This window comes from uncultured Rossellomorea sp. (assembly GCF_947488365.1).
Lineage (GTDB): Bacteria > Bacillota > Bacilli > Bacillales > Bacillaceae_B > Rossellomorea.
In genome coordinates this window covers 1,036,906-1,094,576 of sequence record NZ_CANKZT010000001.1, presented here as the reverse complement: position 1 = coordinate 1,094,576, position 57,671 = coordinate 1,036,906, and the positions used below count along the sequence as shown (strand labels likewise).

The 57,671-nt window shown below is 40.1% G+C and carries 63 protein-coding genes and 2 pseudogenes (1 of these 65 running past the window's edge); 52 read left to right on the top strand and 13 right to left on the bottom strand.

The window, feature by feature from the left end; translation table 11 throughout:
• On the bottom strand, positions 1–1,088 hold the 5' portion of the coding sequence (locus tag Q1B03_RS05780; RefSeq protein WP_299739124.1) for a cytosine permease. It extends 241 nt beyond the left edge of the window; 1,088 of the gene's 1,329 nt are visible here — the first part of the coding sequence; it begins with the start codon at positions 1,086–1,088; its stop codon lies off the left edge, out of view.
• 241 nt (positions 1,089–1,329) lie between these two features.
• Between Q1B03_RS05780 and ald the strand changes: the two genes are divergently transcribed.
• Positions 1,330–2,448: an alanine dehydrogenase gene (gene ald, locus Q1B03_RS05775; protein WP_113969681.1), complete on the top strand. Its 1,119-nt coding sequence runs from the start codon at positions 1,330–1,332 to the stop codon at positions 2,446–2,448.
• Between the two features lie 185 nt (positions 2,449–2,633).
• Here ald and hxlB read toward each other — a convergent pair whose 3' ends face one another.
• Together hxlB and hxlA are read right to left on the bottom strand one after the other, a co-directional pair.
• Positions 2,634–3,191 (bottom strand): 6-phospho-3-hexuloisomerase, encoded by a 558-nt coding sequence (gene hxlB / locus Q1B03_RS05770; protein WP_299739121.1) that lies wholly within the window; start codon positions 3,189–3,191, stop codon positions 2,634–2,636.
• A 7-nt stretch (positions 3,192–3,198) separates the two neighbouring features.
• The gene (gene hxlA / locus Q1B03_RS05765; RefSeq protein WP_299739119.1) at positions 3,199–3,831 is read right to left on the bottom strand and encodes a 3-hexulose-6-phosphate synthase; all 633 of its coding nucleotides are present in this window, start codon (positions 3,829–3,831) and stop codon (positions 3,199–3,201) included.
• A 192-nt stretch (positions 3,832–4,023) separates the two neighbouring features.
• On the opposite strand from hxlA, the gene Q1B03_RS05760 reads away from it, so the two are divergent.
• The 4 genes from Q1B03_RS05760 (at position 4,024) to Q1B03_RS05745 (ending at position 7,201) form a co-directional block, all read left to right on the top strand.
• Positions 4,024–4,389, top strand: coding sequence for a helix-turn-helix domain-containing protein (locus Q1B03_RS05760; protein ID WP_159362486.1), 366 nt, complete (start codon positions 4,024–4,026; stop codon positions 4,387–4,389).
• 166 nt (positions 4,390–4,555) lie between these two features.
• On the top strand, positions 4,556–5,236 hold the full coding sequence (locus Q1B03_RS05755) for a metal-dependent hydrolase (protein ID WP_299739112.1): 681 nt from the start codon (positions 4,556–4,558) through the stop codon (positions 5,234–5,236).
• A gap of 105 nt (positions 5,237–5,341) precedes the next feature.
• Entirely contained in the window at positions 5,342–5,584 is a 243-nt protein-coding gene (locus Q1B03_RS05750; protein ID WP_299739110.1) for a hypothetical protein, read from the top strand.
• 297 nt (positions 5,585–5,881) lie between these two features.
• Entirely contained in the window at positions 5,882–7,201 is a 1,320-nt protein-coding gene (locus Q1B03_RS05745; RefSeq protein ID WP_299739107.1) for a DRTGG domain-containing protein, read from the top strand.
• Between the two features lie 72 nt (positions 7,202–7,273).
• Here Q1B03_RS05745 and Q1B03_RS05740 read toward each other — a convergent pair whose 3' ends face one another.
• Entirely contained in the window at positions 7,274–7,579 is a 306-nt protein-coding gene (locus Q1B03_RS05740; protein ID WP_148970857.1) for a YtpI family protein, read from the bottom strand.
• Positions 7,580–7,672: 93 nt separating this feature from the next.
• Here Q1B03_RS05740 and Q1B03_RS05735 point away from each other — a divergent pair, with 93 nt between their 5' ends.
• The 10 genes from Q1B03_RS05735 to Q1B03_RS05690 all read left to right on the top strand — a co-directional run bounded on the left by Q1B03_RS05735 (position 7,673) and on the right by Q1B03_RS05690 (position 17,775).
• A complete protein-coding gene (locus Q1B03_RS05735; protein ID WP_299739096.1) occupies positions 7,673–8,614 on the top strand; it encodes a bifunctional oligoribonuclease/PAP phosphatase NrnA in 942 nt (313 codons plus the stop codon).
• A 187-nt stretch (positions 8,615–8,801) separates the two neighbouring features.
• Positions 8,802–10,370 carry a phosphodiester glycosidase family protein gene (locus Q1B03_RS05730; RefSeq protein WP_299739094.1) on the top strand — a complete coding sequence of 523 codons (1,569 nt, stop codon included), beginning with the start codon at positions 8,802–8,804 and terminating at the stop codon, positions 10,368–10,370.
• A gap of 197 nt (positions 10,371–10,567) precedes the next feature.
• A complete protein-coding gene (locus tag Q1B03_RS05725; protein WP_299739092.1) occupies positions 10,568–11,176 on the top strand; it encodes a class I SAM-dependent methyltransferase in 609 nt (202 codons plus the stop codon).
• A gap of 255 nt (positions 11,177–11,431) precedes the next feature.
• Complete coding sequence (locus Q1B03_RS05720; protein WP_299739090.1) at positions 11,432–11,869, top strand: VOC family protein; 438 nt, start codon at positions 11,432–11,434, stop codon at positions 11,867–11,869.
• 49 nt (positions 11,870–11,918) lie between these two features.
• Positions 11,919–12,341: an NUDIX domain-containing protein gene (locus tag Q1B03_RS05715; protein ID WP_299739088.1), complete on the top strand. Its 423-nt coding sequence runs from the start codon at positions 11,919–11,921 to the stop codon at positions 12,339–12,341.
• Between the two features lie 108 nt (positions 12,342–12,449).
• Entirely contained in the window at positions 12,450–12,737 is a 288-nt protein-coding gene (locus Q1B03_RS05710; RefSeq protein ID WP_299739086.1) for a hypothetical protein, read from the top strand.
• Positions 12,738–13,120: 383 nt separating this feature from the next.
• Positions 13,121–13,684: a GNAT family N-acetyltransferase gene (locus tag Q1B03_RS05705; RefSeq protein ID WP_299739084.1), complete on the top strand. Its 564-nt coding sequence runs from the start codon at positions 13,121–13,123 to the stop codon at positions 13,682–13,684.
• Between the two features lie 689 nt (positions 13,685–14,373).
• Positions 14,374–15,156 carry a 6-carboxyhexanoate--CoA ligase gene (bioW, locus tag Q1B03_RS05700; protein ID WP_299739082.1) on the top strand — a complete coding sequence of 261 codons (783 nt, stop codon included), beginning with the start codon at positions 14,374–14,376 and terminating at the stop codon, positions 15,154–15,156.
• Positions 15,157–15,272: 116 nt separating this feature from the next.
• Complete coding sequence (gene bioF / locus Q1B03_RS05695; protein WP_299739080.1) at positions 15,273–16,442, top strand: 8-amino-7-oxononanoate synthase; 1,170 nt, start codon at positions 15,273–15,275, stop codon at positions 16,440–16,442.
• A 127-nt stretch (positions 16,443–16,569) separates the two neighbouring features.
• Positions 16,570–17,775 (top strand): cytochrome P450, encoded by a 1,206-nt coding sequence (locus Q1B03_RS05690; RefSeq protein WP_299739077.1) that lies wholly within the window; start codon positions 16,570–16,572, stop codon positions 17,773–17,775.
• A gap of 537 nt (positions 17,776–18,312) precedes the next feature.
• On the opposite strand, the gene Q1B03_RS05685 is transcribed toward Q1B03_RS05690, so the two are convergent.
• Entirely contained in the window at positions 18,313–18,675 is a 363-nt protein-coding gene (locus Q1B03_RS05685) for a hypothetical protein (protein WP_299739075.1), read from the bottom strand.
• Positions 18,676–19,030: 355 nt separating this feature from the next.
• Here Q1B03_RS05685 and Q1B03_RS05680 point away from each other — a divergent pair, with 355 nt between their 5' ends.
• From Q1B03_RS05680 to Q1B03_RS05660, 5 genes are all read left to right on the top strand, one after another.
• A complete protein-coding gene (locus tag Q1B03_RS05680) occupies positions 19,031–19,501 on the top strand; it encodes a GNAT family N-acetyltransferase (protein WP_299739073.1) in 471 nt (156 codons plus the stop codon).
• A 253-nt stretch (positions 19,502–19,754) separates the two neighbouring features.
• A complete protein-coding gene (locus tag Q1B03_RS05675) occupies positions 19,755–20,645 on the top strand; it encodes a hypothetical protein (RefSeq protein WP_299739071.1) in 891 nt (296 codons plus the stop codon).
• An 83-nt stretch (positions 20,646–20,728) separates the two neighbouring features.
• Complete coding sequence (locus tag Q1B03_RS05670; RefSeq protein ID WP_299739069.1) at positions 20,729–21,100, top strand: VOC family protein; 372 nt, start codon at positions 20,729–20,731, stop codon at positions 21,098–21,100.
• 183 nt (positions 21,101–21,283) lie between these two features.
• Positions 21,284–21,679 carry a DUF4181 domain-containing protein gene (locus tag Q1B03_RS05665; protein ID WP_299739067.1) on the top strand — a complete coding sequence of 132 codons (396 nt, stop codon included), beginning with the start codon at positions 21,284–21,286 and terminating at the stop codon, positions 21,677–21,679.
• A gap of 431 nt (positions 21,680–22,110) precedes the next feature.
• Positions 22,111–22,836 (top strand): class I SAM-dependent methyltransferase, encoded by a 726-nt coding sequence (locus Q1B03_RS05660; protein WP_299739065.1) that lies wholly within the window; start codon positions 22,111–22,113, stop codon positions 22,834–22,836.
• A gap of 286 nt (positions 22,837–23,122) precedes the next feature.
• On the opposite strand, the gene Q1B03_RS05655 is transcribed toward Q1B03_RS05660, so the two are convergent.
• Positions 23,123–24,379, bottom strand: coding sequence for an FtsW/RodA/SpoVE family cell cycle protein (locus Q1B03_RS05655; protein ID WP_299739062.1), 1,257 nt, complete (start codon positions 24,377–24,379; stop codon positions 23,123–23,125).
• Positions 24,370–24,714, bottom strand: coding sequence for a PadR family transcriptional regulator (locus Q1B03_RS05650; RefSeq protein WP_299739060.1), 345 nt, complete (start codon positions 24,712–24,714; stop codon positions 24,370–24,372). The genes Q1B03_RS05655 and Q1B03_RS05650 overlap by 10 nt, the downstream gene beginning before the upstream one ends.
• A gap of 201 nt (positions 24,715–24,915) precedes the next feature.
• On the opposite strand from Q1B03_RS05650, the gene Q1B03_RS05645 reads away from it, so the two are divergent.
• The 5 genes from Q1B03_RS05645 to Q1B03_RS05625 all read left to right on the top strand — a co-directional run bounded on the left by Q1B03_RS05645 (position 24,916) and on the right by Q1B03_RS05625 (position 28,276).
• Positions 24,916–25,254: a PadR family transcriptional regulator gene (locus Q1B03_RS05645; protein WP_113969650.1), complete on the top strand. Its 339-nt coding sequence runs from the start codon at positions 24,916–24,918 to the stop codon at positions 25,252–25,254.
• Between the two features lies 1 nt (position 25,255).
• On the top strand, positions 25,256–25,600 hold the full coding sequence (locus tag Q1B03_RS05640; RefSeq protein ID WP_299739055.1) for a DUF1048 domain-containing protein: 345 nt from the start codon (positions 25,256–25,258) through the stop codon (positions 25,598–25,600).
• 161 nt (positions 25,601–25,761) lie between these two features.
• A complete protein-coding gene (locus Q1B03_RS05635) occupies positions 25,762–26,535 on the top strand; it encodes an ABC transporter ATP-binding protein (RefSeq protein ID WP_299739053.1) in 774 nt (257 codons plus the stop codon).
• Entirely contained in the window at positions 26,525–27,274 is a 750-nt protein-coding gene (locus Q1B03_RS05630) for an ABC transporter permease (RefSeq protein WP_299739051.1), read from the top strand. Before Q1B03_RS05635 ends, Q1B03_RS05630 begins: the two co-directional genes overlap by 11 nt.
• A 333-nt stretch (positions 27,275–27,607) precedes the next feature.
• Positions 27,608–28,276, top strand: coding sequence for a DNA alkylation repair protein (locus tag Q1B03_RS05625; protein ID WP_299739049.1), 669 nt, complete (start codon positions 27,608–27,610; stop codon positions 28,274–28,276).
• A 95-nt stretch (positions 28,277–28,371) separates the two neighbouring features.
• Here Q1B03_RS05625 and Q1B03_RS05620 read toward each other — a convergent pair whose 3' ends face one another.
• Positions 28,372–28,944, bottom strand: a complete 573-nt coding sequence (locus Q1B03_RS05620) for a dienelactone hydrolase family protein (RefSeq protein WP_299739047.1) — start codon at positions 28,942–28,944, stop codon at positions 28,372–28,374.
• Between the two features lie 558 nt (positions 28,945–29,502).
• On the opposite strand from Q1B03_RS05620, the gene Q1B03_RS05615 reads away from it, so the two are divergent.
• Genes Q1B03_RS05615 through Q1B03_RS05605 form a run of 3 tightly spaced genes read left to right on the top strand, consistent with a single transcriptional unit; the run spans position 29,503 to position 31,502 of the window.
• Entirely contained in the window at positions 29,503–29,985 is a 483-nt protein-coding gene (locus Q1B03_RS05615; protein WP_299739045.1) for a DUF2975 domain-containing protein, read from the top strand.
• Between the two features lie 11 nt (positions 29,986–29,996).
• Positions 29,997–30,212: a helix-turn-helix transcriptional regulator gene (locus tag Q1B03_RS05610; protein WP_299739043.1), complete on the top strand. Its 216-nt coding sequence runs from the start codon at positions 29,997–29,999 to the stop codon at positions 30,210–30,212.
• 42 nt (positions 30,213–30,254) lie between these two features.
• The gene (locus Q1B03_RS05605; protein ID WP_299739041.1) at positions 30,255–31,502 is read left to right on the top strand and encodes a DUF4153 domain-containing protein; all 1,248 of its coding nucleotides are present in this window, start codon (positions 30,255–30,257) and stop codon (positions 31,500–31,502) included.
• 80 nt (positions 31,503–31,582) lie between these two features.
• Here the strand turns inward: Q1B03_RS05605 and Q1B03_RS05600 are convergent, their stop codons facing one another.
• Positions 31,583–32,206, bottom strand: coding sequence for a LysE family translocator (locus tag Q1B03_RS05600; protein WP_299739039.1), 624 nt, complete (start codon positions 32,204–32,206; stop codon positions 31,583–31,585).
• Positions 32,207–32,343: 137 nt separating this feature from the next.
• Here Q1B03_RS05600 and Q1B03_RS05595 point away from each other — a divergent pair, with 137 nt between their 5' ends.
• The 3 genes from Q1B03_RS05595 (at position 32,344) to Q1B03_RS05585 (ending at position 34,064) form a co-directional block, all read left to right on the top strand.
• Positions 32,344–32,889, top strand: coding sequence for a helix-turn-helix domain-containing protein (locus tag Q1B03_RS05595; protein ID WP_299739037.1), 546 nt, complete (start codon positions 32,344–32,346; stop codon positions 32,887–32,889).
• Between the two features lie 304 nt (positions 32,890–33,193).
• Positions 33,194–33,511, top strand: a complete 318-nt coding sequence (locus Q1B03_RS05590) for a PadR family transcriptional regulator (RefSeq protein WP_299739035.1) — start codon at positions 33,194–33,196, stop codon at positions 33,509–33,511.
• A complete protein-coding gene (locus Q1B03_RS05585; RefSeq protein ID WP_299739033.1) occupies positions 33,498–34,064 on the top strand; it encodes a DUF2812 domain-containing protein in 567 nt (188 codons plus the stop codon). The genes Q1B03_RS05590 and Q1B03_RS05585 overlap by 14 nt, the downstream gene beginning before the upstream one ends.
• A 408-nt stretch (positions 34,065–34,472) precedes the next feature.
• Here the strand turns inward: Q1B03_RS05585 and Q1B03_RS05580 are convergent, their stop codons facing one another.
• The 3 genes from Q1B03_RS05580 to Q1B03_RS05570 all read right to left on the bottom strand — a co-directional run bounded on the left by Q1B03_RS05580 (position 34,473) and on the right by Q1B03_RS05570 (position 36,405).
• Positions 34,473–34,895, bottom strand: coding sequence for a VOC family protein (locus Q1B03_RS05580; protein WP_299739031.1), 423 nt, complete (start codon positions 34,893–34,895; stop codon positions 34,473–34,475).
• Positions 34,896–34,983: 88 nt separating this feature from the next.
• A complete protein-coding gene (locus Q1B03_RS05575) occupies positions 34,984–35,790 on the bottom strand; it encodes a helix-turn-helix domain-containing protein (RefSeq protein WP_366141275.1) in 807 nt (268 codons plus the stop codon).
• A gap of 141 nt (positions 35,791–35,931) precedes the next feature.
• The gene (locus Q1B03_RS05570) at positions 35,932–36,405 is read right to left on the bottom strand and encodes a hypothetical protein (RefSeq protein WP_299739029.1); all 474 of its coding nucleotides are present in this window, start codon (positions 36,403–36,405) and stop codon (positions 35,932–35,934) included.
• 120 nt (positions 36,406–36,525) lie between these two features.
• On the opposite strand from Q1B03_RS05570, the gene Q1B03_RS05565 reads away from it, so the two are divergent.
• From Q1B03_RS05565 to Q1B03_RS05505, 13 genes and pseudogenes are all read left to right on the top strand, one after another.
• Positions 36,526–37,137: a CGNR zinc finger domain-containing protein gene (locus Q1B03_RS05565; RefSeq protein ID WP_299739027.1), complete on the top strand. Its 612-nt coding sequence runs from the start codon at positions 36,526–36,528 to the stop codon at positions 37,135–37,137.
• A 410-nt stretch (positions 37,138–37,547) separates the two neighbouring features.
• On the top strand, positions 37,548–38,402 hold the full coding sequence (locus Q1B03_RS05560; RefSeq protein WP_299739025.1) for a DUF2785 domain-containing protein: 855 nt from the start codon (positions 37,548–37,550) through the stop codon (positions 38,400–38,402).
• A gap of 12 nt (positions 38,403–38,414) precedes the next feature.
• The gene (locus Q1B03_RS05555) at positions 38,415–38,702 is read left to right on the top strand and encodes a hypothetical protein (protein WP_299739023.1); all 288 of its coding nucleotides are present in this window, start codon (positions 38,415–38,417) and stop codon (positions 38,700–38,702) included.
• A 35-nt stretch (positions 38,703–38,737) separates the two neighbouring features.
• Positions 38,738–39,649: a GNAT family N-acetyltransferase gene (locus Q1B03_RS05550; protein WP_299739021.1), complete on the top strand. Its 912-nt coding sequence runs from the start codon at positions 38,738–38,740 to the stop codon at positions 39,647–39,649.
• Positions 39,650–39,654: 5 nt separating this feature from the next.
• Complete coding sequence (locus tag Q1B03_RS05545) at positions 39,655–40,179, top strand: DinB family protein (RefSeq protein WP_299739019.1); 525 nt, start codon at positions 39,655–39,657, stop codon at positions 40,177–40,179.
• A gap of 30 nt (positions 40,180–40,209) precedes the next feature.
• Positions 40,210–40,440, top strand: a pseudogene (locus Q1B03_RS05540) (prolyl oligopeptidase family serine peptidase); the annotation flags it as partial.
• A 379-nt stretch (positions 40,441–40,819) separates the two neighbouring features.
• Positions 40,820–41,662 carry an alpha/beta fold hydrolase gene (locus Q1B03_RS05535; RefSeq protein ID WP_299739017.1) on the top strand — a complete coding sequence of 281 codons (843 nt, stop codon included), beginning with the start codon at positions 40,820–40,822 and terminating at the stop codon, positions 41,660–41,662.
• 716 nt (positions 41,663–42,378) lie between these two features.
• Positions 42,379–42,726: a VOC family protein gene (locus Q1B03_RS05530; RefSeq protein ID WP_299739667.1), complete on the top strand. Its 348-nt coding sequence runs from the start codon at positions 42,379–42,381 to the stop codon at positions 42,724–42,726.
• Between the two features lie 134 nt (positions 42,727–42,860).
• Entirely contained in the window at positions 42,861–43,424 is a 564-nt protein-coding gene (locus tag Q1B03_RS05525) for an AraC family transcriptional regulator (RefSeq protein WP_299739015.1), read from the top strand.
• 190 nt (positions 43,425–43,614) lie between these two features.
• Positions 43,615–44,496 (top strand): AraC family transcriptional regulator, encoded by an 882-nt coding sequence (locus tag Q1B03_RS05520; RefSeq protein WP_299739014.1) that lies wholly within the window; start codon positions 43,615–43,617, stop codon positions 44,494–44,496.
• A 332-nt stretch (positions 44,497–44,828) separates the two neighbouring features.
• Positions 44,829–45,251 (top strand): SRPBCC family protein, encoded by a 423-nt coding sequence (locus Q1B03_RS05515; protein WP_299739665.1) that lies wholly within the window; start codon positions 44,829–44,831, stop codon positions 45,249–45,251.
• A gap of 156 nt (positions 45,252–45,407) precedes the next feature.
• Positions 45,408–45,956: a sigma-70 family RNA polymerase sigma factor gene (locus Q1B03_RS05510; protein WP_299739012.1), complete on the top strand. Its 549-nt coding sequence runs from the start codon at positions 45,408–45,410 to the stop codon at positions 45,954–45,956.
• The gene (locus tag Q1B03_RS05505; RefSeq protein WP_299739010.1) at positions 45,943–46,953 is read left to right on the top strand and encodes a hypothetical protein; all 1,011 of its coding nucleotides are present in this window, start codon (positions 45,943–45,945) and stop codon (positions 46,951–46,953) included. Before Q1B03_RS05510 ends, Q1B03_RS05505 begins: the two co-directional genes overlap by 14 nt.
• A gap of 117 nt (positions 46,954–47,070) precedes the next feature.
• On the opposite strand, the gene Q1B03_RS05500 is transcribed toward Q1B03_RS05505, so the two are convergent.
• A complete protein-coding gene (locus Q1B03_RS05500; protein WP_299739009.1) occupies positions 47,071–48,318 on the bottom strand; it encodes a hypothetical protein in 1,248 nt (415 codons plus the stop codon).
• 190 nt (positions 48,319–48,508) lie between these two features.
• Here Q1B03_RS05500 and Q1B03_RS05495 point away from each other — a divergent pair, with 190 nt between their 5' ends.
• The 8 genes and pseudogenes from Q1B03_RS05495 (at position 48,509) to Q1B03_RS05460 (ending at position 57,373) form a co-directional block, all read left to right on the top strand.
• Complete coding sequence (locus tag Q1B03_RS05495; RefSeq protein WP_299739008.1) at positions 48,509–48,979, top strand: DinB family protein; 471 nt, start codon at positions 48,509–48,511, stop codon at positions 48,977–48,979.
• 67 nt (positions 48,980–49,046) lie between these two features.
• Positions 49,047–49,484: a GNAT family N-acetyltransferase gene (locus Q1B03_RS05490; protein ID WP_299739007.1), complete on the top strand. Its 438-nt coding sequence runs from the start codon at positions 49,047–49,049 to the stop codon at positions 49,482–49,484.
• 527 nt (positions 49,485–50,011) lie between these two features.
• The gene (locus tag Q1B03_RS05485; protein ID WP_299739663.1) at positions 50,012–50,482 is read left to right on the top strand and encodes an NUDIX hydrolase; all 471 of its coding nucleotides are present in this window, start codon (positions 50,012–50,014) and stop codon (positions 50,480–50,482) included.
• Positions 50,479–51,240 (top strand): hypothetical protein, encoded by a 762-nt coding sequence (locus Q1B03_RS05480; protein WP_299739006.1) that lies wholly within the window; start codon positions 50,479–50,481, stop codon positions 51,238–51,240. Before Q1B03_RS05485 ends, Q1B03_RS05480 begins: the two co-directional genes overlap by 4 nt.
• Before the next feature lie 14 nt (positions 51,241–51,254).
• Positions 51,255–51,796: pseudogene (locus tag Q1B03_RS05475) on the top strand (GNAT family protein).
• Positions 51,797–51,817: 21 nt separating this feature from the next.
• Entirely contained in the window at positions 51,818–52,318 is a 501-nt protein-coding gene (locus Q1B03_RS05470; RefSeq protein WP_299739005.1) for a phosphoribosylanthranilate isomerase, read from the top strand.
• A 26-nt stretch (positions 52,319–52,344) separates the two neighbouring features.
• Positions 52,345–53,013, top strand: a complete 669-nt coding sequence (locus Q1B03_RS05465) for an HAD family hydrolase (RefSeq protein WP_299739004.1) — start codon at positions 52,345–52,347, stop codon at positions 53,011–53,013.
• Positions 53,014–53,275: 262 nt separating this feature from the next.
• Positions 53,276–57,373 carry a phosphodiester glycosidase family protein gene (locus Q1B03_RS05460; protein WP_299739003.1) on the top strand — a complete coding sequence of 1,366 codons (4,098 nt, stop codon included), beginning with the start codon at positions 53,276–53,278 and terminating at the stop codon, positions 57,371–57,373.
• Positions 57,374–57,671: the final 298 nt, after the last annotated feature.

The following is a 57,671-nucleotide window of genomic DNA, read 5'->3' as shown; positions in this document are numbered from 1 at the left end:
TCAGTCACCACAATAGCCGATATCGGAATGATTAGAATCCCAAGATAAGAAATATACTCCTGCGCATTATAAACCAACTGCGGAAACGAACTTAAAACAATCCCAGCAACACTAAACAACAGTGCACTTTGAATCCGCGATAGAGATGGAAGTGCATTAAGCAAACTGTATCCCCCTGTATACGCATTACTGAGATTAATCGAAATCATCGATACCATCGCACAAGCTGTAATTACCAACAGAAGCAGACTTGAGTCGGTCAGTTGACCCGCTGCTACAAATGGATTCAGATCCTTAAACAAGCTTGCACTCAATCCTCCAAGAAGCGCGGTCATCATGAATCCGACGACGTTTCCACCGTACAGTCCCCAGAATCCGTGGCGGTCGCTTTTGCTGTAGCGAGTGATGTCGGAGGATGCGCTGACGCCTGAGATGTATTGGACGAAGACGAGGCTTGAGTAGAATAGGAACGTTCCGATGGAGAAGGGTTCCTGGCCTTGTGTAAGTGTTGGGAGGGAATCGGCACCTTTTGTTAAAAATAGGTAGAGGATGATCCCCTGGCCGATCACGAGGATCGGGATGAATAGTTTGGTCGCTTTTTTGACAGCTTCGAAGCCGATGAGGGCTAGAAGGGTCATGATGATGGCGAGTCCGATGGCGACCGGGACGAACGGTATGGTATAAGGTGTTACTTTTTCCACCATGGAGATGATGACGAAGGTTCCTCCAATGGTCTGGACGCTGAACCAGTAGAGGGACGTCAGGGACCGGATGGGGGATGCGATGAGCATCGACAGCCGGGTTCCGATGATGGACCGCAGGACGTATTGAGCGGGCAGGCCGTAGCGGGAGCCTGGTAGTGATAGGAATGATACGAATAGGAAGGCGACGCTTGCTCCGAGTACGGTGGCAAGAAATGCTGCCTGGAAGGATAGTCCGCCTTCAAGGACGGCGAGTGCCGGGATGAGGAAGTTTCCTGCGTTCACGGAGAAGGCGAGCTGTATGATGAAGTATTCGATCCATGTGGTTGATTTTAATTCCGGTGGGACCTTTTCGAGTCCGAGCCGTTCGATCATGGGTTGTTTCATAATTTGGTCTCCTTTGGGTATACTAGGATGCATGGTTTCTATTTTAAAGAATTTTTGAAAAAAAGCGAAGAAATAATCATTTATTTTTTTAAAGAAAAGTAGAGATATTTCCTTATTTATTTGTTAGAATGTAAGTGCTTACAGGGTGAGTAATTGCCCTTCGCTATTATATATGAATAGTGTTATATTTAGGAAGTGAATGCTCCAAGGAGCAATAGTGCATTTAGGAGGTTGGCTTAGTATGCGTATTGGTGTACCAACGGAAATTAAAAACAACGAAAATCGTGTGGCCATGACGCCGGCTGGTGTTGTGAACCTTGTTCAATTCGGACATGAGGTTTACATTGAAGCTGGAGCGGGAATGGGTTCAGGATTTACAGATGAAGATTACAAAGCAGCAGGTGGACACATCGTTGATTCTGCAGCGGAAGCATGGTCCATGGATATGGTCATGAAGGTAAAAGAGCCACTTCCAAGTGAGTACTCTTATTTCCGCGAGGGGCTTATCTTATTTACATATTTACATCTTGCTCCAGAGCCGGAATTAACGAAAGCGTTAATTGATAATAAAGTGATCGGAATCGCGTACGAAACGGTTGAACTGAATCGTGCCCTTCCATTACTGACTCCGATGAGTGAAGTGGCAGGACGTATGGCGACTCAAATCGGTGCTCAGTTCTTAGAGAAGATCCACGGTGGAAAAGGTGTATTACTTTCAGGTGTCCCTGGGGTTCGCCGCAGTAAAGTAACGATCATCGGTGGAGGAGTTGCCGGTACGAACGCAGCGAAAATGGCTGTCGGACTTGGTGCCAATGTAACGATCCTTGACCTTAACCCGGATCGCCTTCGTCAGCTGGATGATATCTTCGGTAGTGACGTAACAACGCTTATGTCTAACCCGTTAAATATCGAACAAGCTGTCAAAGAAGCAGACCTAGTGATTGGTGCTGTACTAATTCCAGGAGCGAAAGCACCTAAATTAGTAACAGAAGACATGATCAAAGCGATGACGCCTGGTTCAGTTGTAGTCGATATCGCCATCGATCAAGGTGGAATCTTCGAAACAACAGACCGAATCACAACGCATGACGATCCAACATACGTGAAGCACGGTGTTGTACACTATGCCGTTGCCAACATGCCTGGTGCCGTACCACGTACGTCTACCATCGCATTAACAAACGTAACCGTACCTTACGCGGTTCAAATCGCAAACAAAGGCTACAAAAAAGCGTGCTTAGACAACGAAGCATTATTAAAAGGTATTAACACATTGAATGGATATGTGACGTACCAGGCTGTTGCTGAGGCGCATGATGTAGACTACTCAGATACTAGAACACAATTAGAGCAACAATAACAACAGGAAGCCGACTGCATGAGAATGTTCAGTCGGCTTTTTTATGTAAATATAGGAGAGGTTATGAAGCCCTCGGTGTTATGTTCTTAAGTTGATTGGAGTGCAATTCTTTACATAACCAAATGGGAGTATACAGAAAAGGCCACAAACTGAAATGTGATGTGGCCTTTTCTGTATTTTTTATTCTATTCGAGATTAGCATGTTTCCCATACATTTTAGTAGAATCCAATCCCTTTTTCTCCATGAAGCGCAGAATGATGGCATCATAAAATAACAACATCGTTTGCTCAAATAGAGAGCCCATTGGCTGGATTGTTTTGTAATCACCTTCGGACTGGTCTTTCGTTACTCCTGGTAATGTAACGGTCAAATCAGCTGATTCTCCAATGGTTGATTCAGGAGAAATGGTTATGGCTGCGACGGTACCTCCCAAGCTTTTTGCTTTTTCAGCAATGGCCACTAACGTTTTGGTTTCTCCTGAGCCTGATCCAATGATTAATAGATCACCCTTTTCTAAGTTAGCTGTTACTGTTTCCCCAACTACATAGGCATCAATCCCCATGTGCATCATTCGCATCACAAAAGATTTACCCATCAATCCAGATCTGCCAGCACCAGCCACAAAGATTTTCTTGGACTCTAGAATCAGGTTTACTAATTTCTCTGCCTCTTCATCAGAGATTAAGTGCACTGTTTGTCTTAATTCTTCCACGACTTTGGCTAAATATTGAGTAGACTTCATCGTTTCATTACCCTTGGTGAATTAATTCCTGCATTTCACGTGCAGTCGCTCGTTTATCTTCTTTGCTTGTAATCCCGCCACCTACAATGATGAGGTCAGGCTGTTCTTTAATGACTTCTGGTAGTGTTTCTAATTTGATTCCACCGGCAATGGCCGTTTTGGCATTTTTTACAACGCTTTTGATCGTGTGTAGATCTTCAAAGGAATTTTTTCCTACAGCTTGTAAATCATAACCTGTGTGTACACAAATATAATCGGCACCAAGTTCGTCCAATTCTTTTGCACGGGCGGCAACGTCTTTCACGGCGATCATATCTACAAGGATTTGTTTCCCTTGTTTTCGGGCTTCTTCTACTGCGCCTTTGATTGACTCGTCTTCTGCCGTTCCAAGAATCGTAATGATGTCTGCACCCGCAGCAGAGGCTTGACTGACTTCATATCCAGCTGCATCCATAATCTTTAAGTCCGCTAATACGGTTAAGTCAGGGAACGCTGCTTTTACTTCTTTCACTGCTTTAAGCCCTTCATTGATGACGACAGGTGTACCAATTTCTACAACATCAATATACTCTTCTACCTCTTTTACTAATTCAATGGCTCCTGGGATATCGACAAGATCTAATGCTAATTGTAATTTCATTTATATTCGCTCCTTCTGGAAAATTTTATTTTATTTAAGCGGCTAGAAGTAAATGTTTCCTTCTGAAAAGTTATTTACTCACTAGCATGTTGTTTAGTATACTCAGTATGTAAATAAATTTAAAGTACGCACATTTACCGCATATAGTGATAAAAAGTATACTATTGGATGAATAAAGGAGAGTTGAGGCAAATGCCAAATTTAGGAGAGAAAAATTTCAACTGTGAAAAAGAATTAACCCTCGCCGTAATCGGTGGTAAATGGAAAATGTTGATTTTATGGCATCTAGGCAAGGAAGGAACAAAACGATTTGGAGAATTAAAATCTCTTATGCCGGGTATCACTCAAAGAATGCTTGTCAACCAATTACGAGAACTTGAAGATCATTTAATCGTGCACCGGGAAGTGTATCCTGTCGTCCCGCCTAAAGTCGAATACTCACTCACCGAGCATGGGGAAAGACTGTTGCCGATCTTAGAGGGTATGTATGAATGGGGCAAAGATTATGTCGAGAATGTACTGGAAAAGGAAACGGATGATCAATCAGCGGTAAAATAGATAGTCTTTCTAACCAAGGGTTAACCTTGGTTTTTTTACTGTTTTATATGAGTAGAGACAACAACTTAATTGCTACTACTCGCTTATTTTTATAAAATTGGGGTATAACATAAAATAGCAAACGAGAGAAAGAAAAATAGATAAGTTTATTTGGAGGAGATGCAAAATGAAGATTTCATATCATGGACATTCAGTAGTCAAAATCGAAACCAATGGTAAAACGATCCTGATCGATCCATTCATCAACGGAAACGAACTGACGGATCTTAAAGTGGATGACGAGAAACCCGATGTGATCATCCTTACACACGGTCACAACGATCACGTAGGTGACACAGTAGAGCTCGCGAAGAAAAACGATTCACTCGTCATCGCCAACCATGAACTGGCAACATACTTAAGCTGGCAACTGGTGAGAACCCATCCGATGCACGTTGGGGGAGCTTACGAATTCGACTTCGGTAAAGTGAAACTAACACAGGCTTTCCATGGATCAGGTCTGATTACAGACGGAAATGAGATTATTTATATGGGTATGCCTGCAGGCGTTCTTCTCATGCTTGAAGGAAAAACCATCTTCCATGCAGGGGATACGGGATTATTTTCCGACATGAAACTGATCGGGGAGCGTCATCCCATCGACCTTGCCTTCTTACCGATCGGAGATAATTTCACAATGGGACCTGAAGATGCGGCCACGGCAGCAAGCTTCTTAAAAGCGAAGAAAGTCGTGCCTATCCACTATGATACATTCCCGCCGATCAAGCAGGATCCAAACAAATTCATTGAGCTGCTCCAGGATTCCGAAGGACAGGTCATGAAAGCCGGAGACGTAATCGAATACTAATAAAGGAAGGGTGGTGCATTTGCATCACCCTTTTTCACATGTTTACACAATATCCTCCACTCACTCGCATATACATGATACAAGCCCAGAGAGGAGGAAGAACGTGTGAAACAACGATATATCCTATGCTTACTCGTAACAGGAGCACTCATCTACTACGGAGCTCCCCGCATGTCCATTTTCGCTGAAGGCCTTCAAGGCACCTTTGCCATCAGCTGGCTCGTCCTCGCCACATTCGTCGTAGCAGGAAATCTCGCAGCACTTCTATACACACCTAAAGGAACTTCAAAGAGTAATAAAGTGAAAGTGAAGCATGTTCGAAAAATGAAATCCAGATCGTTTGGATGAGGTTTAATAGAGTGGTGCTTTGTTTGTTAATTAGCATGGTAACACATATGTTGATTGAAGCGGAAGGTGCTCGACTCCTGCGGGAATAGCGGGAAAGTTGAGACCCCACAGGGCGTTAGCCCGAGGAGGCTCAACTCACGCCCCGCGGAAAGCGAGGACCTGCAGCGAAAATCAACCAGCACTCTCTAATCTAAGTGGGGCTTTCTCTTATGAAAGCCCCGATTAAATTGAAACACCAAGCTTTTCACATTATAATAAACATATGAACCAGGACGTTATAAAGAAGGGTGAAAAGCATTGGCTACTAAACACGAACAAATATTAGACTACATAGATACCTTGCCAGTCGGTGAAAAAATCTCCGTCCGCCAAATTGCAAAAGCATTGACCGTAAGCGAAGGAACGGCATACAGAGCGATCAAGGATGCCGAAACAAAAGGATACGTCAGCACCATCGAACGCGTCGGGACGATCCGGATCGAACAAAAGAAGAAAGATAACATCGAAAAGCTCACCTACGCAGAAGTGGTCAATATCATCGATGGACAAGTATTGGGTGGAAGAACGGGATTACATAAAATGCTCAATAAGTTCGTCATCGGTGCGATGAAGCTTGAAGCCATGATGAGATACACGGAAGCGGGAAACCTTTTGATCATCGGGAACCGGACCCAGGCTCATGAACATGCACTGAGAGCCGGGGCTGCCGTACTCATCACCGGTGGATTCGATACAGAAGATCATGTCAAGAAGCTCGCAGATGAACTGGAACTTCCGATCATCTCCACTTCCTACGACACTTTTACAGTAGCCACCATGATCAACCGGGCGATCTATGATCAGCTCATCAAAAAGGAAATCATATTGGTTGAAGATATTTTGACAAAGGCAGATGACACGGCTTACCTGCATATTAATGATACGTTGGAGGAATGGTACGAAAAGAATCAGTATACCTTCCACAGCCGCTTCCCGGTTGTCGATAACAACCTGAAAGTGCATGGCATGGTCACCTCTAAAGACGTCATGGGGCAGGAAAAATATACGGGGATCGATAAGATCATGACCAAACAACCAATCACCGTCAGTCCGAATACAAGCGTCGCTTCAGCTGCCCATATTATGATCTGGGAAGGGATCGAATTACTCCCCGTGGTCAACGAACAAAACAGGTTGCAGGGAATCATCAGCCGTCAGGACGTATTGAAGGCACTGCAAATGATCCAAAGGCAGCCACAGGTTGGGGAAACGATTGATGACCTGATCAGTAACGCAGTGGAAGCAGCAGCTGAAAAGAAGGGTGATAAAGAAGTCTACCAATTCGCTGTGACGCCGCAGATGACGACGGGTATCGGGACGATCTCTTACGGGGTATTCACGACCCTGATGACTGAAGCGGCCAATCGTGCGTTGAAGCCCTACAAAAAAGGGGATATCGTCATCGAAAACATGACCATCTATTTCATCAAGCCGGTTCAAATGGAGAGCATGCTCGAAATTCACCCGAAAGTTCTCGACGTCGGAAGGAAATTTGGTAAAGTAGATGTAGAAGTCTATTGTGATGGTGTACTGGTCGGGAAATCATTGATGATCTGTCAGTTGATTGATCGTCATTAAAGTTGTTTTTGAATAAAAAAGGCAGGAAATCAGAAAAAAAAGACCGGATGAGTATCCAGTCTTTTGCCGCATTTATTGGTTATCCAATTCCTTCGCTTCCCTTTGAGCATAAGGAAGCACATGCTTGTACAGCTTATATCCTGCCCAGCAGCTCCCAAGTCCAATCAGGATGAAAAGACCGCCGATGAAATACGTCAGCGTCCCAGGGAATAAAAACAGCTGATTGATCCCAAACAGGGCAACAAATAGCCCTAGTGCGATGCTTGCCTTCGCCGATAACCATTTCTTTTCCATTGGTCGATTCGTTCGAACCTGTCTGATTTTATAAAAGACATAAAACGTGAATGTTACGACAATCAGTAGTGCGAGAAAATACATAGTTTTGTCCTCCATCGTTGACTTCTCTCGCTACTATTTTACAGATATCAGGACAGAATGCCAAATAAAAAATCCACTACAAAGGAGATTCCCATGAAAGAACAAATACTGGAACTCATCAAACAATATGAAACAATCATTGTACATAGACATGTTCGCCCGGATCCTGACGCATACGGTTCCCAGGGTGGCCTGGTGGAAATGCTGAAAACGTCCTTCCCGGATAAAAAGATCTATGCCGTCGGGCAAGAAGATGAAAGTCTTCATTATTTAAAACGCCTGGATGTCATTGAAGACCATGTGTTCGAAGGAGCTTTAATCATCGTTTGCGATACGGCGAATGAAGAACGGATCTGTGACCGTCGTTATAAGTTAGGGGATAAGCTCGTGAAAATCGATCATCACCCCAATGAAGATGCATACGGAGACTATTTATGGATCGATACATCCGCAAGCTCAGTAAGCGAAATGATTTATGAATTCTACTTGTTCGGTAAGGATAAAGGACTCACGCTATCCGATGAGGGCGCAAGACTTTTATTTGCCGGGATTGTGGGGGACACGGGAAGATTCCTTTATCCGAGTACAACCCAGAATACGTTTGATATTGCAGGCGAATTGATTCGCTTTGATTTTGACCGTAATGAACTATTCAATAAAATGTATGAGATCGATTCCAATGTCATCAAGCTGCACGGATATGTCCTTCAAAACTTCGAAATGGATGGGGATGGCTGTGCAAGCATGATCATGACGAAAGAAATTCTGGAAGAGCATCAGGTCATTCCTTCAGAAGCTTCTTTACTGGTCAGTACATTGGGTAACGTAAAAGGCATCAAAGCCTGGGTCTTCTTCATTGAAGAAAGTGATCAAATCAGGGTCCGTCTGCGTTCAAAAGGACCAGTCATTAACACTATCGCCAAAAAATACAACGGTGGCGGACATCCATTGGCTGCAGGGGCTTCGATTTATTCATGGGAAGAGAAAGAAGAAGTGATGAAAGATTTAAGAGAAGTGTGCAGGAATCATAGTTAAGCTTGTTGGAGCCGGCGGATGCCGGCTTTTTATTTTGGGAAAATGTTCGGGAAGTTTTCATTCCCATGAAAGAAAGTTAACGAAATATAAACAAAGTTCATCAAAGATTTATACTATAGTAACGTTATATTATTAATTTCCCTTTAGTATGGTGGTGCATTAAAAATTTGTTTGGAGGTTTTATAATATGCACCGCTCATTAATAAAAACGGCCCTTGTATCTGTGTTATCACTATCTACTGTTCTGACAATTGGATTGCATGATCAAGATGCAGAGGCTGCGAATACGCAAGAGACTCTCTCAATCGGAAAGGGAAATTTACCTGAATCACGAAATACACGACAATTAGCCAGGGGAGTTACGTACACAGACATTGAGAGAGGCTATGTTTCAGATACCAGGTATTATACGGTGGATGTAGCTTTTTTGGATACAAAGGAAAAAGCGGATACCCTTATTCAAGAACTAAAGAAAAAAGGATACAAAGCAAAACTTCATAAAGTTGAGAATAAACACCCTGAATCTACAGATGTAAAAGAGAAACATATTGGGTATGTGGTCCGTACAGGGGAATTCAAAGAAGAAAAAGTAGCGAACGATCTTGCTGATCAATTGAAAACAGACGGATTTGAGAAAGCAAGAGCCATTTTTTCGGAATATGATGGAACAACGATGTCAACGGGACCGTGGAAAATAGATGTTATTGAGATTGATCCTGATAAATTTCAGGGGGAGTTGACGAATGCCCTTGCAAAAGATAAGATCACAGGTCGAGAAACCGTTTCTTCCATGGCTGACCGGACTCAAGCACTGGCTGGATTAAATGGAGGCTACTTTGTCGTAGGTTCAGCTGACGGAGTTCCTGGCGATCCGGCGGGAATCTCGGTGGTCAATGGACAATTGGTAAGCGAAGCGGTTGGCGAACGTACAAGCCTGCTTCTTTCTGAAAACAGAGCAGAGATAACAGATACCTCCACTTCACTGCAAGTTGAAACTGAAAGTGGAGAAAGAGCAGTGATTGACGGGATCAACCGCAAACCTGGATTGATTAGGAGTTGCGGTGGGGTAGAGGACGCAGAAACCGATCAACCCAAACACGATGTAACATGTACAGACCAAGAAGAAATCATTGAATATAACTCCTATTTCGGTGATACCACTCCTAAAGGAGATGGCTTTGAGGTTTTACTAGATGAAGAAGGGACCATTGTTGACACATACTCAGAGAGAGGGAACAGTATACCTGCGAACGGCAGTGTACTTTCAGCGACAGGAGATAGGGCAGATTGGCTACAAAATCATGTTGCAGCTGAAGAGAAGGTGTCAATCACAAGAACCGTAACAGCTGACGGAAAGCAAGTAGAGACTCAACCTGGTTTAGATATCATTGGGGGAGCACCTCAACTTCTTAACGATGGAAAGATAGACATTCAGGCAAGAGAAGAGGGGTTTGCTTGGAGCAATGACTTCTATTATCACTTTGCACAATACCGTCATCCAAGATCCTTTGCGGGTATTAAAGAAAACGGAAATATCTTATTGATCACCGTAGAAGGTCGTAATCCTGAACAGAGCATTGGAGTCAACTTCTTTGAAAGTGCTCAAATCCTTCAATCCCTTGGAGCGGTTAAAGGAATGAACCTTGATGGTGGAGGCTCATCCGCAATGGTCGTGAACGAACAACTTGTAAACAAGCCGTCAGACACCACTGGTGAACGTCCAGTGTCCGATGGCATCCTTATTTTGAATAAATAAAGACCAAACCTTCAGCCAATTTACTGCGTTTAACGGTAAATTGGCTTTTTGATTGGGTCACATTCCTACTATTTCGTTTTTTTATGGAATTGATATCCAAAGTTCGCTTTATGAGAGGAAATTGTGCTTTAGGGGTTCGAGTTCTGATATAATGACCACCATAAAACAGGATTTCTTTATGAATAGGGGAGTGGATTATGGAACATAACGTCTTTGAAGATATGGCAAAAAGATACGATACTGTAGAAAGAAAAGAGCTAGCTACTGTAATAGTTAAGGAAGTAAGATCAAAATTGCAAAATAGTAAATCAAAATCATTATTAGACTACGGAAGTGGTACAGGCCTAATTAGTTTAGCATTATCAGATTTAGTAGATTCTATCTTGTTAGTTGATTCATCAGAACAGATGCTGGAAGTTGCGAAAGCTAAAATTTCTCGAAAGGGAATCACCAACTCAGAAGTACTTTATTCAGATTTCACCCAAGGAACCCCCGATCTTAAGGCTGATATCGTGTTAATGTCCCTCGTCCTTCTTCATATTCCAGAAACTAAGAAAATTCTACAAGAATTGTTCACCATTCTAAATGATGGCGGCAAGCTCATCATCGTAGATTTTGACAAAAACGAACAAATTAGTCACCCAAAGGTTCATAACGGATTTGATCATGAAAATCTGAAAGAAAAACTCTCTGAAGTGGGGTTTACTTCTACTGAGATTAAGACGTTTCATCATGGGCAAAAAATCTTTATGAATCAGGATGCTTCGATGTTTATCGCGAGTAGTATGAAGTGGGTGAACAGGTGAAAATATAAGAAACCGAGTCTTACATGATAAGTAGACTCGGTTTTATTTTGTGAATTCATAAAGTAAATCGAAAAAGAGGCTTTAAACATTAAACCAGCTAAAAGAATTAAGGGATTGCTCAGAATCGAAAAATTTGAAATAATTGGTATTATGCTAAAAAGAAGGATATTTTTTGTATTAAGCAAATTATAAGTTCAAACCATCTTTACACGAATACAGGTATTGAAAGTATCAGGAACTTAGGAGGTATGAGATGTGAAGATCAATAGAATTGATCATGTGAGTATAAACGTTCAGGATCTTTCAGGGGCTAAAGCGTTTTTTCTTGATTTAGGACTTCAAGTGCAAGCGGAATGGGAAATGGAAGGAGAGCAGTTGGACAGAATCGTTGGGCTTAAAGATGCTAAAACGGCATGTGTAGGAATGGGGATGCCAGACGGTCAGGCATGGATAGAATTAGTCAAATTTTATTCACCGTCAGATGAAGAAGGTATTCAGCAAACGTTCCCCAACACGCTGGGTATCCGACATATCTGCTTTGCTGTTGAAGATCTTGAAACAATTGTTTCAAATTTGAAAAAGAAGGGCTCGGAAATCTTTAGTGAGATCCAGCAATATGAAGACAAATATAGGTTATGCTACGTTCGTGGTCCGGAGGGTATTATTTTAGAGTTGGCGGAGGAAATCAGGTGAATATTGAGTGGAATTTAAATGCCCTTAAATCTATTGGAGAGTGTTATTTATGACATCAATAAAAAAAGCTTATGGATACGTCACAAGAGTAATAGATGGAAAGATACAAGTATTGGTATTTCAGCACAAGGATATCCCTGAGGCAGGTATCCAAATACCTAAAGGTACAGTAAAAGAGGAAGAAGGTACATATAACGCAGTAATTAGAGAAATTAAAGAAGAAACTGGTATTCAAAGTTTTGAAGTGGATCGTTTGATATCAGAAGACTATTGGGAAAATGATGATGGTTCTATACATAATAGGTATTTTTATAAGATAGACTGTAATGAAATTGCTGATGAATGGGAGCACAATCCGACAGGTGGAGGAGAAGAAAAAGGACTTACTTTTCAATTCTTTTGGGTATCATCTGACGAAGAAATTGAACTAGTAAGAGGCCACGCAGACTATTTAAAGCTAATTTTCAATTAAAAATTATGTACCTCTTATTCCAAACGAAGAGGGCAAAAATCGAAGACCTGCCTATGATCTCGGACTATTGCCTTCTTATTATAAATAAAAATATATGGAGGAATAGTTATGTGGGTAATATTAGGGGTTATTGCAATAGTAGTAACTTTTATAAATCTTTATATGTATACAGCAGGAAAGGATTATAAGCTTGCTATGGCAATGGGATTATCATTTACAGCATTAACACTTTGTGCAGAATACAGTTATGTATCCCGGTGGGTAAAAGTAGAAGATTGGGCGGCTTTATCGGATGTAGTACCTGGTATGGAAAGGGCACTATGGTTTTTGACAATTGTTTCTATCCTACTAAATATAGCCCCTGTATTTTTAGAACGAAAACGTAAGAAATTATGAAATTATCCCATCAACACCTTGTCATTTTAGAGAAATTACAGTTTCATTGGAATACGTTTTTGGCTGGATCAAGCAGTTGATAGACCAAATAAGATGGACAAGTTAAGTATGGAACCAGATGAGCTAAGTAAGTACTGTAATAATCCCATGATTCGGTGAGGGGATATAATGTCATTGCTCTTGAGCCATCAGAAATCATGAGGACCCATGGGGGCGTTGATCTAAGAAGGATTAACGCTTTTTTTGTTGAAGTTATTGGATTAACCGGCAGTTTGATTTAATAACAAATTTTATGTACTTTGCTCCGGAGGATTAATATGCTTTTTTGTTGAATTACATTAATAGCAATTTCAATATTTTAAGGTTTTAGAGAGGGGAAATATATGAATCCTATTTTAATAGATGTTCCGTTACAATTAGAAACAGACAGACTAATTCTTCGAGCACCACAACAAGCTGGTGACGGGGATGTAGTACACCGAGCGATTAAGGACTCAATTAATGAGCTAAAGCAATGGTTGGCTTTATTCCAGGAAATTCCTACTGTTGAAGAAACAGAAATTCTCCTGAGAAACGCCTATATAGATTTTTTGAGAAGAGAAAGCTTTCGCTATCTTATCTTTCATAAAGGTACTAATGATTTTATTGGAACTGCCAGCCTTCACAGAATTGATTGGAAGATTTCTAAAGGTGAAATTGGATACTGGATTAACTCGCAACATAGTGGCAATGGATATATGACAGAAGCAGTAAGTGAGTTAACGAACCTTGGTTTTCAGCATCTCAAATTTAGAAGGATTGAAATAAGATGTGAATCCTCAAACGATAAAAGTCGTTCAATTCCAGTAAAGCTAGGTTTTGAATTAGAAGGAACCTTAAGAAATGATGATTTATCCTCAGATGGCAGCAAGCTAACTGACACTTGTATTTATTCAAAAATAAAGTAAGCTTTGTGATCAAGAAAACTCAAATTCTATAAGACACTTAAGGTAATGCCGGGGTAATAATTAAGGCAGGTAGTTCTAAATAATACTTATTCTTTTAAAGGAAAGCACTCCTGTATATGTAGAGGTTTTATAGTAGGATAGTATGTGAATTATTTCACCTAAACTAAAGGGGGCAATAACTGAAAATCACCTTAATAAACTCTGGCTATTACGTCTTCAATTATTGAGCAGATAATTTTAAGCGGAGGACTATCCTGGAATAGCAGGAATATGATTTCTTGCACTGGGCTCTTTGTTAATAAATTGTAATCTTTAACGAGCCCATAATTTCTTTGTTATTATTAGCTTTAACCAAAATCTTCTGGAAAGTCATTAATTGTTTCATGCCCTCCACTTCTCACCGCCGTTCTACTTTTTTGTTTTAGTTACTCAAAGTATATATTACAGTGGTCATTAAAGCAGCATTCCCTCTCTTCCTCCTCTTTTAATACACACTTAAAGTTTATCCAACAAAAAAATATCCCTTTTAACCTTTTTGTTAACTTATCGGTAATATAAGTTAACATTTTTGGTGATTTATTGTAAACTGATATTTGTATTTGGTTTACAATTAAGGAAACCAAAGACACATTATAACAGCGATTTAAATTACTATTTTTCCAGCTAAACTAAGATTAGGAGAGAGATGTATGGTTCAGAGTAGAATATATAGTGTGAGGATGCGAGCTTCAGAAAAGGAATCACATGAAAATGGAGGGAAGCATATTTCTGGTGGTGAACTTCTCTCTTCTTATCATGATTTACAGATGTCAGTAAATACATTGCTGGAAAAGGCATTAAATCACTCAAGAGGAAAACCCGATTTTCTTCAAATTCAATGTGAAATGGTAAATCAACCTATAAAACGAGTAAATCCTTTGACAGTCCACACTAATGAAGTAACTACAGTTAAAGAAGGACAAGAGCTAGCTAGGTCTCTTCTTGAGAAAACGGGTGTCCCTAAAGACATTATTGAACAAGCTTATAAGCAAATCCCTGAATATGCGGTTAGAGGAGCAATCCTAATTGATATTCAAACGGGGGAGCGGATAGATGGGAGAATAGATAAAGGTGTTCGAGTCTCTAGAATGGATTGGCAGTGGGAGAATTTTGAGAAGTGGGCTAAATCAAAAGCCGTTCTTGCTAGCCCGAGGTTAAAGGAAGCGTTGGCACTTGCGACTAAAGTGTGTAATCACCCATTAACCATTGCAGAATTATGTTGGTCAGATGACCCAAATTACATTACAGGATATGTAGCTGGGAAAAACATAGGTTATCAACGTATAACGCAACTCAAACACTATGGTGATGAGAGAGGATGCCGTATCTTTTTTGTTGATTCGTCATCTACGATCCATACATACGTGTCTTATTTAGAAGAGCAACCAATCATCGTTCAATGGGAGGAAGATCATGATTCAAGAGTTGATTGAAATAGCAATAAATATTTATGGTATGTCCGTGGGTACAGAAATGGAATTAGATGTTGTAAGCAAAATACCAATGCGATTCGAGAAAATCTCCCACTCTCTATTAATGGTTACGTGTAATGAGCTTTAATCAATGGTTAAGCCAAAGGATAGAAAAGACCAAACAGGCTGGCTTATATCGAGAATTAAGGACAATGAGTACTGCACCCCAGCCAAAAATGATAGTCAATGGTACACAACAGATTGTTTTTTCATCCAATAACTATTTAGGTATAGCAAATGATCCAATTGTAATGGAAAAGGCATTAAAAACGTTAGAGGAATTCGGAATGGGAAGCAGCGGATCTAGGTTAACCACTGGCAATACGGAATGGCATGAAATGCTGGAGAACAGGATTGCCAGTTTTAAAAGGAAGGAGGCTGCTCTTTTATTCTCAAGTGGCTATTTAGCTAACATTGGTGTTCTTTCATCCTTGCCTGAAAAAGGGGATGTGTTGTTAAGCGACCAACTGAATCATGCAAGTATCATCGATGGCTGCCGACTATCAAAAGCGGAAACGGTCATTTACAAGCATTCTGACATGAGTAATCTAGAGGAGAAATTAATAGAAACACAAACGTATACTCGTAGATTTATTGTCACAGATGGTGTTTTTAGTATGGACGGATCGATTGCTCCATTAGATGACATTATGAAACTATCTGAACGATATGATGCTTATGTCATTGTAGATGATGCGCATGCTACAGGTGTTTTGGGAGAAAGAGGAAGAGGAACAAGTGAGCTTTTTGGAGTTTCTCCGGATGTAGTCATTGGAACTTTGAGTAAAGCAGTAGGAGTTGAAGGTGGTTTTGTAACAGGTTCTAGAGTTTTGATTGATTTCTTGATCAATCATGCTAGAACGTTTATTTTTCAAACGTCTCTTCCTCCGGTAAGCTGTGGAGCTGCCTATGCCGCATTCGATATCATAGAGAAAAGACAGGAATTAAGGGAACGATTACATAGACAGATTAACGTAATAAAAGGCACATTGGAATCAATGGGATTCACAGTATACGGACAGGGTACACCTATTATTCCGGTGATTATCGGGGATACAGAAAAGTCGGTTAGGTTTTCTAAAAAGCTCGAGGAAAATGGTATCTATGCACCTGCGATTCGTCCTCCAACTGTTCCTGAAGGAGAGAGTCGTATCCGACTAACTGTGACGGCTACTCACAATGATTCACACATTGAGCACTTGCTTGCATCATTTGAAGAGATTGGAAGAGAGTTGGAGATTATCTAATCAAGGCGAATACAGCTGCATGATACTAAAAGATGCGGAAAAGCGCATCTTTTTTTTAGAGTGTTTAAGAAGGCCTTCGCCATTAGGTTTTTCTAACTCAATACAAAGGAAGTTTAGGAGGTAGAACATGATGAATCAGAGTAAGCATAGATTTACATTCGAAATGACAGAAAGCCCGTATTCTTTATATAAGGAAATTCGTTCCATTCATCCGGTTTATAAAGGGAGTTTTTTGAAATATCCTGGATGGTACGTAACTGGATATCAAGAAGCGTTAACCATTCTTAAAGATAATCGTTTTCAAACTCGAATTCCTCTTCCCGAGACAACAAAAAAGTATGAAGCCTTAAAAAAAATCCAAAGCCGTATGATGCTTTTTAAAAATCCACCTGATCATGGAAGATTACGGATGCTTGTCAGCCACAAATTTACTCCTGCCAGAATTGAAAAGTGTCGGCCATTTATAGAAAAAATAGCAATTGATTTATGGAATGATCTAAAGAATAAGAAGAAAATAGATGTGATTTCCGATTTCGCATATCCCTTTGCCAGTCTTGTCATTGCGCGAATAATAGGGATACCGGATGAAGATAAAGATATTTTTCGTGGATGGGCATTGAATTTGATTCAATCACTCGACTTTACACGTTCAAGACGATCCATTGTCGACGGAAACAATACAACATTGGAGATGCTATCATTTTTTAAAGATCTGATTAATAAAAGGAGCCAATCTCCTCAGGATGATCTGATTAGCGAATTATTACATCAAGAAGATAAGAAACTAACGGAAGAAGAACTATTAGCAACTTCTGTGTTACTTGTGATTGCTGGACATGAAACGACTGTCAATTTAATAAGTAATTCACTCTATTGTTTATTAGAAAATCCAAAAGAATACCATAAATTGATTGAAAACCCTTCTCTTATTGAATCAGCAATAGAGGAATGCTTACGATATGAAAGCCCTACTCAAATGATAGCCAGGATCGCTTCAGAGGATGTTGAACTGAACAATGTGCAGATTCGAAAAGGTGATCATGTGTACGTCCTCATTGGAGCAGCTAATCGAGATCCCAAACAATTTTCAAACGCGGATACTTTAGATGTTACAAGAAACCCAAATCCTCATCTTGCATTTGGTTCAGGTATTCATTTCTGTTTAGGTTCTGCTTTGGCGAGGTTAGAGACTAAAATTGCGATACAGTCGCTTTTACAAAGCGAAGTAAACATTCATCTAGAAACCAAAGAGGTCGAATGGAGAAACCTGGTGGGCTTTAGAGCTATGAAAGAAGTGTACGTACATTTTTATGATCAATCAACAAATCATTAGGAGGCTTCTGAGATGAGGTCTGACCCTGTTGCGGTGAAGCTTTAACGTACTGGGACATGGCTAGAATTGCTATAAGGTATTTATGCAGCTATTTTACAGCCGGTCAAGGTACCAGGAGTAATGCTGGTATCGTTGATAGGGTTTTCGATTCATTCACGACTCCTTCAGACGGTTATGAATTAAAAATGCAAGCTAAAAAAGTTACAGGGAAAAAGCAAAATATTTGATAATCAGTCATTAACATAGAAATCACTTTTCCGGAAACCAAGCATTCAGTGAACCATTCTTTCCACTTAGGTAACAAGGAAATGGTTTAACGAAAATAATATAATGGATGATGTAAAGAAAGAATAAGAAGAAAAATGGAAGAAATATTTGAAGAAGCTAAGAGTGAAATGTTTAAAGTGTTAAAAAACATACCTCATTTAAAAATGGTGTCACCTTCAGTTATTTTTGAAGAAAGGTTGGTCATAGTAAAGCGGAGACAGTTTCCTCACTATCCTAAAACTATAATGGAACTGCCCCCGGTCAGCTATTTTAGTTGACCGAATCATTCAGATAGGAAACGGCAATCTGAAATGCCTTTATCCTTCTCTCGATGTATGTACGCTGCCCACTTCCAGGCTTCAGCTTCTCAAGAAAGGAAGGAAGCGTCAACAGTAAGCCCTCCAGAACCCTTTTTGTCTCTATCATATCTTCTTTGCTGACATCTAAATCTTTACCTTCCCATCGTGCATGCAGGACATCTGTGCCGATCCTTGCTGCTTTCAATCGCTTCTCAAGCAACTTTGTCTGAGGAGCACCAGGTTTCATATGAGCAAGGGCATTTTCCGATTTACGAATGATGGATAGAAACGCTTCAATTGAATGCTGCTTTTCTTCCGCTGTCATATTTTCCATGAACCTATTACCTCGTTTCTCCAATTATAGACTATATGTAGTGTAACAAAAATACAAAGCAGACACCTAGTCTTCTGTTCATCTCCGTCCTCCGCGTCAATGTAGAAATGTATGCACAGGATGATAACAAGGAAAAATTTATTTGTACTTTGTTGCCGCCTGGGTGAAGGTGAGGGATGCGGATCAATTTGATTTGAGGTAAATGATTATTTGTAAAAAATCTTCTTGAGAAAGATACTGAATTTTGAAATGATTGGTATTGAGTGTAATAGTAGTTTAATCGATGAATAACTACTTCTGAAAGCAATAACTTTGAGAACAAACAATCTACAGTAAACCCCAGGGGGAAAGTATATTGGATATACATATTAGAGAAGCCACAAAGAGTGATTATGAAGTGGTTCATGGAATACAAAGACAAGTGCACGAAATGCATACAAAGGAAAGACCAGACCATTATAAGATGGCTGATACTACGTTAGACAAAGAGTATTTTAACAACTTGATAGAGGGAGAAAATACAAAGGTATTCTTATTAGAAGAAGGCCCACCAATCGCTTATACAATCCTTACGATAAAACATACAGAGGAAAGGCCCATTCTCATTCCAAAGAAAGTTGTCTATATGGACGACTTTGGTGTCGATCATAAGTACAGAGGAAAAGGGTTTGGGAGAATATTCTTTGAAAAAATAGTAGAGTACGCAAAGAATATAGAAGCAGATTCATTAGAATTAGGCGTGTGGGAGTTTAACGAGAATGCTATAAAATTTTATGAATCAATGAATTTAAAGACAAAAATGAGGAGGATGGAAATTGAGTTATAAAGCTCTCCTTGTTCCATCGCGTCCACTTGGTTTATATGTAAATCAAAATATTTAATCGACTACGGGAGTGGCACCGGTCTGATTAGTCTGAAATTAACGGATTTAGTGGAATGCATTTTGTTGGTTGATTCATCAGAACAAATGGTAGAGGTTATAGATTATGCCAGCAAGGAACTGCTGAGACAGTCTTCTCAGATTGGAGATGGACTTGTCTTGGAATTTCGTAGAGGATAAACGACAGAGGTGAATGAGATTGAAAAGAAAGATTCAGCCAACACCAAACACTATGAAAGAATGGATACAAACGTATGTACCGGATAAAGACCTCTTTTTCCTCCCAGAGACTAAACTTGCTAGTTTTAAAGAATATGTAAGTAATATCCTGGTCATCCCTTACGAAGAGTTCATGAGCCATTCATCTTACAAACAGGTACAACTTGCAAATAGTTATGAGTATTGGAATATATCAAAAGAAGTTAACTATGTTCTTGTGACACCTTTTGGCTGGATTAATCATCTTCCTGCTGAAAAGAAAATAGACCTTTATCATATTCAAAAGGAAGTGGGCAGGGGATTGATTCATCCAATCTCTGACTTCTCTGTAGACACTTCATTCCTCAGTGAAAGTATTATAGAAGTGAAGGGGGAGGAGTATCTAGTCCTTCATCACGCGATGTGGGCAGAACTCTCTTATCCTAGCAAGGAAGAACTCATGAAAGAAATTGCACAACAATGGGAGGAGTGGATTTGCTACGATTATCCGATCAATACACCTTCACACTTAATTAAGTTTGTAAACACCTTTCCATCCAGAGCAGGAAGTAATTGTTTATCAACCACACTGTTCGCCATCACTCAACAAGAATGGATCATACATGAATGGGTACATCCTCAAACATTTCTTCAAAGTTTAGAACATGAACATTATCACGTCATCACATCTCAGGATATAGAAGCAGGTGATGTGGTTACTTGGGAAAATTCAGACGGGATCATTCAACACGCAACTTACTGCATAGGTGATCATTTCTTCTTTAACAAACGTGGACAAACCTTCTTTAATGCTTGGAGTATTGTGCATCTTGATGATCTAAAAGAAGATTGGGGACGCTTTCGTATGAAGATGTTTCGGAAGGCTGTTTAGAATGATACATACGGCACTGTCTGTTCTCTATTTTTCATTTTTCTATTAACAATCTACCAAATTAAACAAAGGGAGAGAAGGATATGAGTAAATCATTCATTGAGCAAGTACATTATATTAGGATTCCTGTAAAAGATTTAGAACGATCTGCACAATGGTATAGAGATGTATTAGGGCTCCAGTTAGTAAACCTGACGGAGGAACTTGCGGTGATTAAAGTAAATGAAGGACCTTTCTTACTGATCCTAATCCCAACAGAAGACGAAACCTTTGCCCATTTTACAATTAACCAAGAACAAGAATTCAGCATTGGCTTTACAAGTCCGGAGTTATCTAAATTCCATCAACATCTTATGGGTAACCGAGTTAAGGTTGATGATATAAAAGAAGAAAATGGTCATGCATTTTTCCACTTTTATGATCCAGATGGAAATAAATTTCAAGCACACTGGTGAACAAGCAGCTGCAACCCTTCCCAAAGGTCCGTTTAGCTTTTGTCGCTTTTTAAATTGTCCTTAGAGGTAAAGGGGCTTATCCGGGGTAGGATGAGCCCTTTTTTATCTAAAGTTGCTTTTGAAAAGGTCACATATTTCATAGGTAATCTCTGTAGGAGTAACGAAAACGTAAGGAGGGGTGCTGTGTTTTGGGTGAAATTTATATTGATTGCAATCGTTGTATTTGTTCTTATCTCAACCGTTAAATATCTATTAAGAAAGCTTTTTAAAGTAAAAAAAGTGAAAAGAAACCTCTTTTCCTATAACCATATCAATGAGACCCATCGTAAAGTTGACAAGTGGGTAAGAGTCTTCACTTCCATTACACTAATGACATTAGCAATTCTAATGATAAATAATAAAGATTTTACTAACTTCTACTTGTTGGGAGTCATTGGGTTATTGGGGTTGGATTATGCTGTCAGGACATTCTTTGAATTGAAATATAGTGAATACCCTAAACAAGCTATTATAACGGTAGCTGAAATGATCATGATGTTAACTGCGATTTTTACTGTGTTTCAATTTTGGATTACGTAGTTTTTATCAACAGAAAGCGGGCCAGTTTTTACATTAAGCTCATATTAATTAAATGGTTTGAGGGGGAGATTTCTATGTGGTGGGAGTATTATGGAGATGCAGTAATGTTAGTATCAACCTTAACTGCCATTTTAATTTTGATATCCATTCATTTGTTTAAAACGAAAAGTAAAAGAGGCTTCATGATTCCTTTGTCTATATCAATTATAGGTTATATATCCTTTGTAATAGGCATTGTCTTTATCAGGTGATGGAGTGGTATGGGATTTATAGTGTATGGCGTGATCCTCATGGGAATCGGTCTTCTTTATTACCTTGGAGTCGGAGTATACAAAAAATTAAGTAAATAATGTGCCATGTAAGTAATAGCAGCCATCTTGTTAGGGTATCGAATAAATTGTCGTTCCACCAAATATGAAAGAGGGAATGAAATGAGAAATCATACTAGAGACATTTATAATAAGCTAGCCAGTACATATCTAAACGATGTTGATGAGAAGAGTCCCTATAACGCTTATTATGAACGCCCAGCCATGATGACGGCTTTGCCCTCCCAATTAGAAGGGAAAAAGGTGCTTGATGCCGGTTGTGCAGCTGGATGGTATTCTTCTCAGTTATTGTTTCAAGGTGCGGAAGTTACTGGTGTAGATATCAGTTCCGAAATGGTGAAAGCAGCGAGGCGTCGTTTAGGGGAAGAAGCGACCTTCCTTTGTCATGATCTTCAAGAAACCCTACCGTTTCAGGATGATTCCTTTGATGTGATTGTAAGCTCACTTACGCTTCATTATCTAAAGGATTGGACTCAACCATTTCAAGAGTTCAACCGCATTTTAAAAGCAGGTGGAACCTTTTTATTTTCGGTTCATCACCCATTCATGGACTATACAAGACACCAATGCGAAGATTATTTTAAGACCCAATTCTTAACAGAGACCTGGAACAAACCGAATATTACGATTGAGGTAAGCTTTTACAGAAGGCCCATGCAGAGTATTATTAATGAAACCACTCACTATTTCAATCTCGATGAGCTGATCGAACCCCAACCGCAAGAAAGGATGAAAGAAGTGAAAGAAAAGTCTTATCGCTATCTCATGACCAGCCCTCACTTCCTTATAGTAAAAGCTACGTCAAAAAAGCTTTTGGAAAATGAGTGATTGGATTGAGTTTCATTTCTTCTGGAGTCAGCTAATGTGAATAATACAATTGGTCGTGGGAGAAAGTGAATTCAATAGAACATAGCGACTGAATAGCTGGTAGCAAATGGGATACCGATGTTCAGCGTCAACAGGACAAGAGACTAAGTAGAGTAGGGACGGATACACTCTAACCAGTCTCTTTATATAAAATATGAACCAAAACAGCAAGAACTTGCTGCGACTGCTAAAAGCCCCATTACACTTTATTTTCTTCATTCCCTGGAGAAGGGAATCTAGAATGGTATTAGTTGTATGCTAAAGGCTGATCAACTGTTTTTCGTCTCCTATAGATGCTTAATATCAACCCTACAGCAGTCATTTCAAGCAAAATATGTGAGCCACCAAAACTCATGAATGGCATGGCTACACCAGGCAGAACTGATAAACCCAGGTTTGTCAGGATGCTTAGTATTAACTGAGCTGTGAATGTAGCTGCAAAGCCTATAATAAGCAGTTTACCATACACATGATTCACGCTTTTAGCCGTGCTGGAGATTCTGCAAATGAAATATCCAATCAACCCGAAAGCAATGGTGGCGGCCAACCAGCCAAATGAGTAGATGGTATACGCAAAGATAAAATCTGTATGGACTTCAGAAATAAAACGTGGAGTGACATAAAGGGTTTTTCCTATAAAATCTGCATCTCCTAACTTTAGATCAGCATAAGGACTTGTCAGCGTATACGTTTGAGCTTGAACGAACAGATGCACGATTGGCCATATGGCAGCTACTGTTGAAAATGTTATAGCTTGCTTAAGATTGGCTCTCGACACATGCATGATCACTGTGCAGACAAAAATGCTAATAAAAGTAGCTGCAAAGGCTTCTGTCGTTGCCAATAAAATGATAGGGATGGAAAGGATGCCTATTCCATACCAAGACTTTTGATTCTCTTTCCAATTCCATGAATGAAAGATTCCTGCAAAGGAAATGACCAGTAGAAATGGAGTGATCTCCGTGAAGTTAATACTGGCAACTCCTACATTTAAATATGGCACGCCATCGACTCTAACGCCGATTAAAACGGTCAATAAAAGAATGAGGATCGTTCCCACATAAAAGTGAATGGAGTACTTTAGCAATCTTCTGTAATCAAAGGTAAACAGGCTTAGCATGAGAAGAAGGCCGATCAAGTAAAAAACAAGACTTTTATTAAATACATTCATTTCATGAAGCTCTGTAATAGCTGAATGGAATTGTAAATAGTACATAACCAACAACCCAAATAGGGAAGCTGCCAGCACTGGAAGAATGGTTTTAACATCCATTGGGGCTTTATGTGCCTTGTTTAACTGCTTCCCCAATACTTCTGCATCTCCCATATGGTTCAATGCTTGATCTGTAGCCTCTTCTTCAGAGAGACCTCTGCGCATGGCATCCTCTTTAAGCGCATGAAGATGATCGTTTATTTCAAGCTTTATACTGGCATGTACATCCTTATTTCTGATCCGTTTACACAATTTTTCAATATACACTTCGAACTTCTTTTCTATTCCCATATGATTTTCTCTCCATTTAGTACTTCGTCAACTGCATTTTTGAAAACGGACCATTCTTCTTTTTTTTCCTGGATAAATTCTCTTCCGGAGTCATTTAACTTGTAATATTTTCTCTTTCTCTTTCCAGTCCCTTCTCCCCAGTAAGAGACAATCAACCCTTTATCCTCGAGGGTGTGAAGGATAGGATAGATCGTTCCTTCTTTAAAGCTGAATATCCCGTCAGACTTCAACTCCAGTTCTTTAATTATTTCATACCCATACATTGGTTTAGCATGAAGCAAGCTTAAAATAAGAGTAGTGGTACTCCCTTTAAGCAACTCTTTACTTATCTTCATAGACACTCTACCTCCAAATGCATAGTAAATCTATGCATAGTAATTATATGTTTATTGTATACTGCATATTTGAACCTGTCAATGCTTGTTATGCAGTGTATATCATAAATATTTGTTGACACATCACACTACTTTGTCATACTATATACTGGTAGTGAGTATTACTAAGTACAGTGGAATAATCATACAGGGGGTGAACGTTTGGAAAACTTCACTGAAATGCTAAAAGGGGTACTTGAGGGTTGTGTGCTAGAAATCATCAGCCGCGGTGAAACGTATGGCTATGAAATCACGCAACAGCTGAGAGAACTTGGCTTCACGGATGTGGTTGAAGGCACAGTGTATACGATCACCATGCGCCTTGAGAAAAACAATCTGGTGAACATCGAAAAAAAGCGATCTACCGTGGGGCCGCCGAGAAAATTCTACACACTTAACGAAGCAGGTCATGAGAAACTCGAAATCTTTTGGGGAAAATGGGATTTCGTCTCAAGCAAAATGAACGAACTCAAAACGAAAGAAATTAAAAGGAGAGGGTAAAATGAAATTTATTGAAAAAATCACAGGGAGTTTGGCTGACAAGCGGGAATGGAGAGCAATGGAGGCTCGCGCGAAGACACTTCCAAGTGAGTACCTCAACGCATACAAAGCGATCCAAAAATATATGTGGACCGCAGGTGGTCTCACTGATTGGAAGGACACGAGCCGTATCTTTAATGGCATTCTCGACCTTTTCGAGGAAGGTGCAGCGGAAGGCAAGAAAGTCACTGACCTCACGGGTGAGGACGTAGCTGCTTTCTGTGATGAACTGGTAAAGGACTCGGAAACTTGGAATGACAAGCATCGCGCTAAGTTGAACGATACGATTAGCCGTAGAGAAAAGTAAATGCAATCGATCATACCGACTGAATAGCTGGTTAAAAATGTGGTATTTACACCTTCACTATTCGGTTATTTTTTTATCCCGGTAGTAAGTATTACAGAATATCAGTCTGACTGAGTACTGGAGAATAGGTAAACTAGCGCTTTTTATAAGGAGGAAAAAATATGAGTGAGGCAGTGATTTCTGTAAAAGGGTTGAAAAAATCCTTTAAAGACAAGGAAGTCTTAAAGGGAGTGGATTTAGAGGTGGCCCGTGGTGAAATTTTCGCACTGCTGGGCTCTAATGGAGCGGGAAAGACTACGATCGTCAATATCCTCTCGACGCTGATGAAGCAGGATTGCGGTGAAGTGAGTATATGCAGCTTTGAGGTTCAGCGTCAACCGGATCATGTTCGCCGGAGCATCAGCTTGACTGGTCAGTTTGCAGCTTTAGACGTCATGCAAACCGGGCGGGAAAATCTGATGATGATTGCCAAGTTGCGTGGGGTTTCAAATCCCTCTCAAGTCGCCGATCATCTGCTTGCAAGATTCAGTCTCACCGAGGCTGCCAACCGACGTGCAGATCATTATTCAGGGGGGATGAAGCGCCGGCTTGATATCGCCATGAGCCTGATTGGGAAGCCGGCAGTGATATTTCTAGATGAACCAACCACGGGGCTTGACCCCGAAGCGCGGATTGAAGTCTGGGAGACCGTCAAGGAGCTTGCCGGCAGTGGCACGACCATATTGCTGACGACCCAGTACCTGGAGGAGGCGGAACAACTGGCGGACCGCATTGCCATCCTGCATGGTGGAAAAATCATCACGACGGGTACCCTTACTGAACTCAAGGAGATGTTCCCGCCAGCGAAAGTGGAATACATCGAGAAGCAGCCGACATTGGAAGAGATTTTCCTCGCAATCATTGGCAAAAAAGGAGGAGATGTAAATGAGAAGTAAAACAGGGGTATTACTGGGTCGTTTAATGCGAAATATCATGCGTAGCCCGGATACGATAATCACGGTGGCGATTACGCCGGTTATGATGATGCTGCTGTTTGTCTACGTATTTGGCGGCGCTATCGAGACTGGCACGGACAACTACGTCAATTATCTATTGCCGGGCATCCTGCTGATCACGATCGCATCCGGCGTCGCTTACACTTCTTTGCGGCTCTTTAATGATGTGAAAAGTGGGCTGATGGCGCGCTTTATTACCATGCCCATCAAGCGCTCGTCTGTATTGTGGGCCCACGTATTGACATCGCTTGTTTCCAATGCACTTACTGTTGGGGTGGTTATCCTCGTCGCGCTCTTGATGGGTTTCCGTTCCAGTGCTGATATCCTGGATTGGCTCGCAGTAGTTGGGATTCTCGTACTGTTTACATTAGCACTGACATGGCTGGCGGTTATTCCCGGGTTGACAGCACGTTCCATGGAAGGAGCCACAGCATACTCGTACCCACTGATTTTTTTGCCGTTCATCAGTTCAGCCTTTGTCCCCACTGAAACCATGCCTAAAATTGTTCGGGCTTTCGCAGAGAACCAGCCCGTAACTTCAATCGTGGATTCCGTCCGTGCCCTCTTATTTGAAGGGACTGTGGGCAACGATATCTGGATCTCGCTTACCTGGTGCGTCGGTATCATGCTCATCGCTTATTTCATAGCTAGTAAAGTATTTAAACGTCAGTTAGGTTGAGTGCAACAATTTGACATAACAAGTGCTGTGAATGTATTTGAAACAACTCTAGATGAATTTTAGAAATCACCAACTATTTGTACTGTTTTTGTAAACGAATGTAGTTAAAGTTGAGGGGCGTTGATCTAGTATGGATGAACGCTTTTTTGTTGGAATTATTGGATTAACGGGTCAGATTGTTGAATATGTCGTTTAGCACTAGTAGTGGTGGACCGTACCATAAATAACGGCGAAATGAATCATTCCTTTTACACTGTTATGGTACAATTGTATGCAATAAGATATTGATATTCGGTCAATGACTAACAGAGCTTAAATAAGGGGTTGTGTCAAATGAATATAAAGAAAAGCACAGAAATAAAACGCTCACCTAAAGCAGAAAACATTCTACCACAGATCAATAGTAAAACGAAGCTTGGTGACTTACGAAAAATCGCGAAGGACATTAAAAAAGATCACGAACTAGCTATGGAACTTTGGTCAACCGGAGAGTTTCTGCCAAGACTATTGGCAATCTTAATTATGGACAAAAAACTTCTTTCACAAGATGTACTAAATAAGCTTGATCAGGATATGCAGACTCACACATATGATGAGCGAAATAACTTAATGGATTGGTTAATGGCTAATCAGCTCACTAAAGACAAGAAGAACATTGCATTGATGGAGTCATGGAAAAATAGTCCTTCTGCTCTTCAAAGACGAGCTTTCTGGTATTTTCAAGCGAGATTGAGATGGACTGGACAAACACCGCCTGATAACACCGCAGACTTACTATCTGCAATTGAAGCTACTATTACGCAGGAAGAACCGGAAGTTCAATGGGCTATGAATTTCACCGCAGGCTGGATAGGCGTCTATGATGAAAAGTATCGAGCACGGTGTATGAAACTTGGTGAGAAAACGGGTCTCTACAAAGATGAAATGGTATCAAAAGGATGTACTCCCAATTATTTGCCGGAGTTCATTACGATTGAAGTTAACAAACGAATTAATCATTAGTTACCACTGAAAAATTCATAAGAATTGAACCTTATCGATGTGAATCCTCCTTGGGAAATCCTTTAAAATGGAACCTGTGATTGACCACAATACAGCTATGCGAGAAAGTCGAGAACCCGCTTGATCACAAGCTTCGTCGCGTCAGCATCGTAAGAAGGCATACTGCTGTCGGTAAAGAGATGTTCCTTGCCTTCGTATAGAAAAAGTTCAGCGTGATTGGCCGATGCCACAAGTTCACGGGCCGCGTTGATATCACCGTCTTCTACAAAGAAAGGATCTGCACTCATGGCATGAATTTGCACAGGCAAGTCGTCAGGCCACTGAGATTCGAACTCCGAGGTCGGGAGGCAGGCATGAAAAAACAGTGCGCCTCTTGCGCCTTCACGAGTTTGAGAGAGCTGCTGTGCTGCAGGGACACCTAGTGAAAAACCAGCATAAACGACATCGCGTGGAAGGTCGCCGGCTGCCCGAACGCCACGCGCCGTCACTTCTTTAAACCCGATTTCCTTAACAAACCCTAAACCTTCTTCCAATGAGGAAAATTTGCGGCCTTCAAATAAATCTGGCACATGCACAGTATGACCCGCCTCTCTCAGTTGATCAGCGATTGCTTCGATCCCCTTAGTTCTGCCTAAAACATGGTGTAACAACAAAACTTCTGCCATCATGTTCCCCCCCTATTTAGTGAACTTCATACCTCTCATGTATAAGTTTCGACAAAAGTCCTGTTTGACCTGCCAGAACTTCAACTTCTTGGACAAGTTCTTATTTTGAAAGAAAAAATTCAAAAAGTACTAATCCCCAGCTTTTCTTTATCCTAATTGTTTTTCCAGGAATGCCACCATTGTATTTTATTTGCTCCAGCAAGTTCCTTTTTTGTTTCTTATACTTCTCGAACCTTTCATGAGTTCATGGTTAAATTCATTACTATGATCAAAAAATAAATTTCAAAAATAATATGGATGCAGTAGCTTATTGAAAATAACCAAAAAAAGAACATCTAATTTACATAAGAATCTCGGGCGAGAAGATGAGAGAAGACTATGAAGTAGGAGATTGGTTCAGAGAATATTATGATACGGGAACCAAGGATGCAGAAGATTGAGGTAGGGTTATTAATTTTTGTTACTAACAATAAAACTATTATAATAAATAATAAAAATTTATTGTAAAACAATAAAATTTGTATTAAAATCAAAATCAACATAAATAAATGAGGTGTTTTTATGAAAAATATTACAACGTTGTTTTTGAAAATAGCTGTTATTTTTTTAGGAGTCCCAGTTCTTGCTCTGTGCATCTTTTTGGTGCCTGAGCTGGCGGACCTTTCAGCAACATTACTTCCAGAGTTTGCGGTGATAAAATATTTCGTTTTCATCGTTTTCTATGTATCTGCAATACCTTATTATTTTGCTTTGTATCAGGCTTTCGAACTCCTGCGCTACATTGACAAAAATAAAGCTTTCTCTGATCTATCTGTAAAAGCTTTAAAGAATATCAAATATTGTGCAATCACAATCAGTATTTTGCATGTACTGGTTTTGCCGCTCTTCTATATCTTTGCGGAAGTAGACGACGCCCCAGGAGTTATCTTTGTCGGGTTGGTTGTTCCTTTTGCTTCGATGGTTATCTCAGTGTTTGCGGCGGTTCTCCAGAAACTTTTAAAAGAAGCAATTGATATAAAATCAGAAAATGATTTAACGGTCTGAGGTGAATAACAATGGCAATTATAATCAATATTGATGTGATGTTAGCAAAAAGGAAAATGAGCGTAACAGAGCTTTCAGGTAGGGTTGGGATAACCATGGCTAACCTTTCTATATTGAAAAATGGAAAGGCGAAAGCGATTCGATTATCCACCTTAGAGGCAATTTGTAAGGCTTTAGAGTGTCAGCCTGGGGATATTTTAGAATACAAAAGAGACGAAGATAGTTAAACATTGTGGAGAAAAATAACAATTATTAGGGGAGGTATTACGATGGAATCTAACAATTCGATTATTGAAAACATGGGTGACCCTCATGAACTGGAGAGAATTTATAGAAAAGATCCAAAAGCTTTTAAACATTCCTTCTTACAGGCATGGGAACAAAATCCTGATTCTCAGGTCCTTGGCGTTTGGTATGAAAGATTGCATTTCAAGGAGGCAGCAAATACAGAGAAATCTTCCAAGATCCAAAAAGATTTCATATTCATGGGCATTTTAGCCATTATGGCAGGGATATTGACCAGGATCATTTTCCATTTTGTCGAACAGGAAGTGATCGCTCCAATTAACCTGGCCTTTGGTATAATTCCTTTTATTGCTACCTATTTTGTTTACAAAAATACTCCGAAAAAAAGTGTTCTTTATTCCCTTGTAGGGTTGTTCCTCATTTCTGGGGTTTATCTTAATATGCTGCCTTTAAATGATAAAGACAGTATTATCCTTGCTTATTTACACATTCCCATATTCTTATGGATCGTGTTAGGGATTGCATTTACAGGAAATGAGTATTCAAAAGGTAGTACTAGATTAGCCTATATCAAATTTAATGTGGAATATGGTATTCTCTACGCCAGCATGGCTGTTAGTGGAATGATACTGGCAGCACTAACCATGCAGTTATTCAGCTTTATCGGCTTGGATATAGAGGAATTTTATTTTAGTAATATCGTTTTATTTGGTGCTTCCTCTCTCGCTATTGTGGCTGCATACCTGGTATCAATGAACCTTAAACTTGCTAAGAATATTACACCCTATATAGCTAAAATTTTTAGCCCTCTTGTCCTGATCACATTGTTGGTCTATCTTATTGCGGTTATATGGCTCGGGAAAAATCCATTCTTGGACCGTAATTTCCTGATAGCCTTCAACGGAATACTCCTTGGTGTATTGGTCGTTACCATATTTTCCATTACCGAAAGCGACTCAGACGAGAAAAAAAACATTTCTGACTATATAAATTTTGCCCTGATTGTTCTTGCCCTTATCATTGACAGTGTGGCATTGTCAGCCATAGTGTTCAGACTTTCTTCTTATGGGATTACCCCAAACAGACTTGCTGTTTTAGGTGTAAACATACTTATCTGGGCAAACCTAATTTGGATTATGTTCTCCTATATGCGTTTTCTACAAAACAAATCCGGACCTTCAACTATCCAAGATTCCGTTACTAAGTATTTGCCGGTCTACGGACTCTGGGCAGCTTTCGTAATATTCACTTTTCCTTTACTTTTTAATTAGAAATTACGATAAGGCAGGTTAATTGAAGATGAAAGAACATTGGGAAGAACTTAAACCCCCAATGTTCTTTTTGTTATCTATTAATGTTGTCTTTCTAAAGCCAATTTCAACCCAAAGCCAATTAATACAATGCCTGTAGCTTTCTCCATCATGCTTTGGACAATCGGAGTCATTAGCCATTTTCGTAGATAATTAATGAAAATTACATATACAATAAACCAGACGATGGACAATACCGTATATATTATTCCCATTAGTATAAGTTGTTTTGCTGCGTGAGATTGTGTGTTAACGAACTGAGGTAAAAATGTTAGAAAAAAGATTGCAACCTTAGGGTTCAAAACATTTGAAAAGAACCCCTGCTTAAAGGCCGATCCCTTTGCAGGTATCTCTTTCTGATTTTCTAACACCTGTTCTTTATTTTTCCCTTTTGATATAAATGATGAAACACCTAGATAAATTAAATAGGCAGCTCCAATGTATTTTACAATGTCAAAGGCAAGGGCAGATTGCATTAGCACCGCTGAAAGACCAAACGCAGCTGCAAATGTATGAACGAGAGCACCAGCTGTGATACCAAGAGCCATTTTAAAACCATCACTTTTTCCAGCTGATATCGTCCTCTTTGTTATTAAGGCGGTATCAATTCCAGGGCTCATCACTACGAACAAAGAAAGTACGATAAAAGTAAACAAGTCATTCATTATTCTGCTCCTCCTTACGATTTGAATAGCGTTATGATAAAATTATACTTAATTAAAGTTAATTTAGTTTAACATAGCTCAAAGGAAAAAGTTAAGTAGTATTTTATAAAATTAAATTGTATTTAACGGAGTGTGTAATGGAAAATATCAATATAGGAAAAAAAGTTGAGCAGTACAGGAAATTAAATGATTTAAGTATTCGAGAATTAGCTAAAACAGCTGAAATAACACCTTCTATGTTAAGTCAAATTGAACGGGGGATAGCAAATCCTTCTATTCAGACTCTTAAGGTCTTAGCTAAAGTCCTAAATGTCCCTACATTCAGCTTCCTGCTTGAAGAGGTAAATACAGAAGAATTAGTCGTCAGGTCAAAGAATAGAAGGAAAATGGTGATTGATCATTTGTCATATGAATTAGTATCACCTGATATTTCTGGAAAACTGGCTACGGCTATTATGAAATTCCCTCCTAATAGTACATCCTCGGAGAAGCTCTTAGGACATAAGGGGGAAGAAGTTGCATTTGTCTTAACAGGGCAAATAAGAATTAATTTAGAACAAGAAGAATATATCCTTGAAACGGGGGATAGTGTGAAGATCCCTTCACATATGAAACATCGGTGGATAAATGATAATAGTACAGAAGCAACGATCCTTTTCTCGGTCACTCCTCCCTCATTTTAGGCAGGCCATTATTCTTTTAAAGCGGGCATTGACTGGAGGTCAGCTAATTGATCGGGCTATTGCCTTCTTCAATTTTGGGGAAGTCTAGTTTAAGATTGATGTTTCATTTGTGTTCAACAATCGGCCAATTTAAATTGAATAAGAGTACACAAAAGTCGATTTCCCAACGTAAAGGGAATCGGCTTCTTTAGTTTACCTGTAGTTCATTCGATGAATTTAAAAAATGTTGTTGACTATTCAGTTGAACTGTAATAACGTATTATTAAGTTGTACTATATAGTTGAACTGAATAAAGGGTGAGAGTATGAAACATAAATTATTGCCATTGTCTGAAACCATGCATTATATTTTATTAGCTCTCCGTGAGCCACTCCACGGCTATGCCGTGATGCAAAAGATAGAAACAATAAGTAATGGCAACGTTATTTTAGCAGCAGGTACATTATACGGTGCGATTGAAAACTTGAATAAACATGGTTGGATTGAACCTGTTGGAGATTCAGGCCGGAGAAAAATATATATGATTACGACAGAAGGAAGAGCCATTTTGAAAATGGAGCAAGAAAGGCTATTGCATATTTTATCTTTGTATGAAGGAAGTGATTCGAATGAAGAAGTTTAAAGTTTTCATTAATATGGAAAAAGAAGAGCATTGGCTGAACGAGCAATTACAAAAAGGCTATCGCTGCACAAACATTAGTGGACTGGGAATATACACTTTCGAAAAAACGGATAAAAGATATGTTATGCGACTTGATTATCAAGACTATTTATCTAAGAAAAAGTTCGTGGAATACAAAGGGATCTATGAGGATTTCGGTTGGAACTATATAAAGGGGTACTGGCTTAGTGGAATACGATATTGGCAAAAGGAAAATGATGATCAAAATGAAATCTTCTCTGATCGCCAATCAAAGGGTCATTATTATAAAAGAATAATGGGTTATTCATTTTGGTTTGGTATGATGTTTCTGGCTTATTCTTTTATGTACTACAGGGATTCGACATTATATCATGAAGGTCTTTGGAGTATGGAGAATGCATTATTTTGGAAAGCGTTTTTATTTGAAACGCCATTTGTTCTTTTGAAATTGTTTCCGGCATTTATGGTTGTTTTTTTAGCTGGAAGTTATTATAAAGCTTATCGGAAGTATTCAATATTGAAAGAAGAATAGGAAGATCGTAAGCCCTCTTGTATGCCCAAGAATGTTTCCACTAAATCCCGAGTGGAAGACCCTTCCTTGCGATAGGATATTGAAGAAAGAAGTGATGAAAGAAGAATTTCCTGGCTTTTTGATCGATGGGTACTTCCAGAAGAGCTTTGGACTTGTGGATTCAATACAATGCCTGAGCAATTGGCAGAAACGTTTCTGACATGGTGCAAAAGCCAAAGGGTTGAACATATATACGTGGTTTCACACGATGGGACAATCAATTCGTATATGGAGATTATTAGAGGAGAAAAACAAACCAGAAAAGACTTTCTAACAGTTGCTGGATGGATGAAACAAAGTTACTAATCTTTAGAAAAGGGGGGGCAGAAACCAACACAATAACAATGAGCTGGTTTAGCCATATCATTTTTAGCCCTCTACTTCCCATTCTGGATTCCACACAACTTCCCACAAATGTCCGTCTAAATCCAGGAAGTGACCAGAATATCCTCCCCAAAATGTATCTTTGGCAGGATCGGTGATTTTAGCCCCTGCTGTTTCTGCTTCCAGCATCACCTGATCCACTTCCGTTTTACTGCTTACATTATGGCCGATTGTGAATTCAGAGGGACTTCTGGGAGAGAGGGGGACATTTGCTTCTTTTGCTAAACTTTTCCGTTCCCAGATTGCCAGTTTGAATCCATTTTGCAGATCGAAGAAAGCCACAGCGCCATTCTCAAATTCCTGTCCCAATATCCCTTCAGTTGGAAGATGTAGACCGTTTTTATAAAATTCCAGAGATCTTTCCAGATTATCTACTCCGAGAGTTAGTACGGTAATTCTTGGTTTCATTGTTTTTTCCTCCTTGTCTCCTGCTTCTTCTTCTCTAGGATACCTTATTCAAAGTGACCAAACTTGTAAAAAACGGACAACATTACGTTCAGGTAGGAAATACAATACTCGGAGCAAGTCCGTAAAATTGTTTGAATTCATTGCTGAAGTGAGCTTGATCATAATAACCGTAGTTAAGAGCCACTTCCATAAGACATGGATTTTGAACAGAATGAAGTTCTTTCAAAATACTTTGGAAGCGGATAATACGTGAGAACTCTTTGGGAGAGACACCTAGTTCGTCCCGGAATACTCTTCTTATCGTTCGTTCACTGTAGCTGACCTTTTTTGCTAATGTTTGAATGGAGTTCATTCCTTGATCCAAGAAAATATACTGAAGGGATGTCTGGAGTATATCTGGACTCCTTTGATTACAAAATATGTTTAAAAGGTGAATTAGTTGTGTTTCAACGATTTCCACTCTTTCAAGATTTCCTCGCGTTTCTTGAATTTCTTGGGTAAATAGTAGACCTGCTATTCCCCATACTTCTTCAAGATAGACATGTTCATTAATAAATTCTTGTACAGGATAATGTAGAAAACGCTGTGCGTGATTTGAAAATAGGCGGATGCCAAAGAAATGCTGCTCGTTCGTAAAGTTTAACGTTTCAAAACGGGTCATGAGTCCTGTAATGAAAGCTCCTTTTGAAGGAGAGGAAGCAGTTAAGTCCACTATAATATCTATACATCCATCTGGTATTACCCTGTGGGTTTCCTGGGTATCTAAAGTATGATAATCAAGGCTCCAATAACAAGCTACATAGGGACTTAGTGCATGGTTGGGGGGGTATTCCTGATAGTTACTTCCGTTTGAATGTAGGATGGAAGGGGATTGTATTGGCAGGAAAGGATTCATGACGTCACCTCGATTAGACTTGAATAGTTCTTACTACCATCTAGTTTAACCATTTCAGTGGGAGAATTCATTAGATTTGAGTGACAGGAAAGAAATATGAAAAAAGCTCCAAAGAATGCTTCCCTGGAGCTTTTTTCATGTTTATGGTTGGCTTGGGACTTTGATTGCTTTGATCATTTGTCGTATGGAACCGAGATGGTAGGCGGAGTGGGCGATTGTTCCCAACAGGCCCGTTGATGTCTGTTCATCTAAGGAGTTGAGTGAATCAATCTTTGTAAGGAGTGTGGTGTATTCTTGTTGAAGTTCAGAAGTGAACTGTGTCCATGTGTTTGTGTCTACGCTAGTGATTTTCCAGGAAGCTTCCCAGTCCTTGTCGGGTTCTTCTCCATTCAGATATGATCTCGCAACCCATAAATAATAGCGGGTATGATCGGTTTGGGCGGCGATTGTCGTACCGTTGACCGGTATAGAAGCTTCTTCTGCGGATAAATCATCGAGCGTTCCTAATAAACCACTGCCAGGCTTCGATTCTGTGTACCAGCTTCCGCTTCCTTCAGGTCCTTGGAATGTTTCCTTCAACAACGTTTTAACAGCTGCTAACATCGAATTCTTCATCTTAGTTCCTCCTGAATTTGTGATTAACCATCAAAAACACTTTAGATGGTTATAAGTTTACTCCGGTTGTTTCTAACTGTCAATATGTATTATGATGGTTAGAGTAAAGGAGTCAAGATTATGTCGGAAACAAACCCTTATATGATGGTCGGAGAACGTTTGTGTATGGATTTCATCAATACCGTCAGTTGGCGGGAAAGTGCTGAGAAAAGGCGGGATTGGTTTACGAGTTATGCTAATTTGATCGACTGGTCGGTCCATGCTGAAGTCTTGACTGCCCAACAGGCACAAGATCTTCTTGTTGAAGCCGGGGAAAACCCTTCTCAAGCAGAAGAAGTCCTGAAGCAGGCGATCGAAATGCGTGAAGTCATGTATCGAATGTTCAAGAGTATTTCAAAGAAAACCTCGCCGCACGAGCAGGATCTTGCATGCTTCAATGAATACGTGAGCCACTTCTATCGTTCTTTGCAAGTCATCCATGAGAAGGATCAATACATGTTGAAGTTTAAACAACCAGAGAAAAATCTGGACACTATGCTGCCTCCCATTTTGCAATCTGCTGTAAATTTACTTGTTTCAAAAACAGAATTGGAACGAGTCAAACAATGTGAGGGAGATCCGTGTGGATGGTTATTCTTCGATACGAGCCGGAATAGAAGTCGCCGCTGGTGTTCAATGGCTGATTGCGGCAATCGTGCGAAGGTGCGACGGTTTTATCAAAAAGGGAAGTGACCATGATCGGTCACTTCCCCACTAAAGGATGCTCGGTGTTTTGGCCAAGTAGTAAAGTGAGTTAGTTTCATAGCATGAAGATGCATGATTTTTATAGTCATTAAGGTTTTTACACGTTAGTATTTTTTTGAAAATTCCCATCTTTAATTGCTAAAATAATCCATTTTGTTATAATTAAATAGGTTAGGAAGTTGATATTAAAGGAGGTTGTGAATCGTGCGTTCAATGAAACTTCATACAAGAACAATTAAATGTACAATGTCCAAACCTTCTTATTGCATATAGTGAATCATGAGATTTCTTAATCTGATTATTAAGTGGGGACTATCGTATATTGATAGTCTCTTTTTTTTACGAAAAAAGAGCAATTGTGAATGAGGGCTGTTCTTAATCAATAGGAGGAAATGTAGATGGTGGATTTTCGATCAACGGAATTGGTAATGGAAGAACATGAACTTAAAAAATACCTGCAAGAATATAAGAGTGGGCAAAAAACATGGGACGTAAAGAATCATGTAGGACTTGTGAAATCCATGATGCATTTTATCGGTACTACGGATAGTGAGCTTAGGGACAAATTGATCTACAGCACCTTTTTTCAGTTAGCCTTAGACAACCAATTAGAGCATGAATTATTGAGTGATCTATTAGATCACTGTTTAAGTGACGATATGTTATTCAAGGGGATAGGTGAAAATGGTACGGATACCGTGTTTACAAGGGCGTTTACCTCCATTGTCATCGCCGTTATCTTATACAAGGATAATGAGGATGATTTTCTCCCCAAAAAAGCTGTTTATAAAACAAAAGATCATTTAATCAACTATATCAACTCGGAAAATGACCTGAGGGGCTTTGTTCCCGGGAAAGGCTGGGCACATAGTATAGCGCATGTGGCAGACGCGTTTGACGAATTAATACTCAATAACAAAATCGAACGGAAAGATCTTTTAGAAATGTTACGTCCACTGTGGGAGAAGATACTTGTTTCTGACAGTGTCTATGTTCATGGTGAAGATGAGAGAATTTTGACACCGATACTCGCCATGTTAGAAAAGGGAATGGACATAGGGGAAATAGAACAGTTACTAAAAGGGATACCTGCCGAACTTAAATGTAGGAAAGAACAAGTGAATGAAGAGAATTATTGGTTTTTAGAAGCTAACTGTAAGACCTTTTTAAAAAGCTTTTACGTAAAGGTATGTTCACGTGAAGATTGGATTTCTCTTCGCCGGAACATTGAGTTGTGCTTATCTGAATTATAGGGGAGGCAGGGGATGAAAAAGAATAAAATGGTCAGAGAATTCGTTGATTCCGAATTCAAAGCAGAAACGGGATATGAAGATATTCTAGAATTATCCCGTGCTTGTAAGTATTCGAAGTGCACTCATATAACCGAGGGTGACTGTGCGGTTCAAAGAGCCATCCATGAAGGCGCTCTTTCAGAAGAAAGATTTAACGCCTTTTATAAAGATAAAAACGAAGCAGAATATGTTTCTAACCAAAAGAATAAAACCAAGGCCATCGAGTATATGAAGAAAAGAGATCTGTTTAAAAGATCTTAGATCGAAGTTGCCTTAAAACAAAGGGGTCAAAAAATATGAATAAGCATGAACCTATCGAGATAGAAGGCGGATTAAGGCTGGTTTATCAAGAACCTGAAGAATACACCCGCTATTATTCCATTTACCATGGACAGAAATATGCAGATTCCTATTTTAGAAGGTCCCCGGCGACGTTAGTGGAAGTGGCAACCATTTTTGACTGCGGATATTTCGTCATGGAAGGCGAAACGATTATTGGCGGTGTACTTCTGAAACCTAATTTCATATCGGATATATTTGTAGTGCCACCCTATAAGGACTACGAAGGGTTGGCACATAAACTATTAAACTATGTCAAAAAGATATCGACTACTGAAAATAAAATCATTGTAAGAGAAGTGGTAGAAGAACAAGTGGCAGCGTATAAACAACTTGGATGCAAGATTCATGATGTGAATGTATGGATGATTCGTCCGACGGAGCCAATGAAGGCCCTTCTTCCTGAAGGATATAGATCAAGGGCTGTTTCACGTGGAGATGCGAATGATATCGCATGTTTACTCTTGAAAGCCTATAGAGCCAATCCGGTGTATAAGCAAATCGGAACGAAAGAGGATTATCTCCTCCATGTAAACGAATTTATCGATCAACATAAACATAATAAAATCATGGATGAGTGTTCAAGAGTTGTTATTGATACTCACTCGAACAACATTGTGGGCGTCTGTCTGCACATGGAATTTGAAGACTATCCACTTATCATGAGTTTAGTCGTGGACCCTGATCACCAACAGAGGGGGCTTGGACGATATTTGTTAACCCATTCGATCCATTCTTCGAGTGCAGCGTACCCGGCTACCCGCTTATCTGTCATTAAGGATAATGCAGCGATTCAACTTTATGTAGATCTTGGGTTTCTTAGAAGTAAATCGATCATTGATATGCATTTAGCATGTACAAAGGAGTAGAAGCTATGATGAGGAAACCAGAAACAAACGAATATCCCCCGTATTATAAGGAATATGTAAACAATGTACCAGATGGAGAGCTGCTCCAGATTCTTGATGATCAACAAAACGAAACCAAGAAACTGTTAAAAGACTTAAATGAGAAAACGTCAGAATATAAGTATGCTCCGGGAAAATGGACAATCAAGGAAGTCATCGGCCATATAACCGACACGGAGCGCATTATGTGCTACCGCCTTCTCAGTATTGCCAGGGGAGAACAGGAGATGCTTCCTGGATATAATGATGATGAGTATGTGAGAAGAGGAAATTTCAATCGCTTTTCATTATCGGACCTTTTACATCAGCAAGCTCTTGTCCGCCAACACACCATTCTTCTTCTAAGCAGCATGGATGAAGAAGCGTTGCGCCGGCGTGGAAACGCAAACGGTTCCGAAGTGACAGCTCGTGCGATAGGGTACATCATTGCCGGGCATGAAATTCACCATCGAAGGTTGATTAAGGATCGATATCTGAGATCTGATCAATAATGGGAGTTCAATCGAGCGTCTCTATCCCCGCCCACCCTGATCCAACATGGAGAAAAGGATACAAGAGTTCCAGTTTCAAATGCTTATGAGCTCCATAAAGGACTACGGGATATGGGAGTGGATACAGAATTAGTTACATTTAAAGGAATGGGATACAGCTCTGAGAAACCTGGAGTACACCGGGCTATTGTGAAGCAGAATCTGATGTGGTTTTCACATTATATACTTGGGGAGAGTATGGATGATTTTAGGGTAATGTGATTAATAAAAGGATATACAAAAATCTTTTTTAAAAGCCTATAAATGAAGTTCCACCTATTCAATGGTGAAAATATTTAATAATAGTAAAGGGGCAATAGCTGAAGATCACCAAAATGATCTCCAGCTATTGCCCTATTTATTTTTTCATTGAAATGAAAAAATCGAAACTTTCACTCTATTGAAAACGTCTAATAGATAGTAAGTACTAGTTGGATGAGCAAGAATCATATTGAAGGAGAATTTGGTGAACGATAACATCCTATCCCCTTCTTCTCCGGGGAAAAGTCAATTTAGATCATGAACACTCAAATGAATAGCTCCTCTACGGCTTTTCTTATTTTCAGTTAACGGGCCGTGAAGAGTGAATGGGGGATAAAACATGTGGGAACAAAAGCTAATTAAAACAGATCGAGGGGATTTCGAAATATTTGAAGCCGGGAATGGTGAACCATTATGTGTGACTCATCTATATAGCGAGTTTAACGAGCGAGGCTACCATTTCGCTGACCGGTTTTTGGAAGATTTTAAAGTGTACCTGGTCAACTTGAAAGAATCGGGGAATTCCACTGAGATTCAAGATGAAGATGAGTTAAGTATGAGTGAAACCAGCAAGGATTTAGAAGCAATCCGATCTGCTTTAGGGTATGATAGCTGGAATTTTGCAGGACATTCCACAGGTGGGATGTTAGGGCTGGTTTATGCTGCTGATTATCCAGCTTCTTTAAAGCGGTTGATTGTAGGTGGTGCCTCAGCTACAAATGAATATATGGACGATCAGGAAAGCATTTATTGTGATAGGAATCCTCTTAACAACCGATTGAAAGAGGTATTTTCCATCCTGAATTCCGATGATGCAACAAGAGAAGAACGGAAGCACGCACGTAGGGAATGGACGAAAATGTCTCTGAATGACCCAAGCAGATATGATGAATACTTTTCTAAGCCAAGCAGTGGAAAAGTGGTTCAAAAACGTTTAGAGTATTATGCTTATAACGAATTGCCAACGTTTGATATCAGAGAAGACATTTCGAATATAAAAACCCCGACAATCGTTTTTTGTGGGAAACACGACTCTCAATGCCCGTTTGTGTATTCAGAGGAAATTTTCAATCTTGTTCCCAACTCAACATTTTATATCTTTGAAAATAGTAACCATTCACCCCATCTAGAAGAACAAGAAAAATTCAGCGGGATGGTGAAAGACTCTTTTCACTTGGTCTGAATTGATAGAAGTGAATAAATCAAAAGAGGCTGGGACAAAAGTGTTTTAGTCTAAGCAAGACCCGAACCAATCCGCTACTTAGAGGCAGATTGGTTCGGGTTTATTATTTAACCTTGGTCCTTTTGATTTTAGCAGTCTCCAGCGGTTGATTGGAGTGCAAGACGAAGACTCCTGCGGGAAAAGTAGCTTATGTGAGACCCGTCCAGGCTCCGGGGCTTAGAGGCACATGTCATAAGGCGAAGCGGCCAAGAAGGCAAAGAACGCCTTCGTGGCCGCTTCGCCTTATGACACCCGCCTCTGAACAAAGCCCCTCCGCTTTTCTTCCCGCAGGCTTGCCGAGGAGGCTCACGGGCTACCCGCGGAAAGCGTAGTCTTGCACGGAAATCATTAGCGGTATTAAGAACCTACACTTCTATTAATCGTCTTCATTTCGTGATTTTTTAGTTTTGTCCCAGCCTCTTTTACCTTATGGCTTGAGAACAAACTTCCAATAAGCAAAACAGATAAACGTACAAATCCACGAAACAAATCCAAAGGCGGTGACAATGGTCGTTTCACCCCAACCATATTTTAAGCCGTTGTGATAATGAATCGGAGTCATTCTGAAGATTCGTTTCCCCTATCGGGTGGCTGAAGAAGGATATTGTTTTTATTTCTTGAAATTCTAATATAGTGGAGAAATTAATGAAATTAGAGAAGGGAGCGAGTTTATTATGTTGATAAAAGGTTTCGGGGGAATATTTTGGAGGACTAAAAACCTGGATACTATTAAAAGATGGTACAGTGAAGTGTTGAAGATTGAAATGGAAGATTGGAATGGGACTATTATTAAACCCCAATCAGGAAATGAAACCATTTTTTCTTTCTTTACTGAAGATGACCCTTACTTCCCAACAGAACAGCAAGTGATGTTGAATTTCCAAGTTTATAATATAAACGAAACGATTGAGCACCTGGAACAAGTCGGTGTACCTCTTGTAAAGGAAAAAGAGGTAAGTGAATTTGGTACGTTTATTTGGATTAAAGATCCTGAAGGTAGACTGATTGAGCTATGGGAGAAATAATGGGTTGTCATTATTCTTATTATGTTTAATAAACGGTCCATTCTTAAAAAGAGAGGAGTTTTTTGAGGATGTCTTGAAGTATACGGGATAGAGAAATGCTGCAGAATCAAGTCACCAGAGCAGGAGGTGTCAATGTGGATCCAACAGGAACCGTACATATATTAAATGGAACAGAAATGTATAAGAATTTCAAAGAGACACAGTTTCTTGAAGCCGAAAGGATGATTCCCTTTAACGAAGCAATGTGTTATGGGGACACCTGCGATGATTTATTTTCCGATCAATTTACAGAAATACGTGCGAAGGTTCATCATGTAACGCCAGTTCAATATGCTGAAATCACCCTAAAGCCATTGCAGCCTCTCTTTTGTGAGGATTATGATCATATAGCCCTATGGTTTGATGAGGATATGTTTTGTCAAATGAATCTTCTCACCATACTCGCCTGGTTAGATCAAACTGAGTATGAAGGTTCAATTGATCTCCATCTTGTCGGAGATGATTTTCAACCTATAAGGTATTACAGCCTAAAAGCAAAAGGATATGATCAACTCTACAAACAAGTATTGATTCATAAAGCTATGCCTAAGGAAGTTCATCCAATCCCTTTATACAAAGGAATTGAACTGTATTTGAATTACCTTAAGAAAGATAGTGATCTTATGCTGTATATTCAACAGCACCAAGACGTCCGATAAAAGAACTGGTGTCTCTTCTAATCGAAAATTTCAAAGACCATGGCTTAGGAGATACACAATACTTTGAAATGATACAATCTTATCGTCAAAAGTCATGACATCCTATAGGGGCGTCGACTAAATTGTGCACAGATTGTCGGATGGATTATCGCATTCTTTACTAACATTGTTGGTGAAAGGAGGTTATTTGATGGATTCTTTAAGAAGGATGAATGAGGCATTGGCTTACATTGAAGAGCACCTGACGGAGGAAATTGATTATAGCGAAATATCAAAAATGGCTTACTGTTCAGAGTATCATTTTAAACGGATGTTTTCTTTTTTATCAGGCATATCCTTATCAGAATATATTCGGAGAAGAAGACTGACGCTTGCTGCCCTTGATTTGAAAGATAGTGACTTGAGAATAATCGATATTGCGGTCAAATACGGATATCGTTCAGCGGATTCATTCACCCGTGCTTTTCATTCGTTGCATGGCTTTCTCCCTTCTGAAGCAAGAAGAGAGCATACACCGTTAAAAGCTTATCCTAAAATGACCTTCCAACTCACAATAAGAGGAGGATGCGAAATGAATTATCGTATTGTTGAAAAAGCACCATTTAAGGTAGTGGGCTTTAAGAAAAGGGTTCCAATAATCTTTAACGGGGTTAATCCAGATGTTGCCGAAATGTATGGGCGATTAACACCTGAGGTAATTAAACAACTAAAAGCACTTTCAAACATAGAACCAACAGGTATTATTAGTGCTTCAACTAATTTTTCTGAAGGAAGAATGGAAGAAAAGGGAGAGTTAGATCATTACATCGGGGTGGCAACTTCAAGTGATGAAACAGGAGAATTTGATGCATTAAAAATAAAAGCCAGTACCTGGGCCGTATTCGAATCGATTGGACCATTTCCGGAAACACTTCAGAATGTGTGGGGCAGGATATACTCAGAGTGGTTTCCGGATTCAGGCTATGAAGCAGTTGAAGGTCCTGAAATGGTATGGAATGAGAGTAAGGACACAGGGAATCCAAAGTATAGAAGTGAGATTTGGATTCCAGTAAAGAAAAAGAACGTTGGATAAATTTGTAACTATACTTAAGGGCACTCTTTTGTGAGTGTCTTTTTGCACATCTAAATGAGCATTAAAGTATCGTTTCATATAAATGGCTAGTTGTACCAACTTTATCAACTTGTGATTATGGATCAGATTTGTCCGATGCAAAGTTAAATCAGTTAGTTTGATTCGTTCAACCCCTGAAATTATTGAAACCATTTGAGGCGTTGGTTACCGCTTTAAGGAAATAAGTTTTTGAAAACAGAATGGCCTAGTAAATGGACAATAAATGGACAATAAATAGTAGACAGTATATAAATGAAATAACCCAAAAATACATGAAAGTGAGTGGAAGATGTATGAATAATCTCTCTCAAATGAGAATTCAAAAGCAGGCACATGAAATTTTTGAGGCATTTGTTGATCCTGAAAAAATAGGTAACTTTTGGTTTTCTTCAAGTTCTGAAAGGTGGGAGGAAGGAAGGGTTGTTACTTTAAGATATGAAGAATATGACGCACAAGGGGATATAGACATAAAAGAAATTCAAGAACATAAAAAGATTGTCTTCGAGTGGGCAGGTAGCCATAAAGTAACCATAACATTTGAGCAAGAAGAAAAAGGCAGCACAATTGTCGTAGTCAAAGAAGAAGGATTTGATGAGAACCACGAAAATCTTATCAACCAATTATTAGACAATAAAGAGGGTTGGGTATACATGCTGACATGCTTGAAGGGATACATGGAGTATGGTGTCAATCTTAGAGCGGCGCTGGTTAAGTGAGACTAGAGTAAGTGAAAAATAATATCATATTTTGAAATAAGGTGCTTAAAGCTTGATCTAAGTACCTTATTTTTTCATCATATAATTTTACAAAAATATGAAACCTGTAACTAACTGATTCGTCTTAGCATTAAAGGGGAATGAGGTGATGGAAGTGTGAGAAAGGTGAAGAACGAAGACCATTCAGAAGACAGGGATTCCTGGCTGGAAGGAATCATGGATGAGTACGGAGAACGCCTTACGAAATTGGCTTACAACTATGTGAAAGATTGGAGTATGGCCGAAGACATCGTTCAGGATGTATTTGTCACATGCTTCAAGCATTATGAAAAAATAGATGAGATTAAATCTTTTAAAGCGTGGATTTATCGGCTGATTATTAATCGATCGAAAGATGTCCTGAAGAGTTCATCGTTTAAGAGAGTGGTGATGAATTCAAGCCTGTTTTCTCTTTTCACTTCCAAGGAACCGTTACCTGAAATGAGTGTCCTGAAGCGAAATGAGGAAGAGATTCTTTCAAGGTGTGTCCTTGCCCTGCCCGTAAAGTATCGGGAAGTCATTACACTGTATTATTATGAAGATTGTTCGATAGATGAAATTAAAGGGTTGTTAGGCTTGAACCGGAATACGATCAAAATAAGATTGACCAGAGGCAGGGCTAAGCTGAGAAAAATGATGGAAAGGTGGGACCATGATGGAAAATGAGCTTAATGAGTTGAAGAAAGCGATGGATTCTACGACTCATAAAGGCCGGCACTTTACGGAATGTCAAAAAAGTAAAATCCGTCATGCCGTTCATAATCAGGTGGGGACAAAGAGCCCTAAACCATTCATTATTTTTATCATGACGACTGTTACCATTTGTTTAATAGGTTTCTTCGTTTCAACAGAGTTGTTGGTTAAGCAGAATGGAGCGATGAATGGTAGTCCGAACACATGGCAAGTAAAACACGATTATACAGAAGATAATAGGCTCGTTTTCAGCATATTTCCTGATCCCGAACTGCATGAAGGTAAGCCTTATGGATATATTTTCAGTTTCAAAGAACCTTTTGACACATTCAAAGGGAAAGAACTTTCCATTTCGGCGGTTCATAAGGAAACGGGGCAACGAATCGAAGTGGTGTCTCCTCAAATAATAACGGAGCCCTCAAATGGGTACTCAAGCTTACAGCGCTTCGCGGCGAGTTTTCAGGTTCCGGACAGCGGATTATGGAGGTATGAAGTCTACCTTAACGGCAAGACTTACGGTGATGTCGTGGTGAGTGTAGGTAAAAAGGAAGAAGGAAGTCCCATCATTTTACCCGAGGGTATTCCTGACTACGTTCAAAAAAGTGATTTTGACAAAATCAATTGGGATCGGAAGGCAACCGAATTTGGGCGGAATTTGATAGGGAATGAAAACAGATCCGGCATCATTGGTGCGGACATGCCAAGCCTGACCGGACAAAAATGGATGTGGCATCTGTGGGACACGGAGGCTTCAGAACTAACAGTGGTTGGTTATCACAGGGAGTCGGGAACCGTCCAGCCTGTATTGAATAACGGTGAGACCTGGAGCATTCCCCTAGGTGGAGAGAACAACGGTGCGGATGTTCATGCTCCGTCGTCAGTTACCATTCCTGAACGTGGCGAGTGGGCGTTCGTGCTTTATGCGGGTGGGGAGTTGTTTGATGTGGTTGTGTTAGAGATTGAAAAGTGACTTGTTAGTAGTAGAGGTCATTTTTTTAGAATGACTGTTAAGCCGGGGTTATGCCCGGCTTATTGTATGATCCGTTTGTCGAAAAATCTTGGCCTTTTGACTGGAAGGCTACAAGATTTACCCCTTCATTTTATAAAAAACAATTTCCTCAATATTCCGCAACCATTGCTTAGCATCAGTACCATCCTTGTTCCCCATCCACAGATCCCTTGTCGTATCTGTTAAAGATGTCCCTCTTAACCAAACGAGTTTTGAAATGGACGCGATGAACTGAGGAGCATAGTCTCCATATCCTTTAGGAGGACTCGTAATTTTCATTTGGTGATTCGAATCGATATTCAGAGTATAAAGGGCAGGCAGCGGGTGCTTACTGAAGTCATTGGTCCACTCCTGTTCTTTGATTCTCGAAACGACCAGTGATTTGTCAGTCATCCAGTCAAAATCCAGATCAGCGAAATGGGCAGGGGTGTAAGTTCCTGAAACAGGCATTTCTTTTACCTTTAAATCTTTGTTTTTGAACCCGAAAACAATTCTTCCACCGCCAGCGATATAGGCAATCGTATCAGTGGAGGGTGACCACTTGGGCTCGCCTACTTGCAAAATCATCTCGTCTAATACTTCGAAGTTATTTCCTTCCTTATCGATGATGCAAACCATATTGCTATCCATGGACCAGGAGGCGGTTGGAGACACCACAAATGAAATCCACCTGCCGCTCGGTGAGTAGGACAGCTGCTCGGCATAGACCGCGATCAGTTTGTTTAGATCACTTGTCCCGATTTCCCTTGGGAGTGTAAAGAATGGCTCCACCCCTCCAAAAAGAACAATGTCTTCATAGTTATCGCCGACTTTTTTTATGAATAAAGAGGCGCTTGACCATCCATCCGGGCTGAGTGTTCCTGATGAAGAAAGAAGGAATCCACTACCGTCCGGAAACCACGTGAAGTCACTGACCCCGGTTGCAATGTTGTAGAAACGCTTGAGGTCTGAAATATCTAAAATTCCTCTATTATTATAAGCAACATGGTTTTTATGGGGAGCCCATTCTGGAGAATGACCGTTATAAGAAATTTTCTTCTTTTTCCCCGTTTTAAGATTGTAAGTCCACAGTTCTGACTGCATTTCCCCTTTATCGAATTCAGAAGTGGTTTCTACTTGATAGGCAAGCCAGGTTCCGTCGGTTGACCATTTGGGTTGAGAGTGGACGTTTTCGGAATTCGTTATTTGTGTTTCTTGGCTATCTATCAAGGTCCACAAATTCCCCTCCCTTATAAAAGCAGCTTTAACTTGATTCTCTAGGGATGCGGAGGGTGTTGATGGAAAAATAAGAGCAAGAATGATGGTAAAGACGATAGCTTTTTTCATTGTGAATTCTCCTTTTTGCATATGCCCTTACTATTTTCCCGGATGGCTTACATTATGTGAAAAAGAGTGTGGAAAGGAAAGATGTGGTCTGGCCAGATTCTTTGTCCCCACCCTATTAAAAGAAGGAGTTCTTCACTTTATGCTGAAGTACTATCAATATGAAACTTCAATTCCAAGGAGGAAAACACTTATGAAACGAACTGACTTGCTCTTAAGAATGCTCGATACTACATACGACCAGGAAAGTTGGTATGCCCCATTCAAACCTTCAATAGAAGGAATCACAGCAGCACAGGCGAGATGGAGACCGGATGGAGAGGCGACCAAAACCATATGGGAGAATGTAAATCATCTTACTTATTACAAAGAAAGACTAACAGCACAATTAGAAGGCCGAGAATGGAATCAAACCCTCGATGGAAATGAAACCTTCTACCTTACGGAACAACTAAATGACGACAAGGCCTGGAGAGCAGTCGTTGAACGTGCTGATGCCGCTCACCGTCTTTTAAGAGAAGCACTTGGTAGAACTACGACTGAAGAACTTGAACATAATGCTCTGGAAGAAAAGCTCTTAGACATCATGCTTCATGAGGCATACCATACGGGTCAAATTATTCAAATGAGGAAAATGCAAGGTTCCTGGCCGTCACATCGTTGATTGAAAGAACAAGATATAAAAGTAATCGCTGGACGGTTTCATCCACAATATCGAAAGGGTGGTTTATATGAATCTGGCATTAAAGGAGATCAATGCTGACAATTGGGAGGAATGTGTAACCTTATCTGTTTCGGAACATCAGAAGGAATTTGTCGCAGATAACGCTTATTCATTGCTGCAATCAACATTTATGGAAGAACAATATCCATTGGCTATTTATCATCAACATAGCATGGTAGGGTTCATCATGTATGGGATCGACCCTGACACAAACCGTATGGAGATGAGCCGGTTAATGATCGATCAGAATTATCAAGGGAGAGGCTATGGGAAAAAGGCAACGCAACTACTTTTAAAAGAACTGACACATACATATGGAAATATAGAATTATTCACAAGTGCGGAACCGGAGAATGTGAGTGCTATAAAGTTATATAAAAGTCTGGGATTTGAGAAGACGGGTGAAATGATGTGGGGGGAAGTTGTGTTGAAGACGCAACTTTAGTATACAAGTGATTTCGTACTCTATAAAAAGCGATTAAAAGGGTTGATACGTCAATGAAAAAGTATAGCCTTCTTTTATTTGACTTGGATGACACGCTACTTGAAAATTCTTCCTGGTTTGACGAAGGACTGGTTCAGTCTCTTACAGAGCATTCACTGACAAATAGGCTTCTTTTTTTATAACTATATATATATCGAGTTGTTGTCAGTAAACTGGAATAATTGGAATTGTCAGTAATGAAGCTAAGTCATATAAGCATGCTCCAAATAGCCGTAACTATAAATAAAATTCGACAAGGATGTTACATTATTTCGAATCAGGATTGATTATTGGAATTTCGGATTAATTAATCTGTAATAGGATTAATAATCTCAAATCAGGATAAATAGTGTCTCCTAATGGATTAAAAAGTGTATACGGCTATGATCAACCATGTTATTTCAAGTGAAGAGTAGTCTATTCTTGTCATAGGATATGAAAAAGTGGTGGGAGCGTGTAAAACTTGAACAAATAAGGGAGGGGAAATGATGAACTATGTCCAAGATCTGCGAAAACTGGTTGGCACCAGCCCCTTAATCCTACCCGGATCTGTCGTCATTATCTTAAACGATCATCATGAACTGCTTCTGCAGCACCGGACGGACGGTGGTTGGGGACTGCCGGGAGGATTGATGGAATTGGGGGAAAGTTTAGAGGAGACAGCAAAGCGAGAAGTGATGGAAGAAACCGGTCTTGAGATAGGGGAACTGACTCTGGTAAATGTGTTCTCCGGGCCGGACTATTATTTTAAAGTATCGAATGGGGATGAATTGTATTCCGTCACAGCCGTTTATACCACAAAGGACATAAGAGGGAAATTGGAGGTCGATAAAACAGAATCTGTTGATATCAAATTTTTCAAACTCAATAATCTGCCAGATGGTTTAACGGACGAATATAAAAGCTATATCAAGCCATACATAGATCAATTAAAGAAAGAATCCGAGGTGCAAGAATGAACGCTTCAGAAAGTATTTTAAAGACGTGGGAGAAATTCAATGATTTTCCCATGGAGACATTAACAAAGGTTTGGTTTTATAACGGGGGAAGCGAGAAGAAACAGCGGGATGTTTCTCTAATGAAGGAGCATCGGGAACAATTCGGGATGTCCGGGAATTGTTTCGATCTTGCACTCTGGTTACTTGATGAATTTAAGAAGGATGGCGTCATAGCTTATCCCGTTGGTCATAACCTGAACTCGGAAGATGCTCATGCGGCTGTCATCGCACTGAATGAAAAGGGTGAACGCTTCCTTTGTGATTTAGGTGACCAATGGTTGAATCCGATATTAATAGATACGGATAGCATAGATTATACCAACGAAAAGGTAAGTGGTTTCTTCCCTGCAGCAAGGGTACAGGTTCAAGATCACCCATCAGGTACAGAAATTCTTTATCATCGACCAAATGGAAAAGTATCGAGGCAAGTTTTTCAGACAGAGCCAGTTGAGATGGATACTTTTATAATGGCTGCTGAGCATTCTCAACATATGATAAAGAACCATCCATTATTGGAATGCAGAATCCCGTACAAATCTGAAATTGCTCATTGGGAGTTTTATAACTGGGAGAGCTTTCTAAGTACGACAGAAGGGCTGATGAAGGATCCGAAGCTTGAAACGGTGGAAGAATGGGCTGAAAGAATCCATGGGAAAACGAAATACAACAAAGCGGTTCTATTTGAAGTATTAAATCATTACAAAAGCACTCAACTATGAAAAGGAAAACTACCATGAAACCGACTCAATGGCCAAACGTAACATTAAGAGAATTGACGATGGATGATGCAGAAGACCGATACCAGTGGTGTCTGGATAGAGAAGTAACGAAGCACTTGAACATGCCGGAGAAATATCCTCCATTCAGCCGGGAAGAAACCCTTGCCTGGATTGACATGTGTATCAAGAGGACGAATGGATATGAACAGAAAGCCATCATGACGAAAGAAGGCAATCACATCGGCTGGATCGATTTAAAAAACATCGATCGATTAAACAAACATGCAGAATTAGGTGTAGCTATAGGGGATAAACGCTACTGGGGGAGAGGGTACGGTTTAAGTGCGATGCATGAAATGCTCCAATGGGGATTCGAGGAATTAGAGCTGAACAAGATTTGGTTAAGAGTAGAGATTGATAATGAAAAAGCGATCAAGTCTTATAGAAAAAGGGATACGTGGAAGAAGGCATATTAAGGCAGGACCGGCTGAGGAACGGTGAATTTGTAGACCGGTTGAGGATGAGTATTCTGAGGGATGAGTTTTTTGAAAAGTAGGAAGTGTGGAGGAACAAACAAATGGATCATCGCAAATTTAATGAGTTTATAAGAATTGCCCAAAGCCTAAATGATCGTGGAATTATTCCATTGTTAATGGGTTCGGTTGGTTTAGAAGTGGTAACGGGAAAGAGTTGGGATGCAGAGGACCTGGATATACATGTACCTGGTGATGAAGGAGGGTGGGAAGTGCCGCCTGAAACATCTATACATAACTGGAATGAAATTGTGAAGATCATGAATTCAATGGACTATACCCTAATCGATTTGCATGAACATGAGTTCTCAAAAGACGGATTATCCGTTGAGTTTGGAATTATCGACACTTTACCGGACTTCGCAGGGGTACGATTGGAGAATCTGGAAATGCATCGAAAGGGAGAGGTGAAATATTATCTTCTGAATCCCGAGCAGTATTTACGTGTTTACGAGGCGTCATCTAAGGACAGCTATCGGGCAGATCAAAATAATCATAAAGATATTGGGAAGATAGAGTATTTGAAGAATGTAAGAAATAACTGATCCTGCTTAATAAGAAAGGAGTTTATATGAACAAATATAAAATCATTCTATTCGATTTAGATGGAACACTTTCCGACCCAAAAGAAGGAATTACTAAATCGGTTCAATATGCATTGGAGAATATGGACGTAGAGGTTCCTGATGTTCATGAGCTCGAATGTTTCATTGGGCCACCATTACAAGTGTCATTTGCTGAACATTACGATTTTAATGAGCTGAAAATACAAAGAGCAATTGATTTTTACAGAGAGCGGTTCAAGGAGAAGGGAATGTTTGAAAACAAACTCTATCCAAATATTCCATCACTATTGAAAACGTTAAAAGAAAAAGGGTTTACGTTGGTGGTTGCAACATCAAAGCCTACTGTTTTTGCTGAACAAATCCTTAAGTATTTTACTATTGACCAGTTTTTTGATCTGATTGCAGGAAGCAACCTCGATGGAACAAGAACGTCAAAAGCTGAAATCATTCAATACATTCTAGATGTTTATCATGAATATGAAGCAGGCAGCTTTATTATGATAGGAGACCGGAAGCACGATATCATTGGGGCACACTATACCGGAATTGACTCTATTGGGGTGACGTATGGATATGGTTCATTTGAAGAAATCAGTCAGTCTGACCCTACTTTTATAGTCGAAAATGTCGACGAAATAAAAGATGTCTTAGAGGGATGTCGGGTGAAGCTGTAGATCAGGTAGCTGATCTACAGCTTTTTTCTGTAATGATGCTCATTATTTTAAATTTAGGGAGTCATACAGCTATCTTTAAAAAACAATTACTGCCTTAGAATGGGAAATAGTTGAAGATAATAGGTCCTATTGCCTCTTTTTGTTTCATTCTTCTAAATTAATGAAAAATATACAATCCTTTAATATTTTTCCAGTATGATAAACATGTCATTTATCGATGGATTTTATCGAAATGTGGAATACGATTATAGGAGGCTTGAAGATGAGGAAATCCTTAAAGAGGGTATTACCTGTTGTACTGTCAATTGCAGTCGCGGGCACCATGTTTTCACCAAATTTTGCAGAAGCACTGGGTGATTTTGATTTGGATTCTCCAGTGGTACAAACACCGATTAATGAATACCGGGCGGATCTTGCCCCAGGTGTCATGGAGAAGCATTACAGCTTCGAAGGTACCGATGGAAAGAAGATTGAGAGTTTTGTAGTGGATGTGGATGTTCAGAACCCCGGCGTGTCGATTGAAGCGGGAACACCGAATGACGGGGAGGAGTTTGGACTACAACCTGTCAGGCAGCAGGCCAGTGCCGCAGATGGAGAAAATCATAAAGTGGTGGCTGCTGTGAACGCCGATTTTTATAATATGGCGACAGGAGAACCGACAGGGATTGTGTTCAAAGATGGAATCGGGATCAAAGATCAACTTCGTCAAGGGTGGGGTTTCTTTGGAATGAAAAAGTCAGGGGAAGCAGTGATCGGAAGTACTGCCGAGTATGATGGAGTCAAGGATGAATTGCAAGAAGCCCTTGGTGGAAATGCGATTCTCGTAAAAAACAGTCAAATCTATCAAACTCCTCAAACAGGAGCGGATAAAGAGCCTCGTACGGCTGTCGGAATCAAAGCGGATGGTGATGTATTCTTTGCTGTGATCGACGGCAGACAGGAGCCTTATTCCAGTGGGATCTCCATGCCTGATTTAGCACAAATGATGATCGACTTAGGGGCAGTGACGGCTCTCAACCTGGATGGTGGTGGATCCTCTACGTATACAACCCGTACACTTGGAGGGGATGATCTCGAGGTCGATAATATGCCTTCCGATCGTGGCGAGAGAAGTGTGGCCAATTCATGGCTTGTTGTGTCAAAAGAGCCTTCGGACCATGCCTTTCACTCTGCGTATGTCTACCCTTATGATCAATCCTTCACACCGGGGTCTACCATAGACTTCAGTGCAAAAGGCAGAGATAAGTCCATGGCTTCAGCACCTCTTCCAGACTCTGGACTGACATGGGAATTATCCGATTCGTCATTTGGTACCATCGATGAAAACGGAGTGTTTCGCTCTAATGGTAAGACAGGTCAATTTTATGTGCTGTTGAACCATCAAGGAGAAGAGGTTGGCAAAAGCATCATTGAGATTGCTGCACCTGACAAGATTGCCTTCTCTTCACCGGAACTGACTGTTGCCAGAAACAGTGAGATTCCATTGGGACTTATCGCAACGTTTGAAAAGCGGGTAGTCGATTGGAAGCTCGATGACGTAGAGTTTGAAATTCCTGAAGGACTGGGCACGATTGATGACGAAGGTGTCCTTCATACAAATGACCAAAGTGTCAACGGCATAATCAAGGCAAAGCTGAAAAATACGGATCTGACAGCTCAGTTGAAAATTTCTGTCGGAACGCTTCCAAAAGTGTTATTTGATTTCGAAGACGATTTAGGTACGTGGAAGACAGCTACAGCCAATCGGGGAGAAAAGGGGACTCTAAGTCTATCAAACTACCCGGATCCGGTTCGATTTGGGGATCAGTCTTTAAAGCTTGATTTTGATTTCACCAATGCACAGACTGGAACGACCCTTGGAGTATACGCCGGACCGGGAGTGAATACGGAGATTGAAGGGGATCCACAAAGCCTCGGAATGTGGGTATATGGAACACCTGAGGCACAAGGGTACTGGCTCCGGATGTTGATTGTGGATGGGAACAATAAGAATCAATCGATTAATCTAACCGGAGAGAAGCCTGGGATCGACTGGATCGGCTGGAAATACATCGAAGCCGACATTCCATCATCCTTTACTGGCCCATTTAAAGTATCCGGTACACAGGCCTTCAGAGTGATGTCGACGAAATCGGGCATCACAGGCCCTATGACAAAAGGGTCCCTCTATATTGATAATATCCGTGCGGTTTACGGCGAAAAAGTAGATGACTTATATCCGCCTGTCATTGAATCCATTAATGCAGACGAAAAAGAATATACAAACAGCGCAGTGAATTTGAAGGCAGATGTTCATGAGTATGAAGAGGATCCGTACAAAACAGGAATTGATTGGGAAAAGATTAAATTGTTTGTGGATGGTGAGGAGTATTCCAAGCGTGCGGGACATTTCTCTTATGATATGGACGGTTCTGTTTCCCTAAGCGGATTACAGTGGGCAGATGGTACACATCAATTTACCTTGATGGTGCCTGATAAATTCGGGAACCAGGCAGTGAAAACAGGCTATTTTACAGTGAACACTGGATCTGCCAAGATCGAAATCATTCAAAATCAGGAAAAGGCATATTTAGGGGATCAATTTGAACTGGCTGTTAACGCAACAAATCCAGCTGAAATCTCTGAATCTACTATGAAACTCCAAGTGGATAAAAGGTTTCCAGTTGAAGACGTTACATTTGCAGCCGGCTTTACTGGAAGTACATCAAGCTACGACATTGAAACGGGAATCCTTACTATACATCTAGTGAATAATGGTGAAAAGGGTACAACAGCAGAGGCAGCCAAAATTCAATTAAGGATTCCAGATTCCACAGATGAAGGCAGCAAACTGAATGTAGAGATGATCAAGGGAGAAGTAACCTATGCTCCTCCTGCAGAAGATACATTCATCTCCACCTATTCTATGAAACCTTTAAATGTGGAAGTAGAGGCAGCGTTAAAAATCGAAGCAGATCCCATTTTAATTGGGGAGCCTGCAGCACTTAAGGTGATGGATCAAGAGGGTCAGCCTGTCAGTGGTGCGGAGGTTTTCGCCTCCATAGATGGAAACGAGGAACCTATTACACTTGGGAAAACAGAAGGTGACGGTTCACTCGTTGTCGATTCTATTACGGATGACATTAAGAAAATTACCCTATATTCGGTAAAAGACGGGAGATATTCATTCAAGGTTGACACACAAACGTATCCAGCTTTAGTGGAAAAGGACGAAATGAAGAATGTCATTTCTCCAACCACGGATGATCCTTATAAGTCTAAAACGTTTACCTGGATGTCCAGTCCACTAGGTAAAGAAGAAACGCCTATCATTCAATATGCAAGAAAGAAGGATTATGACAAGAAAGGCGATAAGGGCCTTTTAACCGCTAAGGGGTCATGGAGCAATGAGGTTTTCACTGGAGAGTTGGATGTAACCAAGAATGGCATCGCTCGAGTCAATCAGGTTACAGTGGAGAAGCTCAAGCAGGACACGACGTATGTATACCGAGTTGGAAATGGTGAGAATTGGAGTGATATGCAGGAATTCACTACGTTAAAACGAGACAATCAATTCGAATTTGCGGTATTGGGTGACACGCAATCACCATCTGACTTGAGCCTGTTTGATCAGATCCTTTCAAATATAAATGAACAGGACCCTGCATTTATGATTCATGTCGGTGACCTTGTCGATGAATCTTCTAAATTCAAACAATGGGATGATGTTTTAGGAGTAATGAGTCAGTATGACAAGATTCGCACGACCAATCTTGTTGCGGCTCTGGGGAACCATGAATACATGGGAGACAATGACGCCGGTATAGCAAAAGCGATCCTTGGCTCACCTGAAAATGGTCCGGATGCAGACATAGGCGGCACGTATTCCGTTGATTATCACAACATGCACATTAGTGTGCTAGGCTTTACAAGTGATAGTAAGGTGCTTGATCAACAATTGGAATGGCTGAAACAAGATATGGAGAGCTCGGATAAACCTTGGAAAATTCTTGTGACTCATAAGCCTCCGTACTATACGAATCCGTTTGGCGGCAATGAAATCATGAAGGAAAAGCTGCCTCCGGTCGCAGATGAACTTGGAATCGACATCGTCTTCTCCGGACACGATCATGCCTACGGCAGAACGAAAAAACTGAAAGAAGGCAAAGAAGATGAAAATGGAACGGTTTATGTAGTCGCCGGCACCACTGGTAAAAAGCACTATGATGCAGTGGCAGATGAGAAATTCGAGTACGTCAACATGGAAAACATCGCCGTGTATATGAGTGCGAAGGTGGATAAGGATACGATCACGTTCATCACTAAGACCTCCGATGGTGATGTGATTGATGAATTTTCTGTTGTGAATGAGGAGTACTAATTGTTAGAAAGCACGAGACGAGGCGTCAAGCATCTTAAAATAGGGTGCTTGACGTCTTTGTGTTACATAATCATTTCTTGTACATGGAAGAATGGATTGCGGGTACCATTAAAGAGCATGTACATATAAAAGTCCAAAAAAATAGCTTACCAATCACACTGGTAAGCCGCTACAAATAAGGAATTTTTCGATTTACATCAGGGGTCCTGCCTTAAACCACTATCTTCAAGATGAAGAATATATACTTAGTATACAATCGAATTCAGGTGAGTAAAGAGGATATGCCCAGATGAATATT

Bases quoted from the DNA above. Each gene is read 5' to 3' on its own strand.
- Q1B03_RS05595 (WP_299739037.1), top strand. From the start codon at position 32,344: ATGGAAAATATCAATATAGGAAAAAAAGTTGAGCAGTACAGGAAATTA.
- Q1B03_RS05610 (WP_299739043.1), top strand. From the start codon at position 29,997: ATGGCAATTATAATCAATATTGATGTGATGTTAGCAAAAAGGAAAATG.
- hxlA (WP_299739119.1), bottom strand. From the start codon at position 3,831: ATGAAATTACAATTAGCATTAGATCTTGTCGATATCCCAGGAGCCATT.
- Q1B03_RS05545 (WP_299739019.1), top strand. From the start codon at position 39,655: ATGATGAGGAAACCAGAAACAAACGAATATCCCCCGTATTATAAGGAA.
- Q1B03_RS05755 (WP_299739112.1), top strand. From the start codon at position 4,556: ATGAAGATTTCATATCATGGACATTCAGTAGTCAAAATCGAAACCAAT.
- Q1B03_RS05580 (WP_299739031.1), bottom strand. From the start codon at position 34,895: ATGAAACCAAGAATTACCGTACTAACTCTCGGAGTAGATAATCTGGAA.
- Q1B03_RS05760 (WP_159362486.1), top strand. From the start codon at position 4,024: ATGCCAAATTTAGGAGAGAAAAATTTCAACTGTGAAAAAGAATTAACC.
- hxlB (WP_299739121.1), bottom strand. From the start codon at position 3,191: ATGAAGTCTACTCAATATTTAGCCAAAGTCGTGGAAGAATTAAGACAA.
- Q1B03_RS05605 (WP_299739041.1), top strand. From the start codon at position 30,255: ATGGAATCTAACAATTCGATTATTGAAAACATGGGTGACCCTCATGAA.
- Q1B03_RS05550 (WP_299739021.1), top strand. From the start codon at position 38,738: ATGAATAAGCATGAACCTATCGAGATAGAAGGCGGATTAAGGCTGGTT.
- Q1B03_RS05590 (WP_299739035.1), top strand. From the start codon at position 33,194: ATGAAACATAAATTATTGCCATTGTCTGAAACCATGCATTATATTTTA.
- Q1B03_RS05565 (WP_299739027.1), top strand. From the start codon at position 36,526: ATGTCGGAAACAAACCCTTATATGATGGTCGGAGAACGTTTGTGTATG.
- Q1B03_RS05520 (WP_299739014.1), top strand. From the start codon at position 43,615: ATGGATTCTTTAAGAAGGATGAATGAGGCATTGGCTTACATTGAAGAG.
- Q1B03_RS05740 (WP_148970857.1), bottom strand. From the start codon at position 7,579: ATGTATTTTCTCGCACTACTGATTGTCGTAACATTCACGTTTTATGTC.
- Q1B03_RS05635 (WP_299739053.1), top strand. From the start codon at position 25,762: ATGAGTGAGGCAGTGATTTCTGTAAAAGGGTTGAAAAAATCCTTTAAA.
- bioF (WP_299739080.1), top strand. From the start codon at position 15,273: ATGAGCTTTAATCAATGGTTAAGCCAAAGGATAGAAAAGACCAAACAG.
- Q1B03_RS05690 (WP_299739077.1), top strand. From the start codon at position 16,570: ATGATGAATCAGAGTAAGCATAGATTTACATTCGAAATGACAGAAAGC.
- Q1B03_RS05535 (WP_299739017.1), top strand. From the start codon at position 40,820: ATGTGGGAACAAAAGCTAATTAAAACAGATCGAGGGGATTTCGAAATA.
- Q1B03_RS05470 (WP_299739005.1), top strand. From the start codon at position 51,818: ATGGATCATCGCAAATTTAATGAGTTTATAAGAATTGCCCAAAGCCTA.
- Q1B03_RS05490 (WP_299739007.1), top strand. From the start codon at position 49,047: ATGAATCTGGCATTAAAGGAGATCAATGCTGACAATTGGGAGGAATGT.
- ald (WP_113969681.1), top strand. From the start codon at position 1,330: ATGCGTATTGGTGTACCAACGGAAATTAAAAACAACGAAAATCGTGTG.
- Q1B03_RS05725 (WP_299739092.1), top strand. From the start codon at position 10,568: ATGGAACATAACGTCTTTGAAGATATGGCAAAAAGATACGATACTGTA.
- Q1B03_RS05710 (WP_299739086.1), top strand. From the start codon at position 12,450: ATGTGGGTAATATTAGGGGTTATTGCAATAGTAGTAACTTTTATAAAT.
- Q1B03_RS05500 (WP_299739009.1), bottom strand. From the start codon at position 48,318: ATGAAAAAAGCTATCGTCTTTACCATCATTCTTGCTCTTATTTTTCCA.
- Q1B03_RS05465 (WP_299739004.1), top strand. From the start codon at position 52,345: ATGAACAAATATAAAATCATTCTATTCGATTTAGATGGAACACTTTCC.
- Q1B03_RS05670 (WP_299739069.1), top strand. From the start codon at position 20,729: ATGAGTAAATCATTCATTGAGCAAGTACATTATATTAGGATTCCTGTA.
- Q1B03_RS05480 (WP_299739006.1), top strand. From the start codon at position 50,479: ATGAACGCTTCAGAAAGTATTTTAAAGACGTGGGAGAAATTCAATGAT.
- Q1B03_RS05655 (WP_299739062.1), bottom strand. From the start codon at position 24,379: ATGGGAATAGAAAAGAAGTTCGAAGTGTATATTGAAAAATTGTGTAAA.
- Q1B03_RS05485 (WP_299739663.1), top strand. From the start codon at position 50,012: ATGAACTATGTCCAAGATCTGCGAAAACTGGTTGGCACCAGCCCCTTA.
- Q1B03_RS05715 (WP_299739088.1), top strand. From the start codon at position 11,919: ATGACATCAATAAAAAAAGCTTATGGATACGTCACAAGAGTAATAGAT.
- bioW (WP_299739082.1), top strand. From the start codon at position 14,374: ATGGTTCAGAGTAGAATATATAGTGTGAGGATGCGAGCTTCAGAAAAG.
- Q1B03_RS05640 (WP_299739055.1), top strand. From the start codon at position 25,256: ATGAAATTTATTGAAAAAATCACAGGGAGTTTGGCTGACAAGCGGGAA.
- Q1B03_RS05660 (WP_299739065.1), top strand. From the start codon at position 22,111: ATGAGAAATCATACTAGAGACATTTATAATAAGCTAGCCAGTACATAT.
- Q1B03_RS05705 (WP_299739084.1), top strand. From the start codon at position 13,121: ATGAATCCTATTTTAATAGATGTTCCGTTACAATTAGAAACAGACAGA.
- Q1B03_RS05505 (WP_299739010.1), top strand. From the start codon at position 45,943: ATGATGGAAAATGAGCTTAATGAGTTGAAGAAAGCGATGGATTCTACG.
- Q1B03_RS05620 (WP_299739047.1), bottom strand. From the start codon at position 28,944: ATGATGGCAGAAGTTTTGTTGTTACACCATGTTTTAGGCAGAACTAAG.
- Q1B03_RS05615 (WP_299739045.1), top strand. From the start codon at position 29,503: ATGAAAAATATTACAACGTTGTTTTTGAAAATAGCTGTTATTTTTTTA.
- Q1B03_RS05495 (WP_299739008.1), top strand. From the start codon at position 48,509: ATGAAACGAACTGACTTGCTCTTAAGAATGCTCGATACTACATACGAC.
- Q1B03_RS05570 (WP_299739029.1), bottom strand. From the start codon at position 36,405: ATGAAGAATTCGATGTTAGCAGCTGTTAAAACGTTGTTGAAGGAAACA.
- Q1B03_RS05560 (WP_299739025.1), top strand. From the start codon at position 37,548: ATGGTGGATTTTCGATCAACGGAATTGGTAATGGAAGAACATGAACTT.
- Q1B03_RS05555 (WP_299739023.1), top strand. From the start codon at position 38,415: ATGAAAAAGAATAAAATGGTCAGAGAATTCGTTGATTCCGAATTCAAA.
- Q1B03_RS05735 (WP_299739096.1), top strand. From the start codon at position 7,673: ATGAAAGAACAAATACTGGAACTCATCAAACAATATGAAACAATCATT.
- Q1B03_RS05685 (WP_299739075.1), bottom strand. From the start codon at position 18,675: ATGGAAAATATGACAGCGGAAGAAAAGCAGCATTCAATTGAAGCGTTT.
- Q1B03_RS05515 (WP_299739665.1), top strand. From the start codon at position 44,829: ATGAATAATCTCTCTCAAATGAGAATTCAAAAGCAGGCACATGAAATT.
- Q1B03_RS05460 (WP_299739003.1), top strand. From the start codon at position 53,276: ATGAGGAAATCCTTAAAGAGGGTATTACCTGTTGTACTGTCAATTGCA.
- Q1B03_RS05585 (WP_299739033.1), top strand. From the start codon at position 33,498: ATGAAGAAGTTTAAAGTTTTCATTAATATGGAAAAAGAAGAGCATTGG.
- Q1B03_RS05575 (WP_366141275.1), bottom strand. From the start codon at position 35,790: ATGAATCCTTTCCTGCCAATACAATCCCCTTCCATCCTACATTCAAAC.
- Q1B03_RS05650 (WP_299739060.1), bottom strand. From the start codon at position 24,714: ATGAAGATAAGTAAAGAGTTGCTTAAAGGGAGTACCACTACTCTTATT.
- Q1B03_RS05600 (WP_299739039.1), bottom strand. From the start codon at position 32,206: ATGAATGACTTGTTTACTTTTATCGTACTTTCTTTGTTCGTAGTGATG.
- Q1B03_RS05630 (WP_299739051.1), top strand. From the start codon at position 26,525: ATGAGAAGTAAAACAGGGGTATTACTGGGTCGTTTAATGCGAAATATC.
- Q1B03_RS05730 (WP_299739094.1), top strand. From the start codon at position 8,802: ATGCACCGCTCATTAATAAAAACGGCCCTTGTATCTGTGTTATCACTA.
- Q1B03_RS05625 (WP_299739049.1), top strand. From the start codon at position 27,608: ATGAATATAAAGAAAAGCACAGAAATAAAACGCTCACCTAAAGCAGAA.